The following is a 57,671-nucleotide window of genomic DNA, read 5'->3' as shown; positions in this document are numbered from 1 at the left end:
TCAAGGGCCGGCCAGTCGGTTTTCGCAGCATTAAACCGATGATTCCCGATTTTTTAGACCTGAATGTAGATGAAATCCACATTGAAATGGCCAACCGGGAGTTCACTGAAATTGAACTATTGGCCCCTTTTGCTGAAAAAATGGATGTAGCCGTAGGCATCATCGATGTCAAAAACTACTACATCGAGACGGAAGCCGATGTGATCGAGCGCATCAAACGTTGCTTGCAATATGTTCCAGCGGAAAAACTGGCCGTGGCCCCGGATTGTGGCCTGAGCCAAACCGCCCGCTGGGCTTCCCGACAAAAATTGTTCAACATGGTTAAAGGAGCAAAAGCAGTTCGGGATCAATTGTGATTAATGTTTCAGCACTTGTTTGAAGTATCCGTAGTACTGGCTACCTTTGCCGCAAAAAACAGCGAGGATGTTTACAATCAATATTTATTTGCGTTTTGCGCTGATGGCGGTTTTGACCCTGGGGGGCATTGCGCTTTCAGCAGCTTTTGGATTTTGGTATGGTTTCCCCTTCATTCTGATTGGTTTGGGCCTCACTGTAGGTTATGTCCTGCTGGGCACCGTACAATCCGCAGCTGAAATCATGCAGTCGGGCGACATGGCTGCGGCTACCCAACGCCTCAACCTGACCTTGAAGCCAGATTGGCTCTACGTCACCAATCGCGCGTACTATTACATGCTCAAAGGCACCATGGCCATGTCGGAGAAAGATACCGAAGCAGGTGAAGTATACCTCAATAAAGCGCAATCCTTAAAATTGCCGACCGACAATGAGAAGGCCATGATTGAACTCCAACTGGCCAGCATCAAAGCCAATAAAGGCAAAATCAAGGAAGCCGAAGCGCACATGCGCAACATCAAAAGTTTGAAAGTAACCGAGGGCATGATCAAAAACCAGATCGAGGAATTTGACAAAGCCCTCAAACAAAATAAAGGCCAACTCAACGCCGCCAACCGCATGGGTGCCATGCGTGGCCAAATGATGCAGAAGGGTGGGGGCAGCAGCAAGAGACGGCGGCCGCCGATGCGTTAGAACTTACTTAAAGTTTCATTAGAGCAAATGCACAATCCGAAAATCATCCTGCATGTACGATGCGCTCAAACAAACCTTCGACCGTATTGTTCCACTCAGTGATGCCGATTGGGCATTTGCTCTGCCTTTGTTCAAATATGTAGAATACAAAAAAGGAGAACTCATCCTGCAGGAAGGTGAGGTGCACCACCATACTATTTTTGTGATTGCAGGTGCACTCCGCATCTACAACTTCAATGGCAACAAAGAGTCCATTCGCAATATTTTCCTGGAAAACAGCATGTTTAACGAAAGTGGCAGTTATTTTTTAAAAAAACCTTCCCTCTTCAATATCGATGCCATCGAAGCGACCAAAGCATTCATTATGCATCGCAATGATGCCGAAGTATTGTTTTCTCACTCTATCCAGTTGGCTACGCTTGGTCGCAGGTTCGTAGAATACGCTTTGGCAACCGTTGTAGAGCGCAACAACGAATTGACCAGCTTGGATGGTAAAGCCCGTTACCTTAAATTGTTAAAAGAAAAGCCTCATATTTTTCAAAGGGTACCACAATACATGATTGCTTCCTACCTGGGCATTACGCCTGAAGCACTGAGCAGAATCCGCAAAGAAATTGCCGGATGAGCTTCTATTCATCAAGTCTATTGATCTACATCAATCACTTCTTTTGCTTTCTAAACCTATATCAATGACTTAAAGGGGGCTCTACCTGCATCTTTGTTTCATCATTCAACACCACAATTTGATCAAGATGAAACAAAGAAAAAATGCGGGGCTTTTGGCCCTGGTTACCCTACTGTTGGGGTTCAACACCCTCTCCGCACAGGGCTTGCTCGACCTATCAGTCGGCACCTCGATTCAGGATCAGGTATTCACCAACCTGGCCTACCGCTTACAAATGAACCCTCGGCTACGTATGGGGGCAGAGCTACAACTGGCTGTTCCACAGTATCGCTTTATCGACGCCAAACCCATCCGCGAAGGTTATGCCAGTACCTTCAGCCTACCCACTACCTGGCAACTTTACCAAAATGAACAAATTGAGCTGCATTTCTTTTTTCGCCCCGGAGTGCGTTTTCAGGGCATCATCGATCCCGACAACAATGATGTGCGTGATGAAATCCTGGCCAGCACCGCAATCATGCTGGATCCAGGCTTGATTGTCAATGTAAAAACGAGTGAGCGGCTACATTTCCAAAGTGGGGTGAGTTTTCCCACGTTTTTTCAGGTGCGGCCATCCGCCATCTTTGAAAACAACAGTACAACGATTCACGCTAACCTCGCCTACCAGGTATCCAAACGATCAGCGCTATTTGTCAAAACACTGATTGGCCCGGCAGTAGGTGCCAGTGGCGACTCTCAAAAGTTTGTCTGGTCGGCTCAGGCAGGCCTGCGGCTTAAGTTTGGTAGCTCCAGCAAAGGCAACCCGTTGCTGATGGAACCTTCTTATTAAGTCCTTTTGATTCACCCCTCATTCTCACAATCAAGCTTTAAATTCAATGACCATGAAAAATATTTTGCTGATCGCTCTTTTGATCTTAACCCAAGTTTTAGCCAAAGCTCAAAACAATCCTCAACCCAAAATTGGCTGGTTCATTACCCCCGAAGTAGGTACCATGTTTCTGGACGGGCATGTAGGCAAAACGGTTGGTGCTTCCTTTGGCGTCCAATTGTTTAAAAATCACCTCAAAGTGGGCATCCTGAGTTATGGCCGCAGTGGCCCGATCAATGGGGCAACTTTTACCACTCCCGCTTTCAACGATATGGTTTACAAAGGAAAGAACCAACTCACCCTGCGTGCAGACCATGGTGCTTTTGGCTTGCTGGTGGCCCCTTCTTTCAACATCAAAAATGTCAGCTTTGACATCCCCATTATGTTTGGCACCGTTGGTGGTGGGTTTTATCTCTTCGGCGAAGACCGCGAAACCCCGGATGGCCGCCGAGTCAGCGAATGGGAAAACGAATTGATGGATGGCCGCGATGCGGGATTTGGTAGTACCCTTGAATTTGGATTGCGCGGCTTTTTCCCTACCAAAATTGCTGGCATGCGTTGGGGGGCAGGCTTACATTATATCACGACCCAGGGCTGGGAGACCTATTATGATCCCAGTGGGGAGTTTTACAACAACAAATTAAGGGCGAGTATTTTTGTTCATTTTGGGTCAAATTGATTGGTTTAGGCGATTGAGCGTTGCTCGATCGCTTGAACTTTAGGAATGAGAAATAAATAAGTGGGTGATTTTGTCACTGCTATTTTTTCTCGTTCCTCACACCTTTTTCCGCATCAACCAATCCCGTTGCGGGTCCTCCCCCATCCAGAAGGTATGTTCTCCAAATGCTTCGAAGCCCTGCGATTGGTACCAGGCAATGGCTTTGTGGTTGTTTTCCCAAACGCCTAGCCAGATCCACTGATAGTTTGATTCCTGCGCAATCTCCTGCGCTTTTTGCAGCATCAATTTCCCCAGACCCAATTTCTGGAAGCGATCATCTACGTAAATGCGTTGGATTTCCAGTACCTGGCTACCTGCCTCCTCTAAACCTTTGACCTGGGCTTCCCGCATCAATTTACAATACCCCGCATATTCCCCATTGACCATCGTCCAATAAAACAGGCTGAGAGGGTCCTCCCATTCGGCCTCAAACTGGGGCAAATTGAAGGCTTTATCGAGGTACTGTTGAAAATAGAGGGGATCATTCAGGTGCCCGTAGTTGCGGACAAAGGTGTCGCGGCTCAATTCCAGCAAAAAAGGCAGTTCACTTGCTTCAACCGCTTTGATGCTAATGTTGTTGTTTTCCATGTTGGATCAAAAGTGTCTTTGAAGGACAAATCTAGTAAATCCACAAAATATTTCTACAAATCGGCCCAAAACCCGTATTTTGTGCCTTTCTTTTAGAATCTTGTTATTTTAACCGATGATTTCCAGACAGTTATACCATTTTGGCCGCTATCTCATGATGATGGGTACAGCACTGGCTCGCCCCGAGCGGACCTACATGTATTACAAGGAGACCACCCGGCAGATGAACGACATTGGGATCGGCTCCCTGGTCATCGTCATCCTGATTTCCTTGTTTATTGGGGCGGTTACGGCGGTTCAGTTTTCCTATCAGTTGGATGGAACCCTGGTTCCGCTGTATTACATTGGCTACATCGTCCGCGACAGTACCATCATCGAGTTGGCACCTACCATCACCTGTCTGGTATTGGCGGGTAAAGTGGGCTCAAACATGTCTTCCGAAATTGGCGGGATGCGCCAAAAAGAGCACATCGATGCCATGGAAATCATGGGCGTAAATACAGCCGGGTATCTGGTACTACCTAAAATCATTGCTGCGCTGGTGGTGATTCCACTCTTGGTGGCCATCGCCGCTTTTGTGAGTGTCATCGGTGGTTATTTGGCGATGGTGTTGACGGGCAGCTTGTCCCACAACGATTACATCATGGGGGTTCGCTCGTTCTTCAAGGACGGCAACGTCACCATGATGTTCGTCAAAGCCATTGTATTCGCGTTTATCCTCACTTCGGTATCCTGCTACCAGGGCTATTATGTCAAAGGTGGCAGCATTGAATTGGGCAAGGCCAGCACCAATGCGGTAGTATTCAGCGACATTTTGATCCTCCTGGCCGATTACCTGATTGCCTCTATTTTAACCTAATCCAGCATGATTCGCACCATAGACGTACACAAATCTTTCAACGATCAGGAAGTGCTCAAGGGCGTTACCACCGAGTTTTTCCCCGGAAAAACCAACCTGATCATCGGTCGAAGTGGAGCTGGTAAAACGGTTTTGCTAAAAATATTGGTAGGCTTGGTGACGCCTACCACGGGCGACATCTTTTACGGCGATGTCAATTTTAGCCAGCTGAATAAAAAGGAAATGCGCGCCATCCGCATGAAGGTTGGCATGTTGTTTCAGGGTTCGGCACTCTTTGATTCCATGTCAGTAGAGGAAAACATCCGCTTCCCTCTCGATATGTTTACCCACATGACCTGGAAGGAAAAAGCCATGCAGGTCGACTCCTGTCTGGAGCGGGTAAGCCTGGGTAAGGTGCACAAAAAGTACCCCTCTGAAATCAGTGGCGGGATGCAAAAACGGGTGGGGATCGCCCGGGCCATTGTGCTCAACCCCGAATACCTCTTTTGCGACGAACCCAACTCGGGGCTCGACCCCAAAACGGCCATCGTGATCGATGAACTGATCCGCGACATCACCATCGATAAAAACATCACCACCGTGATCAACACCCACGACATGAACTCGGTGATGGAAATTGGCGACAACATCGTGCTGATCCACGAAGGCAAACTGGCCTGGCGCGGCGACAAAAGCCAGGTACTCGAAAGCACCAATGATACGCTTCAGCAGTTCATTTTTGCTTCGCCGTTTTTGCAACGCCTGCGCGCTGCTGCGCTCGAGCGCTCACAGGAGGGCTAAATTCTTTTGAAAAAAAGCCTTAATAGTGGGGCAAAAATAAATGTTCATTTTTCCTGAGCCAGAGGATTAGATAAGGCACTTAAAATGAAACGTTTACTTATCTAATCCTCTGGCAAAATGAACAATTTATTTTTTTATCGCCCCTTAGCACTTGCATATGTTCCCCGGGGACTATAATTTTGCATCGCTCTAAACGAAAGAGCATTTCGACCCCCGTGGTCATTTATACCTTGCCCAGATGGTGAAATTGGTAGACACGCTACTTTGAGGTGGTAGTGCCGCAAGGTGTGCAGGTTCGAATCCTGTTCTGGGCACCATAAATTACACTTACATCAACTACAGAAGCCACGTTGCTCTCTGTAGTTTGTTGTTTTAGGGGTATCCGTTTTTATTTTTCCCTTCCAAATTCGCCGCTGATAAAACTTAATGCCTTCCTCAAGCGTATATTCTGAATATTTCTTATCATTACACTCGAACAGCAATCACTAAAGCGCAAATCCTGATGGAAACACCAAGTGGTATATTGTACAACAAAGATGGCTCCACGGCTGAAAGCAAAGAAGCCGAAAAATTGGAGCGGATCGCAGCAATCCTCAAAACGGTAGCTCACCCTATGCGCTTGGGCATCATTCACTTGCTCGAACAACACCCGAAGCTTTCGGTTACCGAAATTTGCGACATGTTGGGCAGCGAGCAGTCCCTTACCTCTCACCATTTGCAAAACATGCGTTTGCGCGGTTTGATTTCGGTCAAACGGGAAGGTCGGAGTATGTTGTATTCCCTGAAAGAACGTGATGTTTCCCTCATTCTGGAATGTCTCGACAATTGCCAATGCAACATTTGATGCAGGCAAAACATAAGTTACTGGCTTATTAGAGCAGTGTTCTCCCTTAAGCCGCTAGTGTTTTTTTACCAGCATACATGAACACATCTTCATGTATTCATTTTTAGGGGCAATAAAGAACAAGTGGTCCTAATGCCCTGCTACTTAAAGTTATTTCAATCAAATGAGCACGACTAAAAACAGCTCCAAGCTGAGCAGAATGCTGGGGATGAAATGCCCCAACTGCGGTGAGGGTGACCTTTTTTACACCCCAACTTTTTCCTTCAAACGCCCCTTGGACATGCATGAAAAATGCCCCAATTGCCAGATGTCCTATTTCCCCGAACCGGGCTTTTATTACGGAGCCATGTTCATTTCCTACATCACTTCGGGCTTTTTTTCCATTGGTTTTGTGATGCTTTTGCACTGGGTGTTCAAGTTGAGTGTAGAGTTGTCCTTCGCCATACTCATTGCTATCGCTGCTTTTTTTTACGTGTTTCTTTTCCGCATCTCCCGTTCCATTTGGTTGGGATTGATGGCCAAGACAAAATAGTAGCTTAAAATTCAGGATTCAACATGCTGGACGAGCAGATCTTAGAACTGGTGCGCAAACATTTTCCCAACATTGCGGAAAAAGCGCTGCAAGAAGAAATTGCCACCGTGGGCAAACTCACCGAGTTTTCGGCAGGAACTGTGATCATGGACGTAGGTCAGTACGTCAAAATGGTGCCCCTGGTCATTGAGGGCGCCATCAAGGTGTCCCGGGAAGACGAGGATGGCCACGAGCTTTTTTTGTATTACCTGCAAGGGGGACAAACCTGTTCCATGTCTTTCACCTGCTGCATGATGAACAAAAAGAGTGAAATCCGCACCATTGCCGAGGAAAACACCAAAATGATCGGAATTCCCATCCGCTACGTAGACGAGTGGATGACCAAGTACCAAAGTTGGAAAAACTTCGTCATGCAAACCTACGATTTCCGCATGATGGAGCTGGTGCGCACCATCGACAGCATCGCTTTTCACCACATGGACGAGCGCCTTTTGGCCTATCTGGATAAAAAGGCCAAGGCTACCCATTCCAAAATAATCAATGCCACCCACCAGGAAATCGCCTACGATCTGAATGCTTCCCGCGAAGCGGTTTCCCGACTGCTCAAACAGTTGGAAAATGATGGTCGGGTGAAATTGGGGCGCAACAAGATTGAGTTAAATTAAACCGTGCAGTTTATACCTTGATGTAAATCTTGTTGCGGTACAAGATCCAGCAAGCACCCAGAATCAACAATACATTACAAATCGCCCAGGCCAGGGAGGCGTTCATCGGCGACAAAAAGGTCACAAAACTGTGCTGGTACAACCAGGCCCCCAAGCCAATGGGATCACCCTCTGGTACTCCTACCTTAATGGTGCCCAGCATACGCGCCACGACACCCGACAATACAAATGCAAAAAGGGCATTGACCCCATACACCTGAAAAGGTTTGATCCAGCCCTTCCAGCCCTTGATGTCAACCAGCCAATAAATGGTGCCCAAAAACAACAGGGAAATGCCCGCCATGTACACCACGTAGGAGCTGGTCCAGATTTTTTTATTGAGTGGAAAAACCTCATTCCAGATCAAACCTAAGGCAAAAAGCATTGCTCCTACAGCCAATAAACCATTGACCTTTTCGTGGTCTGTTTTTGAGGTGCGTAGCCATTCCCCCGTCAGCATCCCGGCAATGCCTGTACCAATCGCAGGAATGGTACTCAACAAACCTTCCGGGTCCCAGGTTTTGACGGCTGCCCAAAGGTGGTTGGTGCTAAAAATGGCACGATCCAGCCAGGCGCCCAGGTTGGTTTCCGCCTCCAGGTTGGGCGCAATTCCGCCCGGCACCGGCACCAGGGTCATCAAGCCCCAATAGATTAACAATAGGGCTATTCCCATCAACAACTGCATCCGGGTACTGGCTTTCAGGAATAAAAAACCACAAACCAGGTACACCAGCCCAATGCGCTGCAACACCCCCGGAAAACGCATGGTGCTAAAATCGTAATAAAAGATACCCACAAGTACCATTCCCGCTGCTGCCGCCAGGGCCAGGTAAGATACCCATTTGCGGCGTTGTTGCCAGGTTTCGGTTTTAAACTGAGACTGGTTCAGTACCTCCCGGGTGAATACCGAGATCATCGCAATGGCCATCAGAATCAGGTGCACGATGTACCAGGGACTACTTTTGTCCTTAAAATAAAAATTGGGGTGTGCGGTCAGAAACAAACCAATGCCAATGATGATCAAAGAGCGGCTGATGATTTTATAATAGATTTTCCGCAAATCTTCCCCCTCATCCTTACGTTTGCCCAAGGCCAGTGGAATGGCCACCCCAACCATGAATAAAAAAAATGGAAAAACCCAGTCGGTAGGCGTGCAGCCATGCCAATCGGCGTGCAACAAAGGGGGGTAAACATTGCCCCAATCACCCGGATTGTTGACCAGAATCATTCCTGCGATGGTGAGTCCTCGCATCACGTCGAGGGAAAGAAGGCGGCTAGAAGTTTGCATCTGTTAAAGGATTTCTGCTGGAAAAATAGGTAAAGAGATGCAGAGTTCCAAGCAGTCAGCAGTCAGCTATCAGCCAACGACGATCTGCTGATCGCTGATTGCTCATTGCTGATCGCTCATTGCAACCTCTCCAGATTTCCCTTGTCTTTGATTCAAAAAACTCTTCAATATGAAAATTGCTCATTTTCGCACACTCCTTTTATTGCTGACCGTATGTTGGTACAGCTCGGCAATCGGTCAAAATTACAACAATGGCCCTGCCATCACCGGACAAGGTGAAATTGTGAAGAAAAAACTGAATGTGGACAATTTCCACAGCCTGGGTTTGGGCATCAATGCCACCGTTTATCTGACTCAAGGCAGCAGCCATTCCGTTGAGATTGAGGCACAACAAAACATCATCGACAACCTGGAATTGGAAGTGGAAAATGGCTCCTGGAACATCAAGGGCAAAAAAAGAATCAAGGATTACAAGGCCGTGGTGATCCACATCACGATGCCTACCGTGAAAGCCCTTTCAATTGGCGGCTCTGGCAAAATCCTTGGCAAAAGTGATTTCAAAAACCTGGAAGAGTTGAAGGTTTCCATCGGCGGTAGTGGCGAGGTTTCCCTGGCTGGTTCAGCCACCACTACCAGCATCAGCATTGCCGGAAGTGGCAAGGTAGACGTGCGCCAATTGGGAAGCGCAAGCAGCAAGGTCAGCATCGCAGGAAGTGGTGACGCCTATGTCGACGCCAAGGATAAATTGACTGTTTCGATTGCGGGCTCAGGCAGCGTGTTTTACAATGGAAAACCGAGTGTAAAAACCAGCGTGGCTGGGTCGGGGAAAGTACAATCATTGTAATACCAGTACGGAGCATGGAAGAGAGGTGACAATTGGCCTCTCTTCCCTATGGATTAGCATTATGAAAAAATTTCAACTCCTATTGATCCTATGTTCTGTTTTGGCTTGTCAGCGAGAAAAAGTCGATTTCGAAGCCGAAAAACAAAAGCTACTCCGCTTGCACCAGGCACAGCAAAATGCCCATCTCCAAAAAAATGTTGAAGCCTTTATCTCGCAGTTTGATCAAAACATGCTTTCCGTGAACCATGGTAAAATCACGACCATGAGTCCTGAAGCAGCGCGCCCTCGAATACAGAATTATTTTGATGCAGTCAAGTTTAAAAAATGGGCCGATGTAAACCCGCCAAGGATTGAGTTTTCCGATGATGCTTCCATGGCCTACATGGTGGTGGATAAAATGGTGATTTTGACCTATCTGGATGAACAAAAACAGACCGTTGAAGAGAGCACCCATTTTGCCTGGGTCAGCATTTGCAAAAAGCAAGCGGATGGTAAATGGAAAATTGTATGCAATGTGTCAACCAATGAACCAGAGGTCAAAAAAATCCTGGATTAAGACAAGTTCACCCACCAAAAACAAGCTTTGATTCATCTTTTTGTTAAACTTAAGCATATGTTCAAGCAGCACCTGACCTACACACTTTTGGTATTATTTCCTCTGTTCGGCTTCGCCCAACAAGTCCCTGATTCCAGTTTTACTTTCCCGATTTCTAAGGTTCGTTACCCTGAGGGAACCGGGCCGATTGTGTACGTGGATGCTGCTCACGAGAATTTTCATACGGCAGACAATCGCTTTTACGCTTTTGCCAAACTCTTGCGCAGCGACGGCTATCAGGTAAAGAGTTTCACTGAAACTTTTACCGCACAATCCCTCGCGCAATGCCAGATTTTAGTCATTTCCAATCCATTGAACAACCTGAATGCCAATGGCAATTGGAAGCTACCCACCCCCTCGGCATTTACCCCAGCCGAAATCCAGGCGGTAAAAACCTGGGTAGCTGGTGGTGGCAAACTTTTCCTCATCGCCGATCACATGCCCTTTGCCGGGGCCGCTGCCGACTTGGGGAAAGCTTTTGGTTTTGAGTTCCTCAACAGTTTTGCCATGGACAACCGCCAAAGGGCAGTAGAGCGTTTTTACAAAAGCAATAAAATGCTCCAGGAGCACCCCATTACTGTAGGTATCGATACCATCGTAACCTTTACGGGTAGTGCTTTTAAAATCCCGGCCACAGCTAAACCAATCCTACGGCTCAATCATACCTACACAGTGCTCATGCCAGAAACAGCCTGGCAATTTGAAGAGAGTACAGCTTTTGTGCCGGGAACTGGTTTGTGTCAGCTCGCAGCACTGGAATACGGCAAAGGGCGGGTCTTTGTATCGGGCGAGGCGGCCATGTTCAGTGCACAATTAGCTGGCCCCAATCGGGTACCTACTGGCATGAATGCAGCAAACGCAAAGGAGAACCCTGAGTTGTTATTGAATGTGCTGCATTGGTTGGATGGGCAGTGAATTCTTTGCCCTTAAGCTATTCTTCTTCAAGGTCGGTTTCTTTATGCTGCTCATTTTGCGCATGAGCTAAAACTTCTTCAATTTTTTCAATCGAAGTTTGATAGATTATCGCAATTTCTTCAACGCTTAGACCTTTTTGGTAAAGAGCAGGCACAGTCAAGCTAAGAAGGTTAGCTTCACCAATTTCAATTCCTTGCTCAATTCCTTGCTCAATTCCTTGTTCTATACCTTGTTCTATACCTTGTTCAATTCCTTTGGCCAAACCAATTTCAAGCCCCTCTTCAAGGCCCTGATTTTTTACGTCGGCTAAAATGGCTTCGCGAAGTCCCATTGGAATATCAGCTTTTGTTAGAGTGATCAAATCTCGTTCAAAGTTAGCCTGAATTTCTGAATTTGTAATTCGATGATTCCTTTCCACAATGCATCTTTTGAAACCCACATAATTGCATTTTTTAACTAATTCTACTCCATACCTTTCTTGCCTTGCTTTCTTTTGCCAATTGGACCCCTAATATCTCATGCTCGGGGCGTTTAAAATAAGGATCATCATCAAGGATGCGTGCAGCTACTTCCCGTGCCGCATGCAGAATTTTCCCGTCCTTGGCCAAATCGGCCAGGCGGAGGTTCACGATACCACTTTGTTGGGTGCCTTCAATATCTCCGGGGCCGCGCAGTTTGAGGTCAGCCTCTGCTATTTCGAAACCGTTGTTGGTGCGCACCATGGTTTGGATGCGTTCCTTACTATCTTTACTCAATTTGAAACTCGACATCAACAAACAATACGACTGCTCGCCACCACGCCCCACCCGTCCACGCAACTGATGCAATTGCGAAAGGCCAAAACGCTCCGTATTTTCAATCACCATCACGGTAGCATTGGGAACGTTTACCCCTACTTCAATGACCGTGGTGGCCACCATGATGTTGGTTTCTCCCCGCACAAAGCGCTGCATTTCAAATTCCTTATCCGCCGCCTTCATTTTGCCATGCACAATGCTGATTTGGTAATCGGGGAGTGGAAACTCGCGCGAGATGGCTTCATATCCCGTCATCAGGTTTTGTAAGTCTAGTTTTTCAGACTCTTCAATCATCGGATACACGATGTACACCTGCCTGCCGAGTGCAATCTGCTCGCGCATAAACCCGATCACCCGCAAGCGATGGTTTTCGGTACGGTGCAAAGTGAGGATATCCTTCCGTCCTGGTGGCAATTCATCAATGACGGATACATCCAGGTCTCCATACAAGGTCATGGCCAGGGTGCGGGGAATCGGCGTAGCGGTCATCACCAGTACATGCGGGGGGAATGGTTTGGTCTTTTTCCACAAGGCAGCCCTTTGCGCAACGCCAAAGCGGTGTTGCTCGTCAGTGATGGCCAGACCAAGGTTTTTAAAAACCACCCAATCTTCAATCAAGGCATGGGTACCAATCAGAATATGGATTTCACCAGCGGCGAGGCGCTCTAAAATTTGTTTCCGCGCTTTTCCTTTGATGCTACCCGACAAAAAAGCGACTTCTACCGGAGAGTCCTGCAAATAATTGCTGATCGAGATAAAATGTTGCTGCGCCAAAATTTCGGTCGGGGCCATCATACAGGTTTGAAACCCGTTGTCGAGGGCCATCAACATCGCCAAAAGAGCAACCATGGTTTTGCCACTGCCCACGTCGCCTTGGATCAGGCGGTTCATTTGAGCACCCAAGCCTAAGTCCCGGCGGATTTCTTTCAATACCTTTTTTTGGGCATTGGTAAGCTCAAAAGGCAACTTGTTTTGGTAAAAATTATTGAAGTACTCGCCAATTTTTTCAAATACATAGCCCTTTACTTCATCCTTGCGGCGGCGTTTGATTTGTAAGAGGCGCAGTTGCATAAAAAAAAGCTCCTCAAACTTGAGTCGATTGCTGGCTGCTTTGAGTTCATCCTCCGTCCGTGGGAAGTGAATCAAAAGCATTGCTTCAAAATGACTCGGGAAATGGAACTTTTTGACGATGTAATTTGGTAATGTCTCCGGAATATGGGCAGGTTCCAGTTTTTCCAGCAAAGTTTTGAGCAATCGGCGGCGGCTTTTGGCATCCAAACCTTGCGCATTGAGTTTTTCTGTGCTGGGATAAACGGGTGCAAAAGCCGTAGCCGTTTGGGTATTTTCGGGAGAAACAACTTCCATTTCAGGATGTGGAATGGAAAAAGAGTCCATGAAAGCATTGACTCGACCGTAAATCACGTATTCCTGGCCAATCACCAATTGTTTTTGTAGCCAGGAAATGCCCGTAAACCAAACCAGAGAGATGACCCCACTTTCATCGCGAAATTGGCCGACCAGGCGGGTTTTACGGCCTTCACCTTCGGTGCTGAAGCGGCGCAACACACCCTTGAGTTGAACGTTGCCACTGTCTTCCGTAAGGTCAGCAATGCGGTGAAACTGGGTTTTATCGATGTAACGGCTGGGATAGGCCAACAACAAATCTGCGAAAGTAGCGATACCGAGCTCTTTACGCAGCAATTCACCTTTTTTGGGGCCAACCCCTTTGAGGTATTCAATTGGGCTATCCAGAATATCCAGCATATTTTTTGCTGATTAAAACAAAAAAAATAAGCAAGCTCTAAAAGTAATTTGCAAATTAAGCACGAATTGCGAAATTTGCATTCTTTTTGTTGATTTTTGTGCTAAAATTTATGTTTCTCCACAAAAATAAAACATAAATTTGATTAAAACCTAACATAGGGATGGAAACGATTAAACAAAAACAAGTAGCGGAATTGGTGAAGCGGAATTTCAGTCTGGTGTTGCAAGATGAAGGAAGCTACATTTACGGAGCCACCCCTTTGGTGACGGTTACCAATGTCAAAGTATCCTCCGACCTGAGCCAAGCTAAAATTTACCTCAGCGTATACAATACTGAAAACAAACAGGAAGTATTGCTGGAAATGGAAGAGGAAAAATCCCGTTTGAAACAATCCCTGGGGCAGCGCCTGCGCAAATTGGTGCGACGAATTCCAGAGGTAGATTTTTACCTGGATGATACCCTGGATGAGATGTACCGCATTGATGCAATGTTCGGCCGCTTACGCGCTGACAACCAAATGGGCGAAGAAGAGTAGCGGCAACCCTACGTGGTTGCCGAGCAAGGGCAACCACATAGGGTTGCCCCAACCCGGTTGCCCAAACAGGCCTACCCAACGATATTTTTATACTTTCCCCGACGAAAATCTCAAAGCATCCTCCCACAATTCGGTTTAGCACGTATTTTTACCATCAAGTACTGGATCTCCATTTATGATCTGGTTTTTGTTAACGTTAAAGCTGTATAAACCGAATTGAGTATGAGATATTTTTCCGCTCTGTTGAGCCTGGTTTTGTATAGTGCTGGTCTTTTTGCCCAGGAAAACCAGCAATACTGGCGTGATGTTGCTCCATCAGCCATTCAGTTGCCATTTAATGCCGAAGTAGACCTGGCTACCAATAAATACCGCAGCCTTAGTCTTGATTTATCCAGGCTGCAAGAGGTACTCCAACGCGCTCCGCTAGAAGGCAGTAAAAATGCCCCCGTGGTCGTTTCCCTCCCCTTGCCCAATGGCAAAATGGCGCGTTTTGCCGTTGAAGCATCACCGGTTATGATGCCCAAACTGGCCGCCAAGTACCCAAGTATCCAAAGTTTTAGTGGCAAAAGTTTGGATGATCTGGCCTTTGGTGTGCGATTTGACCTCGGTGCTGGTGTATTCCACGCCGCGATCCACACCCTTGACGGTATGGTGTACATTGATCCCTATGCTTCAAATCAGGCTACGGGTTATTACTTCAGTTATTTTACCAAGGATCTGGATCTGAGCCAAACCGAAATGGCCTCATTGAGCTGTGGCCTCAATACCACTGAATTGGCAAGAGAAGAGCCTCGGCGAGAAACAACCAATACCACACCCGGCCTGACCTTACGAGGTAGTGTGGCCCAACCCCTGCGAACTTACCGCCTGGCCTTGGCTTGTACTGGTGAATATGCCCAGGCCAATGGTGGGACTGTTGAAAAAATATTGGCTTCTATGAATACTGCGCTGAACCGGGTGAATCAAATTTTCATTCGTGAAACTGCGGTTAAATTGATGCTGATCGACAACAATGATACCCTGATTTTCCTCGATGCGGCTACCGATCCATACAACGAACCAGCCAGCGCTCCTACCCTGTTGACTGTAAACCCAAGTGTACTCAATGCCCGCATTGGACTTACTGGCTATGATGTGGGCCATGTATTTACGCGTGGCTGTACCAACAATATTGGGGGGATTGCCGCTCCTGCCACGGTTTGTAAAGATACCAAGGGCCGTGGGGTAACCTGTTTTTTCCGTACTGACATCAATTTTATTGCCGTTTCGGTAATGGCGCATGAAATTGGGCACCAATTTTCCTGTAAACACAGCTGGAACAATTGCCCCGATTTTCAGGACCAGCTAGCATCCGAAAGCGCCTATGAGCCCGGTAGTGGTAGCACCATTATGTCCTATGCAGGCTCCTGTACCAACAACAATGTAAGTGACAAATCCGATGACTATTACTCCACGGGTTCACTGGAAGAGTTCATTACCTTTAGTCGGGAAATGGATGGCAACGGCTGTGCAACCCAGGTCCCTACCCCTAATAATGTGCCTAGTGTGAGCATCAATTATCGGTCCAATATGGTCATTCCCATCGGTACTCCTTTCGCTTTAACGGCCACTGGAACTGACCCCGACGGTGACCCATTGACTTATTGTTGGGAGCAATTTGACCTGGGGCCAGTAAGAAACCTGGGTGATCCCCAAGGCACCACACCAATCTTTCGTTCACTACCTCCGGTTACCAGCCCTACGCGCACCTTCCCTCAGCTGTCCGATCTGGTAGAAAATGTTAGCCGCAACACCGAAGTATTGCCCACTTATAGCCGTCAGCTCAACTTCCGCTGTACCGTACGCGACAATCACCCTTCAGCAGGTGCTGTCGCTTGGCAAGGTATTCGACTACAAGCGACTGATCAGGCGGGGCCTTTTTTGGTCAAAAGCCCTAACCTAGGTACCGAAGTCATGAAAGCAGGCGACGATGTAGCAATCACTTGGGATGTAGCCAAAACCAACCTTGCCCCAGTCAATTGCCGTTATGTCAATATTCGCCTTTCGGTAGATGGAGGTTTTAGTTTTCCCTTTCTTTTGGCTGAAAATGCCCTGAATGATGGCAGTGAAAAAGTGACGCTGCCCAACATGATTTCCAACAATGCCCGGATCAAGGTAGAAGCAGTGGACAATGTCTTTTTTGACATTTCCAACAGCAATTTTGCCATCATGTCGAACCCTACAGCTGCTTTTGCACTGGGGGTTAGTCCTTATAGTTTACCACTGAATTGCCAGCCTGCGGCGGTAGAATACAAAATCAGCAACACTACTTTTGGAGGTTTTAACAATGTAGTAAGATTGGACATTGTGCCAGGCAGCCTGCCCTCAGGAATTACCGCTTCTTTTAGTGCCAACAATTTGCGCGGTGGAGAGACCAGCACTTTGAAACTTACAGTTCAAAATGTTCTGCGCGATACGGTTGAATTTACTTTACGTGCCATAGCACAGGGCGCCGATACGGTATTGCGCAACTTGTCTTTGGTTACCCTTTCCACCGATTATTCCAACCTGGCCTTGAAAAACCCAAGCAATGGCCAAACTGGCATCCAATTGTCCACCATACTGCGTTGGCAAAAAACGCCAGCAGCGCGGTCTTATACCGTAGAATTATCAGAAAGTCCAAAATTTGGAACGACCAATCTGGCCCAGGCCAGCAACGTAACGGTAGATACTTTTGCTCCAAACAAAATTCTCAAAGACAACACCTTGCACTTCTGGCGCGTGCGGCCAGAAAACGAATGTGGACCTGGTCAATACAGTGACCCCTTTGTGTTTCATACCAGCTTGACTTCCTGCAAACGCCAGAATTCAACTGCGGCGGTGAACATTCCTTCCCGCAACAACCCCACGGTAGAATCGCGCATCAACGTGACCGATGCAGGAACCATCACCGACATCAATATTCCCAATATCGATATCGATTACCAAACCGTCAACCTCGTTAAGGTAAGTTTGGTAAGCCCCAAAGGTACCGTGGTCGTTTTGTACGATCAGGCTTGTACTGGCCGGACTGGAATTATGAAAGTTGGTTTTGACGACGAGGCCCCTGGAGTCATCACGGCCGGTACGGCAACTTGTCCTCCCGACGATGGCATTGTGTTTAAGCCCAAAGAAGCCCTGAAAATTTTACAAGGGGAAAGCATTCAAGGCGCCTGGATTTTGCGGGTGCAAGTCATCCGTTCAGAGGCGGGTACCGTAGGTGCGATCAATTCCTGGGTCATTGAATTCTGCTCGAACCTTGTTGCCAGCAACCCTACCCTGCTCAACAACAAGGGTGTAAAAGTAAGCCGCAACAACAACAAAACCATCGCAGGTGCCGACTTGCAGGCCCAGGATGTAGACGCAACGGCCAGCCAATTGCTGTACACTTTGACCCGGGTACCTGCTGCTGGGGGCCTACGTCTGACGGATAAATTATTGGAAGTTGGTGATCAATTCACCCAGGCGGACATTGATGCGGCTCGCCTGCGCTATACCCACAATGGCGGCACTGGCACCAGTGATGCTTTTTTCTTTGTGGTGCAGGATGGCAAAGGTGGCTTTTTACCCATCACTCGTTTCAACATTGAAATTGACCAGTCAACTGGTTTGGGCGAAGTGCCACTCCCCTTTGCGGTTAAACTGTACCCCAACCCAACGCAGGACTTGCTGAACCTTGAGTTTGAACAAAACCTGCCTACCGAGGGTGTGCTCAGCATTTTTAATCTGCAAGGACAATTGTTGTACCAAAGAACCGTTAATCAAGGTGTCAAAAACCATACAATTGCTACCCAACAATGGCCGGCAGGCGCCTATCTTTTGCACTTGAATACAGGCAAAGGAAGTATGCAGCGGCAGTTTATGGTAGCAAAATAAGTTTAGAAGTTTAGGAGTTTAGAAGTTTAGGCTACCGCGAGCGACTTAGACGAGGATTTTGTCAAAGTTACTCGCGGTAGCCTAAACTTCTAAACTCCTCAACTTCTAAACTTTTTTCGTATTTTATCGCCGAATTTTCTGCAACAGACCTATGAAAATAAAAGTCGGCATTTTTTTTGGCGGCGCATCCCGCATAAAGGAACGTTCCTTTGATGTAGGACGAACCGCTTACAATTACCTAAACCGTGGTTGTTTTGAGCCTGTACCCATTTTTGTGGACAGCCTGGAGAACATCATTCTCCTAGATTGGCAGAGTATTTTTCAACCCAATATCCGCGACTTTTGCCCTGCACCAGAACTCTGCCCACCCTCACCTAACCAGTTTCGCGTTTACATCGAAAGTTTAGGAAACCTTCCCCCGGATGAATTGGATCGCCATTTCCAAAAAATGGGCGAACCCATCAAAGCAGCGGAACTTCCCGAACTCATCAATTTCGCCTTTTTGCTCATGCCGGGCGAATTCGGAGCTTTGCAACTGCGCCTGGAAGAACTGCGGATTCCCTACTCGGGCAGCAACAGTAGTCTTTGTGCCACTTTTAGTGACCAGTCCAAACTCATTCCACTGCTCAAGGCCAAAGGTTTTTATACCCTTAGGCAAATCACCCTGAATCGGCAGGACTGGCTGGGAGGAGACCTGGCCGCTTTGCTCAGCAAAGTGCATCAGGAGGTTGGTTTCCCAGTAAGTATTGGTTCCACCGCACAAAGTGCCATTGAGCACCAGATCGTGGTGAATGAACACGATGACACCGAAACTTTCCGAGAAGCGGTAGACGCCGTTTTTGGCCGCGAAATCATCCTGGTTGGTGATTGGTTGAAACGCAGTGAATACGACCGCATTGATCATGTCCGTTTATTGCTCAACGCCAGTGAGGGCCTGGGTTTCCCGATTCGGGTGGAGGCAAATGGTCAGCAATATTCCGTTTTTCACCCCGAAGAGTTGCTCAAAACCTTAAATCGCCTGGCTTCTGAAATATTGGAAGAGCAGGCACAAATGGTTTTGGAAGGCAACTACACCGCTGCCCAGCTCAGTATTCAGGAAAATCCTGATTGGCTCAAATTCTCTTGTCTGGTATTGGAAAAAGAAGATGGCAGCCCCGTAGCACTTTTGCCCGAACCCTTTGAGGCGGATAATGTGGCCCCGGCTCCATTTTCCCGTGAGCAGTCAGCCGCCATTCGGGTGGTCTGTGAACGCTTGTTTACCGCGCTGGAAATTCAGGCTTATGTGGGTGTAAGGGGATGTATTGATGCGCAAGGTAAGGTGTACATTGAGCAGGTGTTACCCAACCCCGAGCCCTTCCTGCCTACCCAAATGTTGCACGCTGGTGCAGCCATTGGGCTCAGTCCTTCCCAACTCTTGACTTACCTGATTCGTTCTTCTTTGCAGGCCAGAGTGAATGAACAAGGGCAAGACGCTAGCCTGCGTTCCTTGCTGCAATATCTGGACGAGTTGGTGCGCAATTGGCGGCCACAAGATGAGAAAAAAACCAAAGTAGCACTGTTTTACGGTGGTTATGGGGTGGAGCGCAATCTGACCCTACAAACCGCCCGCCACGTATACGAAGTACTTTCCGGCACCGAAGAATATGACCCTATCCCTGTATTGTTGACGGGGAATGCCCAACAATGGGAATATTACCAGACGCCTGGTGCCATGCTGTTTTTGCCCGACGTCGATAGCATTTGCAAAGCTCTGCACAAAGTCCCTGCTGCCATTGAAGAAGTTGAGGCCCTGCGCAACCGCAGTGCCGACATTCTGGTCAAGTATGCCAGTGGCAGTGCAAATGCCAGTGCGCAAAAACGCAGTTTGGATGACTTGGCGCGGATGATTGATCAGGCATTTATTGCCTTGCAGGGTCGCCCTGGTGAAGATGGCCAATTGCAACAAGAATTGGAGGCCCGCAAAATTCCCTACAATGGTTCCGGCCACAAGACCTCTCACATCGCCGTCAATAAAGTCCAAACGCTGGAGGTATGGAAACGCAATGGTTTCCAGGGCCCGCAGCAATTGGTACTCAGCAAACGTGCCTTTGAACTCAGTGCAGAGGAAGCCTTTCAAAAGATTGAAACCCGTTTGAGTTATCCCTTTGTGGCAAAACCCATTGATCAAAACGGAGGCATTGCCGTCAAAGCGATCCGCAACCGGGGAGATTTGGAAGCCTACCTGCGCTTGATGTTTCGGCCTCAGGGTGCCGATGGGGTGGAGTACCGCAAGATCCTCAAATTAAAGCCCAAAGCTGAATTTCCGTATGCGGAAGAAGTCCTGTTGGAGTCGATGATCGGCCCTGAAGGTGCCCGGCATTTTTTGGAAATTTCCGCTACCGTAATGGCTTCGCCAACCATTGAAGGCAGTATGAAATACCAGGTTTTTGACCTGGCAGAAATCATTCCCGGGCAGGGGTATCCGGTTATTCCGGCGCGTTTTTCCAAAAATCCGCAGGATCAACAATTCCTAAGCACCCAGGTCAAGGCTGATTTTGAAAAAGCAGCACGCATCCTCAATATTTTTGGCTTGGCCACTATTGATGGGTTTGTCCGCATTTACGAAAACACCAACCCTGAAGTCATTTTGTTGGAGGCCAACACATTGCCTCCATTTCACTACGGGAAGGGTGTTTTGCAACAAGCGGGGCTGGCGGGTATTACTCCTTTTGTCCAGCTGGATCAGGTCCTGAGCGAGAGCAAAAAATACGCGGAACTAGCTTCAACCATGGTCGCAGAAGTTGTTGCTGCACCTAAGGTAAGCATCCCAATCGCCAGCATTCCAACAACTGAACCTGTTACTGCTCCCCTCGTAAGCCTGCCCGAAGTAGCGCCAAAGGAAATAGATCCTAGCACGCCACTTCCCGAAGTACCCAGCTACGGGGTCGAAGCCCGCTTTAAAGAATTCCTCAACGATACAATCGGATTTTTTGTGTCTACACTATTCATCAAAAATGCCCTGGCTTTAGCAGCCTTCATTTTTTTAGTATTTTTTGGCCTTACCACCGGAATAAAAATTTATACCCACCATGGCGAGTCCATGGAGTTGCGCGACTTCAGGGGTTTGAGCCTCGAAGATGCCAAGGCTAAGGCACGTCTGGCCAGTTTCAGGATTGTGGTTAGTTCTACGCAGTTTGATCCCGACAAAGCGCCGGGAATCATTGTAGATCAAGATCCCAAGCCACCAGCCCGGGTCAAAAATAGCCGCAACATCTACGTGGTGATCACCAGTGGCCAAGCACCGATGGTGAACCTTCCCGATCTGGTCGGGCGGGATGAATTGTCCGTTTACACCAATGCCCTGAACGCGAAAGGCATAAAGGTGGGTAAAATTGAATACCTGTTTGACCGTCAATTGGAAGAAAATACGGTAATGTTCGTCAAGTACAATGGCCGACAATACACCGCTACCGAGTTGAAGACGGGAATTGAGGTGCCCAAGGCTTCCAAAGTTATTCTGGTGGTATCCGTGCGCAATACTGGCGATGTGCCCATCCCCGATGTGTTGTGCAAAACCTACGATGAAGCAGAATTCATCATCAGCAACAGCGGCGTCAAGTTGGTTTTAGAAACAGATGACAACAATCCAGCCAGTCGACCTGTTGGTTATTATGTATGGAAGCAGGAACCAGCCTTTCATGCCGATTCAACGATGAAGTCGGGTGCAGAGCTCAAATTGTTCCTAACCCGCAAACGACCTACGGATTGCCCCACGGAAGCACCCGTAAGTACGGAAAGTGAATTTGAGAATGATTAACTTTTGAGATTGCTTGCAAATCTCTAAAAATGAATACATTTGCGGCGCATTATTCGGGAACCACATTTCACCACTAATTTTGCGCCATGTTGACGTTGTTCACTAATCGGGTAAGAAACACAAAAACTAGAATAATCATGGACATTACTGTACAAGAATTGAAAGAAAAACTTGCACGTAACGATGATTTTGTCCTCATCGACGTGCGCGAACCATACGAACACGAAGAATTCAATGTGGGTGGGAACTTGATTCCAATGGGCAATTTCCCCATGGTTATTTCCAGCTTGATCAGCCACAAAGATGACGAGGTTGTTGTTTACTGCCGCTCTGGCCGCCGCAGCGCCAGCGTACAGTACCAGCTGAAAGAGGCCGGTTTCACAAAAGTGCGCAACCTGGAAGGGGGCATGTTGGAGTGGATCGATAACTTTGGAATGTCGAAATAAGGAAATACAAAAAGGGTGAATAGGCGATTGTTTATTCACCCTTTTTGTATTTAGCCTTACTTTCAAGCCAGGCTAAAATGCGGGTTGTAAATCATCCCGAATAAATTCCCCCAAGGGTCTTTAACCATACCTACCACAATGCCTCCGCCGACTTCATTCGGCGCTTCGTAGGCACTCGCGCCCATGCCCAACAAGCGTTGGAACATGCCCTCCACATCCTCTACTGCCCAATAGGTATGTACGCCGCCCTCATGTGTTGCAGGGTTTCCTTCGTCAGGAATCAGGCCTAATTCATAACCAGCTACATTGTAGCCCACATAAAAAGGCTCATCGAAATAAGGGGCGAAGCCCAACACTTCGCTATACCAGGCCTTCGCTTTTTCAATGTCGTTCACCTTGTAAATACAGGTGCGTAGTCCTTTGAATTCCATAATTTTTCAGTTTAGGTGTAAAAAAAAAGGGTAAAACCACACCACTTCAATCAAAAATAATCGTCTTATTGCCCACTACGGCCACCTTGTCGTTAAAGACCAGTTTGAGGGCATGGGCGAGCACAATTTTCTCCACATCGCGGCCACTTTGCATCATGTCTTGCACGGAGTAGGTGTGATCCACTGGAATGACGTTTTGCATCAGGATCGGGCCTTCGTCCAAGTCGTTGTTGACAAAATGGGCGGTGGCGCCAATGATTTTTACACCGCGCTCATAAGCCTGGCGATAAGGATTAGCCCCAATGAATGCGGGCAAAAAGGAGTGGTGGATGTTGATGATGCGATTGGGAAAATTCCGCACAAATTCCGGAGATAAAATGCGCATGTATTTGGCCAAAACCAGGTATTCCGGGTTGTAGCGTTGCACTACTTCCAGCACCTCCCGTTCGTGTTGCTCGCGGCTTTTGCCTTCGTGGGAAACCAGGTGAAAATTGACCCCGAACTGGTGGGTAAAAGGTTTAAGGGTATCATGGTTGCCAATGACCGCCAGGATATTGGCATTGAGTTCGTTGAACTGGTGGCGCACCAGTAATTCTCCCAGGCAGTGTTGTTCTTTGGTGACCAGCAAAACGATGCTTTTGGCCCGTTTTTGCCGCAGGCTGATGCTGGCGTCCGGGGGGAGTACTTTGCGCAGTTCTTCCAGGATATGGGCGTCGTTGATTTTGCCCGAAAAGTCGGTGCGCATGAAGAAGCGGTCTTGCTCGCGTTCCACAAATTCCTGGTTGCCGATGATGTTCACATTCTGGCTGTACAAAACGCTGGTAATTTTGTAAACGAGGCCCTTCTGGTCGGCACAGTCGATGAGGAGTACGTAGGCGGGTTGGCTCATGTTGTTTGGGTTGAAAGAGGTAAAGATACGAAGGGATTGGATTCGACATTCTCAATTTTAAGCTTATCCTGCTTAGGTGTGTCTTCAGTGGCTTAGGTTTCTTAGGTGGTGAAATAAGTTTTTTACCACCTAAGAAACCTAAGCCACTGAAGGATCACCTAAGCAGTTATCGTGTCTTTTTCCGGCTCAACCAAAACAACAAAAAGCCCGAAGCAATCGTACACAGCCCCATGATCGAAAACACCCGCAGCAGCACATTCCCCAAATTGTCCCGCGATTGGTAATCCATCGTGTGCAACATCCACAAAAAATCAAAAATGCGCCACTTTTCATTGCGGAACTTGGTCACTGCGCCCAGCTCCGTTGCCACATACACCGTGGTTCGGCTGGGGTGGTCGAACCGAATGGCATAAGCAGGCAGCGGATTTTCACGGTATTCGTGGTGGCCATTGGTGCTGGTCAGGTATTGGACTTTGGTGATTTTGGGCGCTCCATTGAATTGTTGGGTGGCCATCGCCACGGCTTCTTTTTTGCTCAACGCGGGGCGGATTTCACCTGAACCGGCATCGGCCAAAAAGAATAGCTTGTGGTGCATGCCGTGCACGATCTCCACCCGATAAGTGGGCTTGCCCAAAATGTCGATGAGCTGAATGCTGGCCACTTGATCAATAGGGTGACGAGCAGCCAGGTTTTTCAACACCAGACTGGGGGAAGCCAAACTATCCTGTACCTGCAACATAGGGGCTGCCTTACGCTGGTAATCCCCGTGGATGTAGTCCATGTCGGACCAGCTGAAATAGAGGCCGCCAATGGTCCACATCAGGAACTGAATACCCAGAAAAAGGCCAAGGTAGCGGTGGGTGCGGCGGGCGAGGTAGTGGAAGGTCATTTTGTTGGTTAATTTATGGCCTAAATATCGGAATAAATGGGGAAGTAGGAGCAAATTCAACCACAGCGACAGGATTGAAAACGGATGGAACGGATGGAACTGACGAAAACGGATTTTTTCCGCCTACGGCGGGTAAGGATGAGTTCATCGCTTCAATCGCAACTGCCCTCCCCTCCCCATAGTCGTCACATTAAACCCTGCCATTCCTGCACCACTCAGGCGTGGATTTTTTTCAGAAAACCACATCAGGATATCTTTTTCCCAATTGGTTTGTGCGTGGTATGATCCCGTAATGACGATTCCCTTGTAGATGACTTCGGCTAATGTATCGCTTAGAAGGATTTTTTGTTTGAGAATGAGTTGGTGATCATGTTTTTCATCTTCCAGCGTTTTGGAGTTGCTATCTTGCTTCCTTAATCAATAAAGCAGTGAATCAAAATGATGATGATATTCCGGCCTTCTTGATCAATCATAAAAATGGTATTCCGCTCGTCAACAGCACCATCTCCATAGTCATGATAGCTGATCCATTTCTTTACTGTTTTAAAAGCTCGATAATTTGACCAATCATGCAATACTATAAACTCTAAAAAGTCAATTGCCTCTCTTTTGACTTTGTAATAGTTTTTAATAGATAGACAAGCGTTAGCTAGCTCACAATCAAGATTTTGAACTGGCAATATTGCTACAATGTCGTCTTGTTCAAAAGGGGCATAATTTTTCCCATCATAGTCTATTCTTTCTCGGATTAAAGGCACAAGTTGATTAAATATATCCTTGGTTTTAAGCTTCCTGTACTCTTCAGGACTAAGGTCTGTTTCCTCTCTTAGCGGAACTCGAAAAACAGACTCATCCAATAACCCCTTGACTATTTCGGCTCCTTCAGTAATTTCTATTTTGAAAAGATTATACTCCATATCACCGGCCTGGTTTCCTTCGGGTCGAAGCAATGGAATTTCTCCCCTTTGAATTTCATCCTCATAATTTCTGACATTGAACTCAATTCCATCCAAATCACTCACCCATTTGTTGACAATCATATCTTGGCGATATCGTTCCAGGGGCAGTGATTCTTGTTCTACATCAATCGAATGAAACGTACCGGAGCTAAATGAATTCTGAATTTCTTCATAAATAAATTCACTGTTGAGAGAACTAGAATTGATGATTACTGGCTCGGAGCCTGGAATATCCTCAACTTGTATTTGGTAGTACCTACTACGATCCCCAATGTAAAACTGCGGGTCTTGAATATTCATATACCGATGATAATAGCCATTCGACAAGAAGTCACGGAACAAATTTTCTTTGACTTGCAGGTTGATTAAATCCGTAAAATTCCAGGTTACGTAGTGTTCTACTTTTGAGATGATGTAGCAAGCAAGATGATAAAAGTTGTATTCGTTTGTTAGTCCTAGGTTTTGCCTGTATTTAAAATTAATGGCCATGTAGTCCGCTGATCTTGGGGGATAGTGCATCAATAATTTGACGGAATGGTCTTTAAGTACCTCAACAATCTGATCAACTTCTAACTTAGTGTACTTTTGAAGTAACTCATGAATAGACATCAATGAAAAATAGGCGCAGTACTTACCTCCTGGTTTGCAAAGCTCTAGCAATTGCATGGTGGGCCAATGGAGGCTACTTTTTTTGAAAGCATGCTCAATAATGGATGTATCTAAAAATAGGGATGTTAATCTCACTTGATAATTTTTATCTAAAGTCAACTGCAACTGGCAACTAAATTGACTAGTTACCAGTTGCAATCTTAGTGGTCTATGCCAATTCCACCCTCACCTTCACCGTCACCTCTTCCGGCAGATCCAGCACTTCCCCTTCAACCCCTGCTACCAAATCCAACCTCACCGCCAGTACCTCATCGCTGATGTACTGCCCAAACTGGGCTACCGCTTCCTCCACGGCCGGGTGTTTCTCCAAGTCGATTTGGATGCGGTCGGTCACGTTGAAGTCGCGGGTTTTGCGGATGTTCTGGATGCGGTTGACCAGTTCGCGGGCCATGCCCTCAGCCACCAGAGCGGGCGTGAGCGTAATGTCGAGTGCTACGGTCAGTGGGCCGTCGTTGGCGACCAACCAGCCGGGGATGTCTTCAGCGGCGATTTCGAAATCTTCCAGGTTCAGGTCGAAGCTGGTGCCGCCGACCTCCAGGGTATATTCTTTGTTCTTTTCGATGGCGTTGATGTCGGCCTGGCTCAGGTTGTTGATGATTTCCTGGGCGGCTTTCATGTGTGGCCCCAGGCGTTTGCCGAGGGTCTTGAAGTTGGGCTTGATGCGCTTTTTGAGCAGACCCGAAGCATCGGTCAGGTATTCGATTTCCTTCACGTTTACTTCCGACTTGATCAAGTCTTTCACCGCGTCCAGTTGTTCGATGAAGGTCTCGTCCAACACGGGCAGGATCACCTTTTGCAGCGGCTGGCGCACGTTGATTTTGTGCTTTTTGCGCAGCGAAAGCACTAGCGAGGAAATGCGCTGGGCATAATCCATCCTTTCCTCCAAACCTTTGTCGATCATGTCGTCGCCAGCGGGCTCGATCAGGGCGAGGTGCACCGATTCGTAGGCTTCGTGGCGGGTTACCTTGTTCAGGTTTTGGTACAACCAGTCGGCAAAGAAGGGCGCGATGGGCGCCATCAACTTGGCCAGGGTCGTCAAACACTCGTACAAGGTTTGATAGGCCGAGATTTTATCGTCGGTATAGTCGCCCTTCCAGAAGCGGCGGCGGCAGAGGCGGATATACCAGTTGCTCAATTGCTCGTCCACAAACTGCATCATCTTACGGGCAGCGTTGGTCGACTCGTATTGCGCCAAGTCGGCGTCTACCTCGTTGATGAGGCTATGCAGTGCAGAGAGGATCCAGCGGTCGATCTCGGGGCGTTGCCACATCGGGATATCGGCCTCCATGTGGCGGAACTTGTCGATGTTGGCGTACAATGCGAAGAAGGAGTAGGTATTGAACAGTTTGCCAAAAAACAAACGGGTCGTTTCTTCGATGCCAGCCAGGTCAAAACGCAGGTTGTCCCACACTTGGGCGTTGGAGATCATGTACCAACGGGTGGCGTCGGCGCCGTATTTGTCGACCGTTTCGAAGGGGTCTACCGCGTTGCCCAGGCGTTTGGACATTTTCTGGCCGTTTTTGTCCAGCACCAAACCATTGGACACTACGTTTTTGAAGGCCACACTATCGAACACCATCACAGCGATGGCGTGCAGGGTGTAGAACCAGCCCCGGGTTTGATCCACACCCTCGGCGATGAAGTCGGCAGGGTAACGGAACTGGAAGTCTTCCTTGTTTTCAAAAGGATAGTGCCATTGCGCATAAGGCATGGCGCCTGAGTCGAACCAAACGTCGATCAGGTCGAGCTCGCGGTACAGCGGCTCGCCGTTGTCGGCCACCAGCACGATCTCGTCAATGTAGGGGCGGTGCAGGTCTTTGGGTACAGCCTGGTTTTTGCCCAGGGCAGTATTGGCCTTGTTGACCTCATTTTGCAGCTCCTCAACCGAGCCGATGCATTTTTCCAAAGTCCCCTCCTTGTTGCGCCAGATTGGGAGCGGGATGCCCCAGTAGCGCGAGCGGGAGAGGTTCCAGTCCTGCAGGTTTTCGAGCCATTTGCCGAAACGGCCTTCACCCGTTGAAGCGGGTTTCCAGTTGATGGTTTGGTTCAGCTCGAACATGCGCTCCTTCATGGCCGAAGCCTTGATGAACCAGCTGTCGAGCGGGTAGTACAACACCGGGCGGTCGGTACGCCAGCAGTGCGGGTAGGAGTGCACGTATTTTTCGGAGACGAACAGTTTGTTCTCCTCTTTGAGTTTGATCACAATGTCGACGTCCACAGGGCGTTCTTCCACCTGGCCGTAGTCTTTGACGTAGCGGCCTGCGAAGTCGGTCACTTCTTTGACAAATTGCCCGTGGCGATCCACCAGTGGCATATCGTTGCCCAATTCGTCTTTGACCATCAGGGGCACAATACCGTACTGTTTGGCCACCTTGAAGTCGTCCGAACCAAAGGTTGGTGCGATGTGTACGATCCCGGTACCGTCCTCGGTGCTCACGAAATCGCCCAACAGTGCGCGGAAAGCCGGGCCATCCGGCTTCACGTAAGGCAACAATTGCTCGTACTCGGTATTTTCCAGCTCAGCGCCCTTCAATTCCGCTACAATTTCAATGTAGGGGATGGGTTTGTTGCCAGGTTTGAGGTCTTCGGGTTTGAGGTCGGGGTTTTGCTCTGAGAAGTAGGCGCTGAAGCGGTCTTTGGCCAAAATCACCACGATGGGTGCTCCGGTGTAGCGGTTGTAGGTGCGCACCTTCAGGTAGGTGATGTTGCGCCCCAGGGCTACGGCGGTATTGGAAGGCAGGGTCCAGGGCGTGGTGGTCCAGGCCAGGAAGTACTCGTTGTCACTGCCGACTATTTTGAACATGGCTACTGCCGAAGTATCGCTGATTTCCTTGTACGCGCCGGGCATGTTCAACTCGTGTGAGCTGAGGCCAGTACCTGCGGCGGGCGAGTAAGGCTGGATGGTGAAACCTTTGTACAGCAAACCCTTTTTGTACAATTGCTGCAAGAGCCACCAAACCGACTCGATGTAATCGTTTTCGTAAGTGATGTAGGGATTGTCCAGGTCAACCCAGTAGCCGGTTTTGCGGGTGATGTCGTCCCAACGGTCCTTGTACATCATCACCGTTTCGCGGCACTTCTGGTTGTATTCGTCTACACTGATGCTTTTGCCGATGTCATCTTTGGTGATGCCTAGGGCTTTTTCTACACTCAACTCGATGGGCAAGCCGTGGGTATCCCAGCCGCCTTTGCGCTCCACCCGCTGGCCTTTCATGGTGTGGTAGCGACAAAAAATATCTTTAATGGTACGCGCCATCACGTGGTGGATGCCAGGCATCCCGTTGGCCGAGGGCGGACCTTCGTAAAATACATAACTGTTTTCGGCAGCTCTTTGCTCGATGCTCTTCTCAAAAATGCCCTCTTTTTCCCAAAATGCGCGTATCTCTTGATCGATTTCCGGTAAATTGAGTTGCTTGAATTCCTTGTACATGGAAGTTGAAAATTTTGAAGGTGCAAAGATAGGGGATTTTCGGAGAAAAATGGGCTTTCCTGAGTCATTGAAGCGGAAAGATTGAAGACTAAAATCAAGAGAGAAATGCTGATTTTATAAAATAGGTTCCAGGAATGTGCTTAATTTCACATTCCTGGAGCCAATTCGGTGAAATTACTCATTAGAATTACAAACTGGCCTTCAACTTAAAATTAAAACTCATTTTATGTCCAATGATTTAAACCAAGCTCATGTCTTTGAAAGCTTCAATTTTGACTCAGGGGAGTATATTCTTTATGCTTTTGACCAAAGAAGTTACGGAAACCCACAACATTTCTTTCTGAATGATCTGAATAAGCTGAAGGAGCTTGCCAAGAAATGGGTATTTGATAAAAAAGACTCCTTGGGTAGGTGTGGCTATGATTACGATTTAGCTGTTTTTAATGGTAAAAAATATGAAGGTGGAATTTCTATTTGTTTCAATTGTAATTCTTTAATTGTTGATAAAGACCATACCATCTGTAGCATATCAGAATCAGCTATTCTTAGGTTACTTCAAGAAGATTTTACGCCAATTCGAACGGAGCAACATGATTTTTTGACCAGAGAAGAAGGAATAAAATTTTGGAACGCGCGTAAAGACGATGTTCAATTGCTTCCAAATCAAACTCTTCCAGACTGGCTGAATTTTGAAGGCAACTGTGAGCTGAGCATCGAGCTTGGGAGCTCGAATAATACCGATTTCATAGCACAAACCGAAGAAGCAAAGCAGCAAATGAATAAAAAAATTGGTGAGACACTTGAATCCGGTAGTTTTGAACTGAGGCTTCGCATGCGTAGGAGCAGCTCAACCTATTCAAACTATCTATTTTTATTGTCAACCAGCAAATCCAATTATAATAAGCTGGAAGACGTTAAAAAAGATACCTGGAATGAATACAGCAAATTTAAATTAGATCTGTTGTATAAGGAATGATCGATTAAATGTCAATCAAGTTTTTGACCATTGTCTGCTAAACATAAATCTATGAAAAAGATAATGTTGAATTTTCTGGTCATTTATGGATTTGCTCAGTTAGGATACGCCCAGCCTAGTAAATTCCCCCCTCCCAATGACCTCGGTAAAGACAAATCCCTGGTCGCCTTTGTCAATCAGTTGAAAGTGGCAGTGAAGAAGAAAGATAAGGCATTTTTGTTGTCGGTTCTGGATGAAGACATCATGAATGGTTTTGGCGGAGATGGGGGGATTGCGGAGTTTAAAGAGTATTGGCATTGGCCGAAGGATACGATTTCGGTTTGGCATCATCTGCAACATATACTAGATATTGGAGGGGGATTTACTGCTCAAGAAGCAGGAACTGGAGAGTATAGTTTTGTATTCCCTTACATTTATAATCTTGATACAGGAGATGATGATGTTTTCACAGCGGGTGTTATAACTGGTAAAAATGTAAACTTCCGGGATAAGCCAGATTTATCTGCTAAAGTCATTACCCAACTGACCTATGATGTTGTTCAATTTTCAGATGAAACTCGTGGGAAAAACGCTGTTGGTGATCCAGAGTGGTATCTAGTTGAGACCTCAAGCCATAAAAAGGGTTGGGTTTTTTGGAAGTACATCTACAGTCCAATTGGCTATCGGCTTTTTTTGTATAAAAACAAGCAAGGTAAGTGGAAGATTTCCGCTTTTCTGGCAGGAGATTAAGCATATTAGCTTTGATCAGAACTCCCCGAAAGTTTGGAACTTTCGGGGAGTGAGGTTTGAGATGGGAGGCAATATCAACGATTGGAAGCAATCATGATGCGCTCGGTGTATACCTTTTGCCCTGCCTGAATGCGCAGGATGTACAAACCAGGTGTTTGTTTGCTCAAATCGATTGGCAGCGTTTGAGCAGAAGCGATGGAGGTTTTAAGGCTCCAGATGCGCTGCCCGGCAGTGTTCAGGATTTCCAGCTTAGCTTCGGGTTGGGGCTCCATTTCTTCAGGAAAGAGGATGGAGAATTGGCCAGAGCTGGGATTGGGGGCGATGGATAAACGCGCATTTTGTGCAGGTCTCAATTGTTTATCCTCCGCATCTTCTCCCTGAAGTTCTTCCTCCCCAAAAGGTTTTGAGGGGTCGACCCAAATTGTATCTGACCAGGGACTGATGTTGCCATTGGGGCAGATGAGGCGAAATTGCAAGGCAAGGGTTTGTCCCAGCGTTGAGAGGTAGTAAGTAGGGAGATCGGTAGTGGGGGTGTAATAAGCAAATTCCTGATGGAATCGGCGGGCTCGGATTTGTACTTTGTAATTGGCTGGCAATTTGAAAGCGGCTATTAAGGTTGAATCTTTGCGCAAAGTGTAACTGAGGTAAGTAAGATCGGGCTTTTGATTACATTGGCCTAATGCGTATACAAACTTGGTCGTAAACCGCAAGGAATCTTTAGGCGCAAGGGGGCATTTGACCACCACTTGTACTTCATAAGTCTGATTTAACACCAGATTGTTCAGGGATATTCGGTTAGTGCCTTTGACCAAACTCGATTTCCACAGGGTTTCATTTGCTGCTTTTATCTTCCAATGGTAGTCATAATTTATCCCTCCAAGATGGTTGATGAAATCAGCGGATAGGACGACTGGCTGATTTGCATTCATCTCGACCAGGGCTATTTCACCCTCTTTTGGCAGGCGACAAGACCCGGTGGTGAAAAAAAATGGAGCCGACCAATCGGTTGAGCCTACACTATCCTGGCCACACATCAACCGCGCAGAAAGTTCATACATCGTATTGGCTTGCAAGTTACGTATAGTCAATACGTCATTGAGGATGGTGACCAGTGCTTCCTTGTATTTGATGTAGGTATAGCTGGAGTCGCCTTTAGGCCTGATTCGAAATTCATAACCCACTTTTTTTCGGCCCGTTCTCATCCACATTCCAGCATGCGTATCAGATAAATTCAGCAAAAAAAATTCCTTCGGTTGAATCACAGCACAAAATGGAGGAATGGTAAAAGTGTCGGAGACTGTCATTGAATTTCCATTTGCGCAACCTACTTTCAGTTGGAATGTATAGGTTTTGCCCTCTTCAAGGCCCGATGAATTGAAATACCCTAAATCGGAAGTCGGTTTAGCCTGCCAGACCTGAGTCCCCAGTTCCCGATGCGACCAGGTATACAATGCTTCGTTAAGAAAGCCTCCAGTGGTTCTGCAAAACACCCTGAGGTTGGGATGGTTGTTTATTTCAAATTCAAGATATGTGGAGTACACATTGGGTGGCCTGCATGTTTCTGCGGCAAAAAAGACAATCTCTGACCAATCTCCCCAGCTTTGATTGTCCGTACAGAACGATCTTATTTGGCATTCATATAGGCTATCTGTTTGTAAAGAATCGAAAACGACCTGCCTTAAACCTTCTTTTATTTTGGGGTGCCATTGATCAGCCCCTTTCTTCCTAAACCTACCTTGCAGTCGGGTGTCGTCAAATTCAGCCACAAAACCGATCATTGTAGTTTTGTTTGCCTGACTAAACCAAATCCTTTTGCTTTTATTTGAACCACAATTTGACCCAACTGAAAAAGCTGCTCTCAATTTTTTGGGCCCCACCTGAATCGTGTCGCCATTGGGGCAGGTGAGGGTGGCAAAAAGCTCGTAGTCAGCTCGTTCCTTTAACCCCTCAATCCTTAATGTATCCGTTGAAACGTTTTGATACCTTCTGCGAAAATCGCTTGGTTCGAAAAAATTCCTAATCGTCAAGAGTAAATCATAACGAATTTGGTCATTGTTTTTTAGGGTTATCGTTGCGGAGGTAAAATCAGATTTAAGAATTTGAACATACTCGTCCTGATCGAATCTACAAGGGGCCAAGCGCTCAATCCTAAAATGGTAGTCCTCCATTTCAATCACTACGGCCTGCTCCCCGCTTGGAGGACCATAGGCTTTTTTGGAGGCCAGCACCCGCAGTACATAGTTTCCTGATTCCACCGCAGGTAATTTGAACTCTCCCCGGGCGATTGCACGATGCAGGGTTTTGCCTTCCCAGACCTGTTCTCCAGCATCTTCAAAATCCTTGTCCCGGTTGAGGTCAATCCATACCCGCAAATAGGCGGTATCCTGCACCCGAGGGTATCCGCCCAATTCCAGTTGCAAAGCATAAGTGCTATCTGGTCTTAAGGTCAATTTTGAATCCTCAACCAAATAATACCCGTCGTTGACGCCGGAGGTAAAGTTCCAGTTGCCAATGCTCACTTTTTGCAGCCAGATCGTATTGCGGATTGGTTTTTTGCCCAAGAGGGCGTCGCTAAATTGAGCTTGTAAAAAAGCAGGGAGGAGCAGCACCAATAAAAAGCTACAATATGATTTCATAAAATTAGGGGTTTGGTGTGTGGGCAAGTTCTATTTGCCCACACACCATTATTTGATTATGGTTTTTGCAAAAGGATACGTTCGGTAAAGGTTTGATCACCTGCCAGCACCCAGACAAAATACAGCCCCCCTGCCTGATTCGACAGATCGAGAGAAGCCTCCTCGCCGTCCAGTTTTTGGCTATATACCTTTTGACCAGATAGATTGAAAACTTCAATTACCCTGCCCGAGGCAGCTGCTTCAATTTGAGGCAAACTTACTTTGAACTGGCCTGCACTTGGGTTAGGGCTGATGCGCAAGGTAGGCTTTGCCTTGACCTTAGATGACGGTTGGAGGAGCATCGCAGCTGCCTCATTGTTTACCAGCGGCTGAGTGGGTCTGGTAACAATGCTATCCGACCAGGGGCTGACATTGCCATTGGGGCAAATGATCCGGAACCAGATTACTTCAGGAGCAGAACTATTTCCAAAAGCAATGGCCAGGTTAGCAGGTACAGGAGTACCAATCCAGCCTGGTGTGCCGAACCTTTCTTTGTACTGTATTTGATATTTGTAAAGCTCAGGGAGTTTAACACCCAAAATCCAATTCGAAAACTCATCTGCGCGCATCCAGACAATACCTGGATCAGGAGGAAGGGTACATTGGCTGGAATCAATGGTTAATTTGGTCTCCAGCAACAAGCTATCTCCTTGCTCGCCTGGGCATTTGATGTTAACCCTCAGCTGGTAAGTAGCCCCTTTGAGTAAGTTTTTCAGCACAAAAAGATTGGTTCCACGAAAATATTCCTTACTCCAGCGTGAATCCTGATCCGATTTGTATTCCCAGAAATAGTCCAGATTGGGTTCATAATTGGCTCCACCAAAATCGGCTTGTAGCAAAACCGAGTCCACACCATAGTATTTCAAGACGGCCAAATCGCCATAAAGTGGGATCAGGCAGGACTTGGTTTTAAACTCAACCGTTTCGGACCAGTCGGTTTGGCGGCTGGGGTCCGCACACTTGATGCGTGCATTTAATTCGTAAGTTGTTCCAGGCACCAGGTTTTCCAAGAAGGTGTACCCATTAAGCCCGCGTATGCTCTGGTAGAGGTAAGCTTCCTTGCCTTTTATCCGATAACGATACTCACAAAGCCGCGTATTGGCAGTTTGTACAAAAACATTGACCGAATGATGCGTCGGCTCTTCAAAACCGATTGATTTTGCCTCAATCTGGAAGCATTCAGAAGGTACGGTTATGATACGGTTATACGTGGCAAAGCGCTCGCCACAAAATACTTTGATCTGGACTTCATAAGTGGAATCTGGGATCAAATTTTGAAAGCCAACGGAATTGTTTTCTGTTTTGATGCTATCCTGCCAAGTGGAACTACCTTTCAAGCGTTGGTAAAAATGGTAGGTATATTTGAAATTTCCCGTGTTGGCATTAAAAGTGACACGCAGCTCAGGAAATTGGTAAAAATTCAAATTAATAAATACCTGTTCAGGTATCGGTAACGCACAGTTTTGGGGGGCAAATATTTTGCTCTCCGACCAGGAAGACCAGGCATTCAAATCCTTACACAATTTACGTACCTGAAACTCATAATTGACGCCCAATTCCAGTTGGTAAACGATCTGTTTTGAAAGACCTTGGGTGATGAAAATCCGCCAAAAATCGTTTGCGTCAGCTTTGCGGTAGCGCCATTGAATGTTTTCTTGAGGCTGAACACTTTTAAGGCTCAGTTCTGCCTCCTGAAATCCAAGTTGGGTAATGGTCAGGTCATTGGGAGAAACACTCTTGCAAGGATTCGCAGCCGTGTCCGGAAGGGTATTGAAGGTAATAAACTCAGTCCAGCGCACCTCATATGGCGTGCAAACCAGGCCCAATCTAAGTTGGTAGGTTTGCCCCGGCTTCAGGTTGTTCAAAACCAGTGAATCCTGATAAATGGTTGAAAAATTCTGGGAAGAAAAGTCATCGGGGCTATACAAGTACCAATTGTAGCGTTTCCGGGATAGATTTTGAGCAACGACTGTTGCACGTTTGCTTTGAATGTTGCGCACTAGGATGTTTTCCGTAGTAGGCGTCACACAATCTCCGGGAAGTTTGTTCTCCAACACTATCACATCAGACCATGCACTGACATTGCCAGTGGGACAAAGGACTCGAAACTGTAACTCGTAAACCGGGCCCAGGTAAAAGCCAAAGTACAGGGTACTATTGCCGCAGATGATCTTTTGGGGTTTATCATCATCCCATGCCTTAGGGCTAGCTGGTTTGGGGCGATAACGAATTTCAAGGTCATAGCCAGCTTTCAAATTACATCTGGCTTCAACACTGTAATTGCTTGAATCCTGTTTGATCAGCAACCAGGACAGCTGCGGTTTTTGGCCACAAATGTCCGAAACAGTGCGAAAGGACTTATTCAATAAAAAACTATCACTCAGTTCCCCCAAACAACCCACAATAAGCTGCAACTCATAGTCCTGATCAGGCATGAGTTTACCCAGGGCTACCCGAACCGCATTTTGGCCTTTAGCGGCAGTCCATCCCGGGGTGTTTTTGATTCGATAGCGCCATTTGTACTGAAGATTGTTCAAAGGTTTATCGTATTCAAAAAACTCAACTATGGCTTGGATTGAATCCGTGGCGGTGTTCAACAAAGTGATTTCACCCGCATAGGGCAATTGACAATTGGGCGTCGTGAAATAAACAGGCTCGGACCATTTGGCTTCTTTTCCACAACTCATCTGAACACCTACCTCATAACTTGTACCCGGTGTCAACTGAACCAAGTCCATCGCGTTCCAATACTCGGCAAAGCTTTTCACGATATAGTTTTCGCTCCCTTTACTCCGATAACGGACTTTGAAGGAGTTGATAAAAGGAAGGGCTAATTCAACTCGTGCAGAGGTATTGGTTACTTTTACCATTTTGATCTGCTCTGGCTTCAATACAAAGCACTCCTCTGGCAGGCTGAAGGTATTGGTAAGTGTCTTGACCTGAGTGCTACCACCTTCTTCACAAGCCAAATCCACTTCAACCTGATAAGATGTGCCAGGGATTAAGGCCGACAAACTCAGGACGTTTTCACCTTTGATGTTGATGGAGTTCCAGGTAGTTGCGCCTACTTGTCGGTAGCGCCAATTGAACTCAGGAACATACCACCCGTATATGCTGCTTTCTGCATAAAGCCGTACTTGAAAAGGACTGATCACAATGGGCGTCAGGCGCATCGAATCTGGAATAAAACAGGCCAGTGTTTTGAAAGAAACACTTCCCGACCAATTCGTCCAGCTGCTTTCACCCACACAAATTTTTCTGATCTGTGCTTCGTACATTTTGTCAGGCGAAAGGGTATTCAAACCGATCAGGTAATAGTTGGTGAAGGCGTAAGGAGTCCAGGTAGAATCTCCCTTTAAGCGATAGCGCCATTCAAGCTTTGAATAGTTGAAATTGGTATAGGTCAAGTTAACGCTATAAGGTGTAATTCTGGATACACTGATTTCGCTGGCCAATGCGGTACAGGGTAGTTTGTATTCTTGAGTTACCCAGGCCGTTGCTGCGCCATTTCCGCATTGTACACTCAAGGAAAACTCGTAGCGGGTATCCGCTTTTAAGTTTTTCAACAAAAACAAGTCGCTATTTCCTTCGACGGGCGTACTCCAGCTGAAAGTGCCTTTGATCCGATAACGCCAGAGGTATTTTGCAGCTACCACATTGGCCTGTAATAGCACAGCACCCTCTCCTTCGTATTGGATGCTGAAGTCATTGGCATTGATGGCTGGGCAGGGTTTTACAAACAAGCGGGATCGACTCCAGGGCGTAAGTTCGTTGGTGGCAATACACAACCCACGAGTGCTAAATTCATAGGGTGAATCGGTATTCAAACTGGGGAGTTTGCCCGAGGAGCCAGGTAAGCTTATCCAGCCAGTGTCCCTTAACGCTTTATACCGCCACTGCACATTACGCAGTTTGGTGCCTTTGTACTCATACGCAATATCTTCTGGACCGCGGTAAGTAATAAGCATTTGGGTAGAATCGGGGGCGGAACACCGTATGTCGAGAGTTTGAATTTTGATGACTGGACTCCAATTGCTCCAGCGCGACTCGGCACATTGCACCCGTGCCTGAAAGTCATAAGCCTGTGGAAATACGAGGCCGCGCAACAAGATACTGGAGGAGTCTGTTTTGAGGCTATCTGCCCAAACATTGGTTCCGCTTATCCGCCAACGCCAGTAATAAGCTATTCCTTTGCGCTTGTTGGTAAGGCGGTAACTGGCTACATCCAGGTAACTCAGCGTTAGTTCGGTGGCTACTGGAGCAATGCAGGGCTCCACCTCGGTTTTAAAAGATTTGACTGGGCTGTATCCCGATACCAAAGATAAGTCGGTAGTGCAAAAAATTCGGACTCTAAACTCATAGAATGTCTCCGGTTTTAAGCCTTGTACCGTGGTGCTGGAATTGCTCACTCTTGGCAAGACCGTCCAGGTTCCAGTGCCACGAACCCGATAAGAAAACTCAAAAAACCCACCAGTGCTAGATGCTAAGCATTGTAAAACTGCACTTTGATGGGTGATTTGATTAACTCTTAATGTAGTCGAATCTGGAGTGTTACAACCCACTAAAGTTGTGAATTGAGCAATTTTCGAATCAGGACTAACCGTACTCAAATTGGTATTGCAATACACTTTTACCTTAAATTCATAGACCGTTGCAGGCTGTAAGCTTGCGATGAAGGAGTAATTTTGGCTACTCAGCGGGCCGTTGGTCCAGGTTTCAGTCCCCTTGATGCGGTATTGAAATTGGTAATACGCCGCATTGGGCTGTTTACCACAATTCATTTGTGCAGATCTAGATCCTAGCAAGCTGACCGTCAAAGTGCTGGCATCAGGTGCGGGGCAAGGAATGTCCAGGGTGGTGAAAAACAGGTAATCGGACCAATTGCTATACGCTCCATTCGGGCACAGTATACGTAGGCGAGCCTGATAACGGGTATTGCCTTGCAATGCTGAAATGGGAAAACTATCGATGCTAAGTGCTGGTGAGGCAATCACCAACAGGCCAGTGCCAGCATCCCGCAACTCCCATTGATAACGAGGTGAGGTCAGGCCTTGGGCTTTGAGGGTAACTGAAGTAGCCCTTAGTTTTAAGAGTGCAATGTTTTTTGAACTGGTGGCGCAAGTTTGGGAAGATTGCAGATTGATGCCATAGTCCTCGGTTTCAATTACCTGTGCTGAAGTATCACAAGGCCCTTGAGCCCAATTGTTCAAAGACAGAATAATTCTCATGCGGCTTGAACCACCGCTGAGTGTAGCAGGTATAGAAAAAGTGCCCTTATTGGCCGTCCGGTAGGCGCTTTTGCCCTCGTAAACGCGCTCTCCGGCATCCTCAAAATCCCGATCGCGATTGGCATCTACCCAAATTTCCCAGTACAAGGTATCTCTGATTCGCAATATTCCACCAGGTTCAAGTTGTACGTTGTACTCAGTGTTATTTGTCAGGGACAGACCACTGTTCTCCCGAAGCAAATATCCTTTGTTGTCCCCTGAGGTGTAAGCCCAGGCACCAATGTTGACTCGATTGAGCCAAGACGGGTTATTTCCGCCAAAACTGGCGCAATAAACCCCTCCACAACCCTGGGTCTTGAGGTTCAAAACGCTAGTCCAGGCAGAAAACTCCTTACCACAAGCCCGGCGCACTTGCACCTCCAATTTGGTACAAGGTTTGAGGTTCTTCAAACTCCAGAGATTACTCGTGAGGTTTTGGATTGTCCAGCTGGTATCCCCCAAAGTCCGATAGCGCACTTGATAGAGACTGTCTTGTGCAAATGCCGTCCACTGCAACTGAAGGGAATTGTAGGTGGAGTCGATTTGAGTGATGGATGGGATGGTGCATACTTCAGCAGGGCACTCTTCGGGGTATACCCTGAACTGAGAAAAATACTGCATCCGTTCATACTGCCCGGGCGAAAAATAGTCTTTGCACTTGGGCCAGGCATAAGACATGATGTTTCTGGGATTTGGCTGGTACAGCTCCCCGTTTTTATCACGCAGCGTGCCCGTATAGGCACAGGTGCTGCTGTTTACCAAACTAACATCACAGCCCAGCCCTTGTAAATTCGGGTCAGCGGGAGTGTCACATACATCATCTCCAGTGCGGGCACAATTGGGGTCGTTGACCAGTTCGTCGGTAAGGACATCACAATTTGCTTTGCCGTGGGTATGGTACAAGCCGTAATAATGGCCCATTTCGTGGGCAAAAGTAGATTGACTCAAGTGGCTTTTGAGCATAAAAAGCGCTTCAGGTGCACCTCGGTTTGGCAAGTACGTATATCCAGCAATGCTCCCATATTCAATACTTTCTACACAAAAAACATTGATGACTTTTGCCGTTTTAAACTCCTGCCAAAGCGCCTTTTCTTCACTGATCAGGTAGCTACCATAGGGCGATGACAGGACATTGAGTGGAGGGTGACAGGCAAAAAATTCAATCCCCATGGGTTGAAAAGCCTTGTTCAAATTGGCCACAGCCAGGTTTACTTCGGCCTGAGAGAGGCTGGCGGTTTTGCCGGAACTAAAAGCAACGAATTTGAGGGGGACTCGTTTCACTGCTCGTAGTTGAGGGCGAGCATCAGGATTGTTGTGAAAGCGTTCCAGTGCCTGATGGTGGCTGTTCATCCACTGGATCGTTGCGGCGTCAGGTTCAAAGCCGCAGCCAATTTCTGCGGATTGGGCCAAAATCATCTGGGGTAAAGCCAGTAAGAGTACGAGGTAAAAAAAGTTTTTCATGAGCTAGAGTCAATTCCCTTGGGAATCCATTTTTGATGGTTAGTTCTTATGGTTTTTGCAGCAATATTTTTTCAGTGTAGCCTACTTTTCCTGCTTGCAAGCGAACGAAGTAGAGCCCTGCCGGATGCTCCGACAAGTCAATGTCCAAGCTTGATCCTGAAGCATTTTCCAGAGAGCGATGCAGCACTTGGCGACCATCACTACCATAAATGCTGAGGGTGCCTGGGCCGCTCAGCTCGACTGAGCTTTGGATTGAAAAACGGCCGGGGGTAGGATTGGGGAAGATCGTCAACTTCCTTACGAGTGGTTTGCCCAAAACATTGATGAACTTATTTTCCTTTTCCGGTGCTGGAGCCTCGATCACTGGTTTTCCTCGTTCCATTTGAAAGATTGCCGACCATGGCCCAACATTGCCGCTAGGGCAAATCACCCGAAACTGAAATTCATCTGTGGTGCCCGGTTCGAGAAAGTAAACAAGTGAGCTCTTATCACAAGAGATCAAGGACGGAACAGTCCTCCAAAAATTTTGAACATTAGATTTGTCCCTAAACCTTACTTCCACTTGATAACCGGATTTGCCAAAATTACAGCTCAGATGAACATTGGAATTGATGGTGTCTTGAAATGTCTCTAACCAAGATAGCAGTGGTGGTCGTTGGCTGCAAGAATCCAATACTGCTTTGAATTGACTGCTGATCACCAAAGAATCTATAGCCGAATTGGGGCAAGCGACATGGGCAACTACTTCATACTCAAGCGAAGGCGTAAGACCCGTCAACAACACCTGAGATTGATTGTTTCTGGGTAAAAAAGCCCAGTTTGCCTGACCTTTGGGTCGATACTTCCATTGATAATCCAAGTTCTCCAGGGGCGCTGCAAATTCAAAAAACTCCAGTGCGAGGGAGGCAGAATCTGGCCCAATTTTTAGCGCAGAAATTTCTCCACCGTAAGGAAGATCGCAGGCAGGGGTTTTGAAGTAGATTGGTTCAGACCATTCTTCTTTTTGTTTACAAATTACACTAATGCCCAATTCATACTTTGTACCCGGCTTCAGTCGATACAAAACGCTGGGGTAAAAGGTAGAACCCGTACGATAGGTATACTCGGTTGCGCCTTCATTCCGGTAGCGAATTTTATAGTTGATTTTATCCCGAGCATTCACATGGACTTGGGCCGTAGAAATGGTGATTTTGGATAGCTGGATTTTTTCTTTTTCAAAAACAAAGCATTCTACCGGCAGTGTGAACACTCCTTTGAAGCTTACCTTGTTGTTTCCATTTTCGGTACAAAGCATTTCAAGTTCCACTTCGTAAGTTGCACCAGGCACCAGCCCTCTAATAGTCACGACATTTTCGTCTGTTTTGATCGTGTCCAGCCACACTGCATCTCCTAGTTTTCGGTACCGCCAAAGGAAATCATTGACGCCCCAGGAGGCATTGGAATTTTCTGCCAGGAGGAAAAGCTGACCAGTGTTGGTAAACACATTATAGAAGTTGATCGAATCGGGTAACTGGCAAAGCCTACTTCGGAAGGTGATACTCGCCGTCCAATCCGTCCAATCTATTTCCCCAATACATTGCTTTCGCACCTGGGCTTCATATAGTGTTCCGGGCTTCAGTTGAAGTTGATTCAGAATAAGCTGTTTGTAGGAAACATACCCGTCATATCGCCAAGCGTTGGTATCCCCAACTATTCGGTAGCGCCAATCCAACTTGGTAAAGTTATCCTTGCCGTAGGTTATGGTGACACGTTCCAAGGTGGTGCTTACGGATAGATCAGTAACCACCGGTTTGACACAAGGCATTTGGTATTCCACTGTAAGCCAGTTTCCGATCGTTTCATTGAAGCATTGAATGCGCAGTCCAAACTCATAAAGCGCATCACTTTTTAATTGCTCCAGTAAAAGCACCCCAAATTCCCGTTCAATCGTGGGGCTCCAATTGGCCGCTCCTTTGATCCGGTAGCGCCAGAAATATTTTTTTGCCTGGACGTTTGTCTCGAACAACACCGATCCATTGCCTATGTATTCAATCGTCAGGTCTGCGGGTACCAGAGGCGTGCAGGGCATCACAAAGGGTTTGGGGCTGCTCCAATCACTGAGCTCCTGATTGGCACAAAGCCCTCTGGCACTGAATTCATAGGGGCTGTCTACTCCTAAAGTTACTGCCCCGGATTGCCCGGGCAAGGCCGTCCAGGCGGTATCCGTAATGGCTCTGTAGCGCCATTGTACCTCGCGATACCCGGTTCCAAGGTATTGATAAGCGACCTGGCTGGTGTTTTTGTACACAATCCACAAACTATCGGCATCAGGTGCTGGGCAGGCATTGGTGCTGGCGGACAGACCACTCAGTTCTACCTGAAACAAACAACAGAAGAGAACAAGGTAAAATAGATGTTTCATGAGCTAGAATTTTCAAGCGCCTACGGGGAATAAGTACCTTATTTTTTTACAAATTGAATTGATTGAATGCCTACAGCAGTTTGCAGTTCCAATACGTACATTCCAGGGTTAAAGTTCCGTACAGCAATGCTGGTGCCCGTAAAGTTTTCTTGTCCGGCCATCCGCCAGATTACCCGCCCTAAAGCGTCACGGACCAGGATTGAGCTGATGTTCAAAGGTTGTGGAAGTCTAAGTTCCAGCTGATCTTCCGCCGGGTTGGGGTACAATTGCACTGCTACTTGATCAGCCAGCGGCACCTGCAATCTTTCGGTTCCAATCGGCGTTGGCAGCGGGAACGGCACTTGCCCCGGAGAGGGCCTACGGGAAATGGGCGAAAAGTCAAAGCGGGTTAGTACGGAGGAAATGTAATCTTGGGTAACCAAGGTGTTGTTGCCCAAGCGCAGGGTATCAAGGTACATGGCCCCTTCCAGGTAAAAGGATTCATCGGGGCCGGGGCGGATAAAATGAGGGTAAAAATGATTGGCAGAATCCAAGGGGAAATCAGCAATCCACTCCAGTTTTCCGGAGGGTGCAATCCGGGCCAATCCGCCCCATTCGTATATGCTATTGTCTTCGTCGGAGAAAGTAATGGGCAATTCAATGGTTCTATCCTCCACCTGTAGGGTAGTAGGCTCGTAAGCGAGGTAATACAGTGGCATCAACAAACGCCCCGCTGCATCTACCGACCAACTGCGATAAGGCAGAAATGAGGACTCCAAAATGTAGTCGATGCAAAGGGGGACCACCTGAGGGAGTTGTTTTTTCCAGATGATGTTTCCATCCGGGTCCAATTTGAGGACAAAGGTCGTGAGGTCGTCTTCGGGGTTTGGATTGATGCCAATATCGCTCAAAACCACCCGACCATTGTAATACAAAATTTCGGAGTAACTGCCTACCACATAAATGTCTCCATTTTTCCCTGCTACCATGCGGGCATACAAGATTTCACTATTGAACTCACTCAACCACTCGATGTTGCCATTGGCATCGTGTTTGAGAAGGTAAGCCTGATCAAAAACAGGGTCAATTTCAGGTATACTTTGTAAAATAAACCCATCCCCAAAGTCCACTTCATCGCCGAAAGAATATTCACCCAGCACCCAGAACGAACCGTCAGGCTGAGCACTTACATCCAAAAGCTCCAAACTGGCATCGATCTGGTCCCCTTGGCTGTACCAGATCAATTCTCCATTGGAGTCCATTTGGAAAGTGAAGATGCCATCCTCAGGCACATTTCCAATGCTTTGATCGGCGATGTAAATGCTATCTGCGCTGTAACTGAAAAAGGTCAAAAACAGGTTGTTTTGTTGGTTCATATTTAGACGCAAGTCATAAAAATAACCTGCTGAGGTGCTCACCTGCTGCTCCCAGATCAGATCGCCCTTTGCTGAAAATTTGACCACAAACAGGTCTTCACAAAACGAATCGGCCCCACAACTGGAGACCAGGTAATCATTCCGCCCCAGGTAAGTGGTATCGGCACTGCTGATGCCTCCGATCACCACCTGGCCCTGGTCGTCTAGCACCATGTCAAATACATCCACCAAGCCAAACTCCGATTCCCGAATGGTACGGTACCATTCCAATTTGCCCTTGGCATTGTACTTGGCTAAAAAGAATTGATAAATGCCATCGGGATGTTCTGGCAGGAAGGTGCGGAAATCCAACTGAAGTCCTTCCTGGAACCCGCCGAGCAAATAGGAATTGCCTTGTTGGTCGACGAGCATTTCGATCAAGGGGCCACCTTCTTCATCTGCCACATCACTGTCGAAGATGTCAATTTTGGTCGCCCAATGGTAGTTGGGTCTTTGCGCAAAAGCCGAGCTGGATACACCCAGTATAAAAAGAATCAAGAGAATAGGGTAGCAGTATTTTTTCATAAAATGAGGTCGTTAAGATGGGTTAATGATGTAGGAGAATGAGTCGTTCGCTGAAAACCGCCTGCCCAACTTGCAGACGCAGGAAATACACTCCATGAGCTTGCCCCGCAAGCCTCACCTCAGCTGGAAGGCCAGCACTAAAGTTTAACTTTGCCTGATGCACCTGCTGCCCCGTGCTGTTGAAGATCAGTACATGGCCTTCGCCCTGGAGGGTATTCGGGGCTTGCAGGGTGAACAAGCCCGTGTTGGGATTCGGGATGATGCGCAACTGTGGCGTACCCGACTCGGCAGCAAGGCCCAGCGGATTCAACTGTAGCGCTGGCTCAACAAGGCCAACGGCTGGGGTTGTAAATACCACATCATCCGACCATTCGGCAATTTTTCCCTCGGGGCAGATCATGCGTACGTTGAGTTCGTAGGTGGTATTGGGTTTGAGGTCTTTAAACCCGAAAAGCGCAATTGTCGATTGGGTAAATTTGTAAGTGTTGGTTGTTTTTTCTCGGTACCGGATTTCATATTTCGACACCACATTGATTAAATAAGCATAATATTCCACAGCGAAACTGGCTGAGGTGCTCAGAACTCTTTTAAGCACTATTGCCTCTTTGGGGAGTTTAAAGCAGGAAGCAGGAATCCTAAGCTCTGCTAGCTTCTGATAAGTTTTTGAAGGATCATTTTTACAAAAAGACTCTAGTTTTACCTCATAAGTGGTATTTATTTTGACGGGTTCAATAACAACCAAAGAATCAATATAGGGCGCAACCTCATAGATGGTGTCTATCCATTGTCCAGCGCCCTTTTCCCGATAAGACCAGGCATGAACAATATCAGTATTACCTCCGAGATAACTAGCCTGGTAATAATTGGGAATGTAATTGGGAATAATGTGGATTTCAGCATTATTTTCTTCGTTATTCAATGTAAATTTTGTATGCCTAATTTGAGCAGTGTCAATAAGGTAGCATTGACTAAGTTCAAAAACTTGCTCTTCAGACCAGTCACTACGTATTCCATTTTTGCACTGCAAACTTAATTGCCAGATGTATTTTTTATGTAAGTTCAGAAAATCATTGATAATCAGTGAATCACTGTTTGACTCGAATTCATTTTGCCAGTAATCCAGGTGATCAGGTCGGTAACGCCAATAGTACTGCGTCCCTGCCAAGCTACAATTCAATTGCACTTTTCCCCCTAAATCCAGCGCAGTCAACATTTCTTTGCTTGGTGCCGGGCAACTGAGCGCTTTTTGAATAACCCATTCATAATCTTCGGTCTCCAGGACGATCCCTCCCTTTCCGCAGGCATCCACATAAGCGCCCTTGGAAAGGCTAATCCGCAGGCGGTAAGTACCCGCGAGTGAATCAGGAAAAGCCAGGCTCCCTTGCACGGTGGTGCTTCGCCCACGGCTTTTGGCCTGAAAAACTTGTTCGCCGGGGTCATTAAAATCTTTGTCTCGGTTGAAGTCAACCCATATCCGCCAGTACAAGGTATCTCTTGCACGAGTGAAGCCTCCCGGTTGTAAGGCTAAGGTGTAGCTTTTTCCCGCCGTGATGTTCAAGTCATTGGGGGTAAAAAGGTCATAGCCACCATTGTCGCCCGTTTTATTTGACCATTCACCCAGGCTCAGCTGGTTGATCCAGACATTTTCACTGCCCCCCAGACTGGTACAATACCCATCGTTGTTGGCACAACCCTTGGTGAAGGCCAGGGAAGAGGCCGACCAGTCCGTGTAGGCATCCCCGCATTGAGCGCGCACCTGGAACTCGATGCGGGTACAAGGTGCAAGGTCGTAGGCCAGCCACTTGTTGCCATAAATGCTTTTGAGAGAAATCCAGGTGGTATCTTCCCCGAGGCGATAACGCGCCTGAAAAGTGGAGGTGCTTCCGGCCGTCCAGTCAAACTGCATCAATCCCGGGCTGAGCTGGCTGGCCACAACCTGGGGAATGGGGCATATTTTTCGCCCCGAACAATCCTCCGCGTACAGCCGTACATTTTCGGCAAAAAAGCGCATACGCTCGTATTGCCCTGGCGTAAACCGGGTGGTACAATGCTCCCAGGTATACGCCATGATGTTGCTGGGATCGGGCTGAAAAGGTTGGCCTAAACGGTCGAGCTCTTTGCCGATATATGTGCAAGTGGAAGAATCGACCAGGCTCCCTCGGCAAAATAAACCCTCCAAATTGGGGTCAGCCGGCGTGTCACATACATCATCCCCCGTACGGGCGCAATTGGGGTCGTTGACCAATTCATCAGTGGTGCCACAGTTGGATTTGCCGTGGGTATGGTACAAGCCGAAGTAGTGCCCCATTTCGTGCGGAAAGGTGGACGTCAGTAATTCTTCCTGAAGGAGAAATAAGGCTTCTGGCCCATTCCGCGAGGGGAGGTAGGTATACCCCAGGGTGCTTCCAAAATCAATGTCTTCAAAGCAAAAAATATTGATGATTCCGGAGCGGCCATAGGTTTTCCATACATTGTCTTCGTCCAGATCGCTGTCAAAATCAGCGTAGCGGGAGGAAATGACCCGCCGTAAGTTATCACAGGCAAAAAACTCCAGATTGGCGGCTTGAAAGGTTTTATTGAGTGCAAGTAGTGCTCGTTCAAAATCGGACTGGCTAGGGCTAGGGCTGGTGGTTCGACTGGAAAAAACCACCAAACGTATGGGTACCCGGATGGGGGCACGCAAATCGGGGCGGGCATGCTGTCCAAAACGCTCGATTGCCTCCTGGTATCCCTTCATGATTTCGATCTGGTGGGAATCAGGTTCAAAGCCACAATGTTTTCGCTGGGCAAACGTGATGAGGGGCAAAAGTGCAAGCAGGGTCAAGTAAAACAGTTTTTCCATTCGTTTTAACATTAATGATGCAAAAGCATATTGAATGGGTGTGTTGTACCTACACCCAGGATATTTTTTGTTAAAAAAATGTCGAATTATCGCTTGTACTGAGTAGGAGCCTTTCAGTGTAATTTGATGAGTAATCATTCACTGGTAAAAGTAATATTAAATTTGTTAATAATCGGATACACAAGGTTATTAAAATGTAAAAAATTGGCAAATTGGCTGGAATAGTGCAAAAACATATCTTTTTTTGATTTGTAAGAATGAGGGCTGCAAAGAAGAAAAAAGCGGATCTCCATGCCTTGCTTTTTCTTCTTTGCAACCTCAATGACATTTAATGCTTTTGCAAAAGGATTCGTTCCATAAATACCTGATTGCCCACATTTGCCTTCAAGAAATACAAACCAGCAGCTTGTCCAGTCAGGTCAATGTTAGCTTCCGGGCCCTCGAGTTTTTTGCTGTATACTTTCTGGCCCGACAAGTTAAAAATTTCAAGCAGGTGATTCTGTGCTGTAGATTTCACGTTGGGCAATACAACTTTGAATTGTCCTTGGGTGGGGTTAGGCGAGAGCAAAATCTTTGCACGTTTAGCCGTTTCTTCGCTTTGTAACTCAACAAGTTTTCCAGCCAGCATTTCGTTAAATTGATTTTTCCTAAAATCCAATCTAATGGTATCTGACCAAGGGCTGTAATTGCCACTTGGGCAGAGTATTCTGGTTTGGAAGTATACTGTATAGTCGGGAGTGTTTTCTGGTACGACAATCACCCAAGCACACTGCAATGAGTCTGAAAGGGAAAACTCCCAATAATAATTATCCACCCCCTTAATTCGCGTCCAAGATCTCACCGAGAAGTAATAATCGTCTGGTAACCTACAAGAAATATTGTATTCTTCTTGCTCTGGCACATAGGGATAGATCACAGCATTTTTACTTGACTCGATACTGGAGCATTTGTCCAAGGTGGTTTTAAAACTCGCAACAAACGCTATGCTATCTGCATAAGCATTAGGGCAATGCAAAACAGCTTTTAAATCGTAATCCGATTCGGGTTGCAGAGCACCTAAATAAAGTTTGTCTTGGGTATCAGCAAGCGCCGATTCCCAGGTAGCGGCACTTTTCAATTTGTATTTCCACTCATAATTCACCGCGTCTACAGGAGGGTGATAGTTATGAGACTCCAGGTGAGCTTCTACAAAATCCAATCCGATTTCATCAAACGCGATTGCCCCAGCGTAGGGAATTTCGCAATTTTTGGTCTTAAAGTAAACGGGTGCAGTTTGTACGGTGCTGTCCCCATCGCATTTAATTCGAAGCACAACTTCGTACTCCGTTCCAGGAGTGAGATACGGAAAGTTGGGAATATCGTTCACAAAGGGGAAGGTTTCGAAGTCGGTTTGGCTACCTCTTACCCGATAAAGGATATCAAATGGAATATACAATCCGTAGTCCAGATAAATATAAGCAGAATTCTGGGTAATTCGTTCTACCTTGATTCGATCCACAGTAGGGGTAAAACAAGCTTTGGGCAGTAAAATGTATTGCACGTGCACCAAGGTGCTGGGTGAAGACGCAATACAGGTAGCTTCTACTTTGAATTCGTAGATTTGCCCTGGAATAAGTCCACTCACACTGAGCACGGGGTCTTGTGTAATGATGTTATCAGTCCACGTTGCGCGTGCATTTTCTCGATAACTCCACTTAAAATGATTTATTTTCCAGTCCGTTGTTTTGCTTTCCAGTGATACCTCTACTGCACCTGCCTGGGTGAACTTAGGAACAAAGCTCAATGAAGCTGGCAATTTACATTTGCCGATACGAAAAAGGTGAGAATTAGACCAGGGCGTCCAACTGCCACTTTGTTGGCAAAATCCTTGCACCTGAACTTCGTAGAATTGTTCAGCCAATTGAGTGAGCACAGTGCGATTTCCAGTAGCATAGTTCCAGTTATCGTTTGATCCATCAATCCGGTAACGCCATTGGTAAGTAAGGAAATTGTAATTGTTGCACTCCAAAACGGCTCCGTCGTCTCCCTGAGCACTGACGCGGATATTTGTTGCCACGGGGTTTGTACAGGAAGGGTAATAGGTCAAGTAAACCCAGTCAATGGTATCCCCTACCCCACAACTTATCCGAGTACCAAAGATGTAGGCTTGACCGGGAATCAAACTATCTATCTCAACCCTATTGGAAGTAGAGGTGAATTGAACTTCCCATTCCAATTGATTATATGGTCGATAAGCCCAGAAAAACGGCCTGCCTCCAAAGGCATGCTTCAACTCCACGCGCCCAGCGCCAAGTTCTTGAATGCTAAGTTGCGTTGGCGACAAACCACAGTCCGTTACCACAGGCAAAGGTGGGGTGGTAAAAAATTGACTTTCAGAATAAGTACTGACAAGATCAGAACAATAACGCTGCACTTGAAACTCATAAGTTTTTGCAGGGCTCAATTGCTCAAATAATACATCACCAGGCAAGGTGAAAATTTCCTGTAGCCAATTGCTTTGACCGAGTGCTCGATAGCGCCAGCGGTAGCCTTCTGCGCTGGAAGCCGTACAATGAATGGAAGCAAATTGTATGTTGACCTCTCTGATGGTAATTTCACTGCTATCTACAGCAGAGCAAGGCCAAAGGAAAGTTTTATTTTTTGACCATTCACTCGTATCATTGGTACATATTCCTTGTCCCGCCACTTCGTAGTCTACTCCAAGTTCTGAAATTAAGGCTGCGGATTGTCCTACCGGTAGGTTTACCCAAGTAGTTGTGCCCTTTTCCCGATAACGCCAGGTGTAAGTTTGATCAAATTGGCTGGTATCCGTGTACTTAAACAAAAGGGTAGAATTTCCGCTGATTTCAACCTGAATAAAATTAGAGTCAGGTAGTTTACAAGTTTGTGAGGATTGTAAATTGATGATGTAATCTTCCGCTTCAACCACATACGGCGAAGTGTCACATGGCCCCTGCGCCCAACTATTCAAAGAATAGATGATACGCATCCGACTAACTCCTGGGCTTACTTTTGTGGGTAGTGTAAAACGCCCTTTGTGAACAATGCGGGGAGTACTTTTTCCTAGATAAACGCGTTCGTTGGCGTCCTCAAAATCCTGGTCGCGGTTGAGGTCTACCCAAATTTGCCAAAGTAAGGAGTCTCGAACCCGTAGAATACCACCAGGTTCTAGTTGCAAGTTATAGGTAGTGTCAGCAGCAAGGGAAAGCCCACTGTTCTCGCGGAGCACGAAGCCCTTGTTGTTGCCCGATGTATAGGACCAGGAGCCCAGAGCAACTCGGTTGAGCCAAGATGTATTTTGGCGATTCATCCATTGGGCTCTTACCGCATCAGGTTCAAAGCCACAACCAGAGGTCGTCGTTTGAGCAAAGGCATAGCTTGACCAAGCTAATAGAAATAAGAGAAAAAAGAGGTTTTTCATGGCTGGAAACACAATTGAGTTTTAGAAAAATAATTGATTCATGCAAAGAATGATCAAACGGGCGTGTAGTCGTTACACGCTGTTGTCGTTTTGTGTAAAGCAATTTCATCTTTGCAAAAACTAATCTTTGTGATCGCTCAAAACCTTAATTCACGGCTAAAAAGATAGGCTCAATTAAATATCCTAGAACAAGGAATGCTGAGGAGATGGCATCTTTCTATGGATCCTGATGTTAATTGTAGCGTATGAAACAAATGTATGTGTTTTAATTAAAAGAATCGTCTGCATCGCGTTATGTTTTTGTAAAATAGCAAACAAATGCCTAAAATCCGGCTTTTTTGAGTTGCCATTTGTAGTTGCCATCAATGAGCCATTCGGGACGGTCGAAGCAGTAGAGTTTTTCTCCTTTTTGGAAGGCAGCGTAGATTTCTTCTTCCCCTTTTTTGACTCTGGCCAGGGCGAGACCGTCGCCTACGGCGCTGGCAATGTCAATTCGACCAATTTGCTCCCAGCGGGTTTCCATTTTCCCGTCAACCTCTACCTCTTTTTGAATACACACGTGATAATCGTCTTTTGTTATCTGTTCATTAAAATTGCCACTAATAAACAGTTGTTTAGCTTTGCCCTTCTGCGCTTCGGTAATTTCGTTCACCCTTATTTTGGCAGGTAGTGCTTTATTAATGACTTCCCGGATATTGAATTCCATATACTTCAAGCCCAGGTCAAAAATGATTTTTTCTTTGTCTCTATCTTTGGGAGCAGCTTGGATCATATCAAATTCAGCACCATCAATAGGAGCTGTGCTCAGTTTGATATGCCACCAACTCTTTGAGTAATTATTGACTACTTCACTGACTACTTCACCCGTTTCAGCATCAATCAAACGCAGAATATAATCCGCATAAAAAATATAATCACTCATATAAAACGAGTACCGCAGGGTTTTAATTTCGGCATCCAGGATATAACGGCATCCCAGCGATTTGAATTGAGCAACGGATTGCTGGTCTATTTGGATTTTAGCATCAGCTTTGTTGTCCCTTTGCGTCCATTTAATGGCATATCTACTGTTTCGATCCAGCAGGGTTAAATATTTTCCACGCACATTGAGCACATCCATATTCAAGCGGGTAGATAATATGGCCATTGTCATAGGTTCAATGTTATAGCCAGGCGCATGTAAATTTACAGCAATCGTTGGAGGAGCTTCTTTTGGAACCGAGGTGTATTGCAGTTTAAGCGGTGAGCACCAAACTGTTTCTCCTTTTTGCAATGCTTCTTCAATTTTATGATTGGGCTTGTTTCTTATAAAAGAATCTTTTTTTCCACTGGTCACTAGCGTTTCTAACAGTTCGATTCTTTCAAAAGTACCCGTTTCATCTTTATGTTCTTTCAGCAGATAGACATAGAAAGTATGGTATGGGGAAAAATGATAATCATCTAACCCGGGGATGCTAGCCGTTGCTCCTTCTTTCCCTACTGGAGAAAAACTGAGCACTTGTGCGCGCATGGGGAATAAATGAAATTGTGCATAATAAGTAGCATTTAGCAGCTCTTTCCACGCGACATCTTCGGCAGCCATGGTATTCATTCGAAGATGTACACGAAGTGATATCTTAGCCGCTTCAATGTATTTTTTTTGATCTTCTTTTTCGAGGGGCATCCCTTTTTTATAACCAACATCAGCGTAAGGCACACCAATGGTTTCTGCTGGAAAAACACTTTGCGTTTGAATCCGGTAAAAATTGGTGATGGCTCCAGTGCTAACGTTTCCTAAAATCAAATCAGTTTTGGGTGCGTAATTCATCTGGTATTGAAAATACATTATCTCCTTTTGAGGGTCTATATGAGAATAATGAAATGATCCTTTCCAGATGTAGTACTTGTTTGATGCAATGACTTTTAGGAAATATTGCACAGGGTATCTTCGAACAAAATTACGTTCATACACCTCTATTTCCCTGGCTTTATTTAAGCTAGCAGAAGCGATAGTAGAGATTTTCTCCAAAAACAGATCGTCTTCGTAGGCTTCCTCCGCACTCATAAAGCGAGCTACGACGTATTTGGGCCGCAAGTACTGGGAAAAAACCAGCCCATGCATCAGGAACAGCAATACCCATAAGGCACAAAATCTACGCATCACAGAACCATTCATTTTTGACAAGTTTATACTCATTTAAAACCCCGCTTTTTTCAACTGCCGGGTATAAAAGCGATCAATCAACCATTCAGGCCGATCAAAGCAATACAATTTTTCACCTTTCTGGAAAGCTGCATAAATCTCTTTCTCGCCTTGTTTGACTTTAGCCAGGGCCAGGCCATCCCCTACTGGACTTTTGATGGAAATGCGGCCAATTTGCTCCCAGCGGGTTTCCATAGCCCCATCTACAACCACTTCTTTTTGGACACAAACATGGTAGTCATCGTTGAGGGTTTTTTCATTAAAATTCCCGTTGATAAAAACCTGCTGGGCTTTTTCTTTTTCAATTTCAGTAAGTTCAGTGACTTGAATTTTGGAAGGAATTGAACGATTAAGGACTTCGCGAAGGTTGAATTTATAGTAGCTGAATCCCAGTCCTCTTACATAATCGGGGCGATCTTCGGGCTTATGCTGAACAATAGCGAGGTATTCGGAGTAAGTAATACCTGGTGTTTTTATATTTGACCACCAGTTCTCGTGTTCACTGATGCTTTCTGCAAGGATTTCGCCGGTTTCGACATCAATCAAACGAGGGACAAATTTAGACGTAAAAAAGAAATTACCCACATCTGCCGTTTGAATCTCAATGTCAAGAATGTAGCGTGCTCCAATGGATTTGAATTGTTCGACGAAAGGTTTGTCCAGGTAGAAATTGGACTTGTTTTCGTTTTGTTGCCATTTTATGCCGGGGATTTTTTCTCTATCCAATACAATCAACTGCTTCCCTCGTACATTCAGCGCTTCAGTTCTTAATCTTTGATAGAGCTGATTCAATACATTTGGCTCTATGGCAATTCCTGAAGTGCGAATGTTGAAAGCAATTGAAGGCGGGCGCTCCTTTCTGGTTGAAACGTATTTTAGTTGGGCTGGAGAACACCACACCGTCTGGTTTTGACTGAGCGCTTCCTGGATGTTTTTCTCTGTTTTGGTAAAAAAGCCACACGAAAAAACTCCCTTTTTGAGGCCAGCAACCAACTCTCCAGTGGTTCAATCCGCTCATAACTATTTTCGCTATGGTTGAATTGTTTCAGCGTATAGACAAAAAGCGCTTGGTAATGGCGCAAGTTTAAAGCCTGGATGCCTTGAATATCAAGTGCTATTGAATCCCGACTCATCGATTTTATGCCAATTACCTGATTTCGAGTGGGGAAGAAATGATACAATACATCCTTGACTGCCCAGTTAAACTCCTTTCTCAAAATCTCTTCTGCGGGCATGAGTACTTTGGGCAGCGTTTTACGAAGAGCTGGAAGTACTTTTTGTAAATATTTCTGTTGATCAGCAGGTTCAAGTGGTAGCCCTTCTTGGTAGCCCACCTCATCGTATTTGAGGCAGATTCCACGAGCAGGTAAGACGCTCATGGTTTTTAATTCATATACGCTCAAGACCTGGCCGGTGGCAATACTCCCCAAAGTCAAGATAACTTTAGGGCTGTAATTTGCTCTGTATTCGAAACACATCCATTGATCTGGCTTAATCCCAACAAAATGATAAGTGCCTTCTTTCCAGATGTAATGCAAATAGGAAGGGTTGAGCTCCAGATAATACTGGGCAGGATAACTTGATGAGGTATAAGGGCTGATTACATCCACCTCATCCAGGTTGTGCAGCGCTTCGATTATATTTTTAGGTATCCGCTGCAAAAACGGATCGCGCTCATTGGCTTCATTGCCTGGCAGGTACTTGAGCACATAACTTGGTTTGGGCTGCTGCGCCGATACCCAGGTATTGATGGCTAGCATCAAGACGCAAAAGCAGACAAATCTGCTCAATTGAGGGCGATCCATTTGGAGTAATTTATGGAGATTTAAAAACCGGCGGCTTTAAGCTGTCGGGTGTATTGCCCATCGATGAACCATTCGGGTTTGTCAATACAAAAGAGTTTATCACCAGCTTTAATGGCCTTATAAATCTCTTTTTCACCTTTTTTGACTTTGGTGATGGCCAAGCCGTCGCCCGTTGCAGATTTGATGGACACAATACCCAGTTGCTCCATACGTACCAATTGCTCCCCATCTACATCTACCGTTTTTTTGCGGCAAATGAAAAAGTCATCGTGTCTGGCACTGGCATTGAAATTACCAGCGATCAAAAGGCTCTCCGCATTTTCCTTTTTTTCTTCAAGTAATTCCAGGACTTCAATTTTCTGTGGGATGGCGCGGTTGAGTACCTCGCGTAAGTTGAAGGCAAAATTTTCCAAGCCAAAACGTTGAATTGCTACCTTATAATCAGGAGCCGCGGCAATGGCTCGGTATTGTAAATCGTGTTCATCTGGCGTTATCGTCATAGTGGAAGGGACACTCCAGTCGTCGGCAAAAGTATTAGCTACTTCAGCAAGTACTTCACTGGTGCTGACATGGATCAAACGGGTAACAAAATCTGCTTTAAACTTGTAGGCTTTTTGTACCGGGCTATAATCAATCAGCATGTCGTTTAGCTTAACCTCTAAAAGGTACCCTGCACCAATTGATTTGAATTGTTGAATGGCGGCTTTATCGACAAATGCATCAGCTTTTTGCAGGTTTTTTTCTCTTTGCATCAAATCGAGCCGGGTGCGGTCAATCAAAGGATAATAGGTACCTCGAGCACGGATAAAGTCGGTTCGCAATTTGATGTAACATTTTTCCCATTCTTCTCTGCTGATTTTAGGCGCAATGAACAACAGGGCAATACCCGGAATTTCTTCTTCGTAACGATTGCTTACGGTAGGGACAAAAGGAGAACACCAGATTTTAGTACCACTTTGCATGGCAGCAAACAGCGTTTTTTCACCATTATCCACCTTACAAACTTCACCTGCCTTTTCACTGGATTTGTTGGACAAAGTAGCCAGGATTTTGTACTGCTCATGGATAGTTTTACCCACCTTACGCTCTACTATTTCATAAGCCACAATGGGTTTGTTTGCGTCCAAACCTAAGGCCGCCAAGCCAGGTAAACTTACCTTTTCCACTTTATCTTTTTTGGAATCTACCATCGAGCCAATGGGAAGTTTGACTGGAAATAGATAAAAGGGAGCGTCCTCGGCCTTGTCGCCCAGTTGGTTTAAAGCATCATGAAATACCCCTTCCTGTACGGCTAAAAAACCACCTTGTACTTGCGGAAGGGCTTTACTAACCACAACTTTTTGCAAACTATCCGTCATCCGAAGCCCCTTTTTCAAACCCAATGATTTATAAGAAAGGTCGTAGGATTTACCCCCCGTAGATTCAGCTTCCAAAGTGTGGTACGATTTCAAGCTGCCCTTGCTGATGTCCGTTACCATGAGCGTGGCATCCATCGTGTAACTGGTACTGTAAGCAAAGGTCACGGTTTCGATAGAATCGACATGTTTTTTGTAAATAAAGCTGTAGTTACCCAGTTTATAAGAAGGTGCGATTTCCAACAAATAGGCAGCAGCAGATTCCGATGTAGATCCGCCGAAGTTGACGTGTGCTCTCTTCGTTTTGTTGATGCTTTGGACAACCCTGTTGTTGATGCGGCCATATTTAGGATCAGTTGCTCCAGCAGCAGGGTCTTTTTGTGCTACGAGTCTTAATACAAAAGGAGAACCCGATTGTGCCGACAAACTTGCTTGGTGCAATACGAAGGCAAACAACAAAATTAGGTATAGCGTAGAAGTATTGCGCATGAAATTAGATTATAAGAAACCATTTGAGAAATAAATGTTTAAAAACCGGCTCTTTTCAATTGTTGAGTATACTGTCCATCGATAAACCATTCAGGCTTGTCAAAGCAGTACAATTTTTCCCCTGCCTTCATGGCCTGAAAAACTTCTTTTTCGCCTTTTTTAAGCTTGATAATGGCCATCCCTGTACCCACAGTGCCATCAATATCCCCCACTCCGATTTGCTCAATGCGAATCAGTTCTTCACCTCCCACCTGGGTCAGTTTTTTTCTACAGATGTAGTAATCGTCATCCTTGACCTTGGCATTGAAGTTGCCAGCCACTAAAATACGCTCCGCTTTGTCCTTTTTTTCTTCGATTATTTCAAGTACATCTATTTTGAGGGGGAGAGCCCGATTAAAGACTTCCCGCAAATTGAAGCTAAGGTAATTTAGTCCGATGGTCC

The 57,671-nt window shown here is 46.5% G+C and carries 39 protein-coding genes and 1 tRNA gene (2 of these 40 cut by a window edge); 20 read left to right on the top strand and 20 right to left on the bottom strand.

What is annotated here, in order from left to right; all coding sequences use genetic code 11:
• The 5 genes from ACO08K_RS20185 to ACO08K_RS20165 all read left to right on the top strand — a co-directional run.
• Positions 1 to 356 carry the final stretch of a methionine synthase gene (locus ACO08K_RS20185; RefSeq protein WP_421798225.1) on the top strand. It extends 673 nt beyond the left edge of the window, so only the last 356 of its 1,029 coding nucleotides appear in the window; its start codon lies beyond the left edge, outside the window; it ends in the stop codon at positions 354 to 356.
• A gap of 67 nt (positions 357 to 423) precedes the next feature.
• Positions 424 to 1,047: a hypothetical protein gene (locus ACO08K_RS20180; RefSeq protein ID WP_421798224.1), complete on the top strand. Its 624-nt coding sequence runs from the start codon at positions 424 to 426 to the stop codon at positions 1,045 to 1,047.
• Positions 1,048 to 1,099: 52 nt separating this feature from the next.
• On the top strand, positions 1,100 to 1,672 hold the full coding sequence (locus tag ACO08K_RS20175; protein ID WP_421798223.1) for a Crp/Fnr family transcriptional regulator: 573 nt from the start codon (positions 1,100 to 1,102) through the stop codon (positions 1,670 to 1,672).
• 127 nt (positions 1,673 to 1,799) lie between these two features.
• Positions 1,800 to 2,501, top strand: a complete 702-nt coding sequence (locus tag ACO08K_RS20170) for a hypothetical protein (protein WP_421798222.1) — start codon at positions 1,800 to 1,802, stop codon at positions 2,499 to 2,501.
• 52 nt (positions 2,502 to 2,553) lie between these two features.
• Positions 2,554 to 3,219 carry a hypothetical protein gene (locus tag ACO08K_RS20165; RefSeq protein ID WP_421798221.1) on the top strand — a complete coding sequence of 222 codons (666 nt, stop codon included), beginning with the start codon at positions 2,554 to 2,556 and terminating at the stop codon, positions 3,217 to 3,219.
• A 96-nt stretch (positions 3,220 to 3,315) separates the two neighbouring features.
• Here the strand turns inward: ACO08K_RS20165 and ACO08K_RS20160 are convergent, their stop codons facing one another.
• Positions 3,316 to 3,846: a GNAT family N-acetyltransferase gene (locus ACO08K_RS20160; protein ID WP_421798220.1), complete on the bottom strand. Its 531-nt coding sequence runs from the start codon at positions 3,844 to 3,846 to the stop codon at positions 3,316 to 3,318.
• A gap of 115 nt (positions 3,847 to 3,961) precedes the next feature.
• On the opposite strand from ACO08K_RS20160, the gene ACO08K_RS20155 reads away from it, so the two are divergent.
• The 6 genes from ACO08K_RS20155 to ACO08K_RS20130 all read left to right on the top strand — a co-directional run bounded on the left by ACO08K_RS20155 (position 3,962) and on the right by ACO08K_RS20130 (position 7,526).
• Positions 3,962 to 4,705 (top strand): MlaE family ABC transporter permease, encoded by a 744-nt coding sequence (locus tag ACO08K_RS20155; protein ID WP_421798219.1) that lies wholly within the window; start codon positions 3,962 to 3,964, stop codon positions 4,703 to 4,705.
• 6 nt (positions 4,706 to 4,711) lie between these two features.
• Positions 4,712 to 5,485, top strand: a complete 774-nt coding sequence (locus ACO08K_RS20150; protein ID WP_421798218.1) for an ABC transporter ATP-binding protein — start codon at positions 4,712 to 4,714, stop codon at positions 5,483 to 5,485.
• A 232-nt stretch (positions 5,486 to 5,717) separates the two neighbouring features.
• Positions 5,718 to 5,802: transfer RNA gene (locus ACO08K_RS20145), tRNA-Leu, on the top strand.
• Between the two features lie 185 nt (positions 5,803 to 5,987).
• Positions 5,988 to 6,329, top strand: a complete 342-nt coding sequence (locus tag ACO08K_RS20140) for a metalloregulator ArsR/SmtB family transcription factor (protein WP_320031631.1) — start codon at positions 5,988 to 5,990, stop codon at positions 6,327 to 6,329.
• Positions 6,330 to 6,492: 163 nt separating this feature from the next.
• The gene (locus tag ACO08K_RS20135) at positions 6,493 to 6,861 is read left to right on the top strand and encodes a DUF983 domain-containing protein (protein WP_421798217.1); all 369 of its coding nucleotides are present in this window, start codon (positions 6,493 to 6,495) and stop codon (positions 6,859 to 6,861) included.
• A gap of 23 nt (positions 6,862 to 6,884) precedes the next feature.
• Positions 6,885 to 7,526 carry a Crp/Fnr family transcriptional regulator gene (locus ACO08K_RS20130; protein WP_421798216.1) on the top strand — a complete coding sequence of 214 codons (642 nt, stop codon included), beginning with the start codon at positions 6,885 to 6,887 and terminating at the stop codon, positions 7,524 to 7,526.
• A gap of 10 nt (positions 7,527 to 7,536) precedes the next feature.
• Here ACO08K_RS20130 and ACO08K_RS20125 read toward each other — a convergent pair whose 3' ends face one another.
• Positions 7,537 to 8,853: an acyltransferase family protein gene (locus ACO08K_RS20125; RefSeq protein WP_421798215.1), complete on the bottom strand. Its 1,317-nt coding sequence runs from the start codon at positions 8,851 to 8,853 to the stop codon at positions 7,537 to 7,539.
• A 169-nt stretch (positions 8,854 to 9,022) separates the two neighbouring features.
• Here ACO08K_RS20125 and ACO08K_RS20120 point away from each other — a divergent pair, with 169 nt between their 5' ends.
• From ACO08K_RS20120 to ACO08K_RS20110, 3 genes are all read left to right on the top strand, one after another.
• The gene (locus ACO08K_RS20120; protein ID WP_421798214.1) at positions 9,023 to 9,697 is read left to right on the top strand and encodes a head GIN domain-containing protein; all 675 of its coding nucleotides are present in this window, start codon (positions 9,023 to 9,025) and stop codon (positions 9,695 to 9,697) included.
• A 61-nt stretch (positions 9,698 to 9,758) separates the two neighbouring features.
• The gene (locus ACO08K_RS20115) at positions 9,759 to 10,253 is read left to right on the top strand and encodes a hypothetical protein (RefSeq protein ID WP_421798213.1); all 495 of its coding nucleotides are present in this window, start codon (positions 9,759 to 9,761) and stop codon (positions 10,251 to 10,253) included.
• A 57-nt stretch (positions 10,254 to 10,310) separates the two neighbouring features.
• A complete protein-coding gene (locus ACO08K_RS20110) occupies positions 10,311 to 11,207 on the top strand; it encodes a DUF4350 domain-containing protein (RefSeq protein WP_421798212.1) in 897 nt (298 codons plus the stop codon).
• A gap of 16 nt (positions 11,208 to 11,223) precedes the next feature.
• Here ACO08K_RS20110 and ACO08K_RS20105 read toward each other — a convergent pair whose 3' ends face one another.
• Together ACO08K_RS20105 and recG are read right to left on the bottom strand one after the other, a co-directional pair.
• Positions 11,224 to 11,625 carry a hypothetical protein gene (locus ACO08K_RS20105; RefSeq protein WP_421798211.1) on the bottom strand — a complete coding sequence of 134 codons (402 nt, stop codon included), beginning with the start codon at positions 11,623 to 11,625 and terminating at the stop codon, positions 11,224 to 11,226.
• A 34-nt stretch (positions 11,626 to 11,659) separates the two neighbouring features.
• The gene (recG, locus tag ACO08K_RS20100; RefSeq protein WP_421798210.1) at positions 11,660 to 13,768 is read right to left on the bottom strand and encodes an ATP-dependent DNA helicase RecG; all 2,109 of its coding nucleotides are present in this window, start codon (positions 13,766 to 13,768) and stop codon (positions 11,660 to 11,662) included.
• Between the two features lie 161 nt (positions 13,769 to 13,929).
• On the opposite strand from recG, the gene rbfA reads away from it, so the two are divergent.
• The 4 genes from rbfA (at position 13,930) to ACO08K_RS20080 (ending at position 22,440) form a co-directional block, all read left to right on the top strand.
• Entirely contained in the window at positions 13,930 to 14,304 is a 375-nt protein-coding gene (gene rbfA, locus ACO08K_RS20095) for a 30S ribosome-binding factor RbfA (RefSeq protein WP_421798209.1), read from the top strand.
• Positions 14,305 to 14,526: 222 nt separating this feature from the next.
• Positions 14,527 to 18,198: a reprolysin-like metallopeptidase gene (locus ACO08K_RS20090; RefSeq protein WP_421798208.1), complete on the top strand. Its 3,672-nt coding sequence runs from the start codon at positions 14,527 to 14,529 to the stop codon at positions 18,196 to 18,198.
• Between the two features lie 151 nt (positions 18,199 to 18,349).
• Complete coding sequence (locus tag ACO08K_RS20085; protein WP_421798207.1) at positions 18,350 to 21,994, top strand: PASTA domain-containing protein; 3,645 nt, start codon at positions 18,350 to 18,352, stop codon at positions 21,992 to 21,994.
• Positions 21,995 to 22,131: 137 nt separating this feature from the next.
• Positions 22,132 to 22,440, top strand: a complete 309-nt coding sequence (locus tag ACO08K_RS20080) for a rhodanese-like domain-containing protein (protein WP_421798206.1) — start codon at positions 22,132 to 22,134, stop codon at positions 22,438 to 22,440.
• Between the two features lie 62 nt (positions 22,441 to 22,502).
• On the opposite strand, the gene ACO08K_RS20075 is transcribed toward ACO08K_RS20080, so the two are convergent.
• From ACO08K_RS20075 to ileS, 5 genes are all read right to left on the bottom strand, one after another.
• Entirely contained in the window at positions 22,503 to 22,871 is a 369-nt protein-coding gene (locus ACO08K_RS20075) for a VOC family protein (protein ID WP_421798205.1), read from the bottom strand.
• 46 nt (positions 22,872 to 22,917) lie between these two features.
• Positions 22,918 to 23,760, bottom strand: coding sequence for a formyltetrahydrofolate deformylase (gene purU, locus ACO08K_RS20070; protein ID WP_421798204.1), 843 nt, complete (start codon positions 23,758 to 23,760; stop codon positions 22,918 to 22,920).
• A 166-nt stretch (positions 23,761 to 23,926) separates the two neighbouring features.
• Positions 23,927 to 24,649: a PepSY domain-containing protein gene (locus ACO08K_RS20065; protein ID WP_421798203.1), complete on the bottom strand. Its 723-nt coding sequence runs from the start codon at positions 24,647 to 24,649 to the stop codon at positions 23,927 to 23,929.
• 413 nt (positions 24,650 to 25,062) lie between these two features.
• Positions 25,063 to 26,274 carry a hypothetical protein gene (locus ACO08K_RS20060; protein ID WP_421798202.1) on the bottom strand — a complete coding sequence of 404 codons (1,212 nt, stop codon included), beginning with the start codon at positions 26,272 to 26,274 and terminating at the stop codon, positions 25,063 to 25,065.
• A 151-nt stretch (positions 26,275 to 26,425) separates the two neighbouring features.
• Positions 26,426 to 29,707 carry an isoleucine--tRNA ligase gene (gene ileS / locus ACO08K_RS20055; RefSeq protein WP_421798201.1) on the bottom strand — a complete coding sequence of 1,094 codons (3,282 nt, stop codon included), beginning with the start codon at positions 29,705 to 29,707 and terminating at the stop codon, positions 26,426 to 26,428.
• Between the two features lie 226 nt (positions 29,708 to 29,933).
• Between ileS and ACO08K_RS20050 the strand changes: the two genes are divergently transcribed.
• Both ACO08K_RS20050 and ACO08K_RS20045 read left to right on the top strand, forming a co-directional pair.
• Entirely contained in the window at positions 29,934 to 30,683 is a 750-nt protein-coding gene (locus tag ACO08K_RS20050) for a hypothetical protein (RefSeq protein WP_421798200.1), read from the top strand.
• Positions 30,684 to 30,734: 51 nt separating this feature from the next.
• Positions 30,735 to 31,412 (top strand): SH3 domain-containing protein, encoded by a 678-nt coding sequence (locus ACO08K_RS20045; protein WP_421798199.1) that lies wholly within the window; start codon positions 30,735 to 30,737, stop codon positions 31,410 to 31,412.
• A gap of 74 nt (positions 31,413 to 31,486) precedes the next feature.
• Here the strand turns inward: ACO08K_RS20045 and ACO08K_RS20040 are convergent, their stop codons facing one another.
• The 11 genes from ACO08K_RS20040 to ACO08K_RS19990 all read right to left on the bottom strand — a co-directional run.
• The gene (locus tag ACO08K_RS20040; protein ID WP_421798198.1) at positions 31,487 to 34,048 is read right to left on the bottom strand and encodes a T9SS type A sorting domain-containing protein; all 2,562 of its coding nucleotides are present in this window, start codon (positions 34,046 to 34,048) and stop codon (positions 31,487 to 31,489) included.
• 56 nt (positions 34,049 to 34,104) lie between these two features.
• The gene (locus tag ACO08K_RS20035; RefSeq protein ID WP_421798197.1) at positions 34,105 to 40,815 is read right to left on the bottom strand and encodes a fibronectin type III domain-containing protein; all 6,711 of its coding nucleotides are present in this window, start codon (positions 40,813 to 40,815) and stop codon (positions 34,105 to 34,107) included.
• 46 nt (positions 40,816 to 40,861) lie between these two features.
• Positions 40,862 to 43,216: a T9SS type A sorting domain-containing protein gene (locus tag ACO08K_RS20030; RefSeq protein WP_421798196.1), complete on the bottom strand. Its 2,355-nt coding sequence runs from the start codon at positions 43,214 to 43,216 to the stop codon at positions 40,862 to 40,864.
• 38 nt (positions 43,217 to 43,254) lie between these two features.
• The gene (locus tag ACO08K_RS20025; protein ID WP_421798195.1) at positions 43,255 to 45,135 is read right to left on the bottom strand and encodes a T9SS type A sorting domain-containing protein; all 1,881 of its coding nucleotides are present in this window, start codon (positions 45,133 to 45,135) and stop codon (positions 43,255 to 43,257) included.
• Between the two features lie 22 nt (positions 45,136 to 45,157).
• Positions 45,158 to 47,977, bottom strand: coding sequence for a GEVED domain-containing protein (locus ACO08K_RS20020; protein WP_421798194.1), 2,820 nt, complete (start codon positions 47,975 to 47,977; stop codon positions 45,158 to 45,160).
• Between the two features lie 328 nt (positions 47,978 to 48,305).
• Positions 48,306 to 51,398 (bottom strand): GEVED domain-containing protein, encoded by a 3,093-nt coding sequence (locus ACO08K_RS20015; protein ID WP_421798193.1) that lies wholly within the window; start codon positions 51,396 to 51,398, stop codon positions 48,306 to 48,308.
• Positions 51,399 to 51,720: 322 nt separating this feature from the next.
• Complete coding sequence (locus ACO08K_RS20010) at positions 51,721 to 53,553, bottom strand: hypothetical protein (RefSeq protein WP_421798192.1); 1,833 nt, start codon at positions 53,551 to 53,553, stop codon at positions 51,721 to 51,723.
• Positions 53,554 to 53,574: 21 nt separating this feature from the next.
• A complete protein-coding gene (locus tag ACO08K_RS20005; RefSeq protein WP_421798191.1) occupies positions 53,575 to 54,372 on the bottom strand; it encodes a hypothetical protein in 798 nt (265 codons plus the stop codon).
• An 83-nt stretch (positions 54,373 to 54,455) separates the two neighbouring features.
• Positions 54,456 to 55,385, bottom strand: a complete 930-nt coding sequence (locus ACO08K_RS20000; protein WP_421798190.1) for a hypothetical protein — start codon at positions 55,383 to 55,385, stop codon at positions 54,456 to 54,458.
• Positions 55,386 to 55,405: 20 nt separating this feature from the next.
• On the bottom strand, positions 55,406 to 57,229 hold the full coding sequence (locus ACO08K_RS19995; protein WP_421798189.1) for a hypothetical protein: 1,824 nt from the start codon (positions 57,227 to 57,229) through the stop codon (positions 55,406 to 55,408).
• 38 nt (positions 57,230 to 57,267) lie between these two features.
• Positions 57,268 to 57,671: the final stretch of a hypothetical protein gene (locus ACO08K_RS19990; RefSeq protein ID WP_421798188.1), read on the bottom strand. Its footprint extends 1,396 nt past the window's final position; 404 of the gene's 1,800 nt are visible here — the last part of the coding sequence; its start codon lies off the right edge, out of view — the gene reads right to left on this strand; it ends in the stop codon at positions 57,268 to 57,270.

The sequence above is a fragment of the Haliscomenobacter sp. genome (assembly GCF_965225875.1).
Taxonomy (GTDB): domain Bacteria; phylum Bacteroidota; class Bacteroidia; order Chitinophagales; family Saprospiraceae; genus Haliscomenobacter.
Note: the sequence above shows the minus strand (reverse complement) of the source record. Positions and strands in the feature narration are given on the sequence as shown.

Coding starts and splice junctions, on each gene's coding strand:
- ACO08K_RS20180 (WP_421798224.1), top strand. CDS start 424: ATGTTTACAATCAATATTTATTTGCGTTTTGCGCTGATGGCGGTTTTG.
- ACO08K_RS20175 (WP_421798223.1), top strand. CDS start 1,100: ATGTACGATGCGCTCAAACAAACCTTCGACCGTATTGTTCCACTCAGT.
- ACO08K_RS20170 (WP_421798222.1), top strand. CDS start 1,800: ATGAAACAAAGAAAAAATGCGGGGCTTTTGGCCCTGGTTACCCTACTG.
- ACO08K_RS20165 (WP_421798221.1), top strand. CDS start 2,554: ATGAAAAATATTTTGCTGATCGCTCTTTTGATCTTAACCCAAGTTTTA.
- ACO08K_RS20160 (WP_421798220.1), bottom strand. CDS start 3,846: ATGGAAAACAACAACATTAGCATCAAAGCGGTTGAAGCAAGTGAACTG.
- ACO08K_RS20155 (WP_421798219.1), top strand. CDS start 3,962: ATGATTTCCAGACAGTTATACCATTTTGGCCGCTATCTCATGATGATG.
- ACO08K_RS20150 (WP_421798218.1), top strand. CDS start 4,712: ATGATTCGCACCATAGACGTACACAAATCTTTCAACGATCAGGAAGTG.
- ACO08K_RS20140 (WP_320031631.1), top strand. CDS start 5,988: ATGGAAACACCAAGTGGTATATTGTACAACAAAGATGGCTCCACGGCT.
- ACO08K_RS20135 (WP_421798217.1), top strand. CDS start 6,493: ATGAGCACGACTAAAAACAGCTCCAAGCTGAGCAGAATGCTGGGGATG.
- ACO08K_RS20130 (WP_421798216.1), top strand. CDS start 6,885: ATGCTGGACGAGCAGATCTTAGAACTGGTGCGCAAACATTTTCCCAAC.
- ACO08K_RS20125 (WP_421798215.1), bottom strand. CDS start 8,853: ATGCAAACTTCTAGCCGCCTTCTTTCCCTCGACGTGATGCGAGGACTC.
- ACO08K_RS20120 (WP_421798214.1), top strand. CDS start 9,023: ATGAAAATTGCTCATTTTCGCACACTCCTTTTATTGCTGACCGTATGT.
- ACO08K_RS20115 (WP_421798213.1), top strand. CDS start 9,759: ATGAAAAAATTTCAACTCCTATTGATCCTATGTTCTGTTTTGGCTTGT.
- ACO08K_RS20110 (WP_421798212.1), top strand. CDS start 10,311: ATGTTCAAGCAGCACCTGACCTACACACTTTTGGTATTATTTCCTCTG.
- recG (WP_421798210.1), bottom strand. CDS start 13,768: ATGCTGGATATTCTGGATAGCCCAATTGAATACCTCAAAGGGGTTGGC.
- rbfA (WP_421798209.1), top strand. CDS start 13,930: ATGGAAACGATTAAACAAAAACAAGTAGCGGAATTGGTGAAGCGGAAT.
- ACO08K_RS20090 (WP_421798208.1), top strand. CDS start 14,527: ATGAGATATTTTTCCGCTCTGTTGAGCCTGGTTTTGTATAGTGCTGGT.
- ACO08K_RS20085 (WP_421798207.1), top strand. CDS start 18,350: ATGAAAATAAAAGTCGGCATTTTTTTTGGCGGCGCATCCCGCATAAAG.
- ACO08K_RS20080 (WP_421798206.1), top strand. CDS start 22,132: ATGGACATTACTGTACAAGAATTGAAAGAAAAACTTGCACGTAACGAT.
- ACO08K_RS20075 (WP_421798205.1), bottom strand. CDS start 22,871: ATGGAATTCAAAGGACTACGCACCTGTATTTACAAGGTGAACGACATT.
- purU (WP_421798204.1), bottom strand. CDS start 23,760: ATGAGCCAACCCGCCTACGTACTCCTCATCGACTGTGCCGACCAGAAG.
- ACO08K_RS20065 (WP_421798203.1), bottom strand. CDS start 24,649: ATGACCTTCCACTACCTCGCCCGCCGCACCCACCGCTACCTTGGCCTT.
- ACO08K_RS20060 (WP_421798202.1), bottom strand. CDS start 26,274: ATGCAATTGCTAGAGCTTTGCAAACCAGGAGGTAAGTACTGCGCCTAT.
- ileS (WP_421798201.1), bottom strand. CDS start 29,707: ATGTACAAGGAATTCAAGCAACTCAATTTACCGGAAATCGATCAAGAG.
- ACO08K_RS20050 (WP_421798200.1), top strand. CDS start 29,934: ATGTCCAATGATTTAAACCAAGCTCATGTCTTTGAAAGCTTCAATTTT.
- ACO08K_RS20045 (WP_421798199.1), top strand. CDS start 30,735: ATGAAAAAGATAATGTTGAATTTTCTGGTCATTTATGGATTTGCTCAG.
- ACO08K_RS20040 (WP_421798198.1), bottom strand. CDS start 34,048: ATGAAATCATATTGTAGCTTTTTATTGGTGCTGCTCCTCCCTGCTTTT.
- ACO08K_RS20035 (WP_421798197.1), bottom strand. CDS start 40,815: ATGAAAAACTTTTTTTACCTCGTACTCTTACTGGCTTTACCCCAGATG.
- ACO08K_RS20030 (WP_421798196.1), bottom strand. CDS start 43,216: ATGAAACATCTATTTTACCTTGTTCTCTTCTGTTGTTTGTTTCAGGTA.
- ACO08K_RS20025 (WP_421798195.1), bottom strand. CDS start 45,135: ATGAAAAAATACTGCTACCCTATTCTCTTGATTCTTTTTATACTGGGT.
- ACO08K_RS20020 (WP_421798194.1), bottom strand. CDS start 47,977: ATGGAAAAACTGTTTTACTTGACCCTGCTTGCACTTTTGCCCCTCATC.
- ACO08K_RS20015 (WP_421798193.1), bottom strand. CDS start 51,398: ATGAAAAACCTCTTTTTTCTCTTATTTCTATTAGCTTGGTCAAGCTAT.
- ACO08K_RS20010 (WP_421798192.1), bottom strand. CDS start 53,553: ATGAATGGTTCTGTGATGCGTAGATTTTGTGCCTTATGGGTATTGCTG.
- ACO08K_RS20000 (WP_421798190.1), bottom strand. CDS start 55,385: ATGGATCGCCCTCAATTGAGCAGATTTGTCTGCTTTTGCGTCTTGATG.
- ACO08K_RS19995 (WP_421798189.1), bottom strand. CDS start 57,229: ATGCGCAATACTTCTACGCTATACCTAATTTTGTTGTTTGCCTTCGTA.